This is a genomic window from Deltaproteobacteria bacterium (genome assembly GCA_016930875.1).
Lineage (GTDB): Bacteria > Desulfobacterota > Desulfobacteria > Desulfobacterales.
Genome location: JAFGFW010000137.1, coordinates 1 through 57,671, shown reverse-complemented (window position 1 = coordinate 57,671; position 57,671 = coordinate 1). Strand labels below are relative to the sequence as shown.

The 57,671-nt window shown below is 49.4% G+C and carries 51 protein-coding genes and 1 pseudogene; 13 read left to right on the top strand and 39 right to left on the bottom strand.

The genetic code is table 11. The annotated features are described in order from the left end of the window. The first annotated feature begins 50 nt into the window (after nucleotides 1–50). Nucleotides 51–1,454, top strand: coding sequence for a Do family serine endopeptidase (locus JW883_12240; protein ID MBN1843034.1), 1,404 nt, complete (start codon nucleotides 51–53; stop codon nucleotides 1,452–1,454). Further along, complete coding sequence (gene mltF, locus JW883_12235) at nucleotides 1,454–2,827, top strand: membrane-bound lytic murein transglycosylase MltF (protein ID MBN1843033.1); 1,374 nt, start codon at nucleotides 1,454–1,456, stop codon at nucleotides 2,825–2,827. The genes JW883_12240 and mltF overlap by 1 nt, the downstream gene beginning before the upstream one ends. Nucleotides 2,828–3,056: 229 nt before the next feature. Here mltF and rsmG read toward each other — a convergent pair whose 3' ends face one another. Beyond that, a complete protein-coding gene (rsmG, locus tag JW883_12230) occupies nucleotides 3,057–4,058 on the bottom strand; it encodes a 16S rRNA (guanine(527)-N(7))-methyltransferase RsmG (protein MBN1843032.1) in 1,002 nt (333 codons plus the stop codon). A gap of 497 nt (nucleotides 4,059–4,555) precedes the next feature. Here rsmG and JW883_12225 point away from each other — a divergent pair. From JW883_12225 to JW883_12215, 3 genes and pseudogenes are all read left to right on the top strand, one after another. Further along, nucleotides 4,556–4,781, top strand: a pseudogene (locus JW883_12225) (type II toxin-antitoxin system HicA family toxin). 16 nt (nucleotides 4,782–4,797) lie between these two features. Then, nucleotides 4,798–5,178 (top strand): hypothetical protein, encoded by a 381-nt coding sequence (locus JW883_12220; protein ID MBN1843031.1) that lies wholly within the window; start codon nucleotides 4,798–4,800, stop codon nucleotides 5,176–5,178. 446 nt (nucleotides 5,179–5,624) lie between these two features. After that, the gene (locus JW883_12215; protein MBN1843030.1) at nucleotides 5,625–6,503 is read left to right on the top strand and encodes a deoxyribonuclease IV; all 879 of its coding nucleotides are present in this window, start codon (nucleotides 5,625–5,627) and stop codon (nucleotides 6,501–6,503) included. Nucleotides 6,504–6,523: 20 nt separating this feature from the next. Here JW883_12215 and JW883_12210 read toward each other — a convergent pair whose 3' ends face one another. The 3 genes from JW883_12210 to xth form a co-directional block, all read right to left on the bottom strand. Then, complete coding sequence (locus tag JW883_12210) at nucleotides 6,524–6,811, bottom strand: integration host factor subunit alpha (GenBank protein MBN1843029.1); 288 nt, start codon at nucleotides 6,809–6,811, stop codon at nucleotides 6,524–6,526. A gap of 215 nt (nucleotides 6,812–7,026) precedes the next feature. Further along, nucleotides 7,027–8,019: an NAD(P)H-dependent oxidoreductase gene (locus JW883_12205; GenBank protein ID MBN1843028.1), complete on the bottom strand. Its 993-nt coding sequence runs from the start codon at nucleotides 8,017–8,019 to the stop codon at nucleotides 7,027–7,029. A 220-nt stretch (nucleotides 8,020–8,239) separates the two neighbouring features. Further along, nucleotides 8,240–9,016, bottom strand: a complete 777-nt coding sequence (xth, locus tag JW883_12200; protein MBN1843027.1) for an exodeoxyribonuclease III — start codon at nucleotides 9,014–9,016, stop codon at nucleotides 8,240–8,242. 194 nt (nucleotides 9,017–9,210) lie between these two features. Between xth and JW883_12195 the strand changes: the two genes are divergently transcribed. Then, nucleotides 9,211–9,549: a PilZ domain-containing protein gene (locus JW883_12195; protein MBN1843026.1), complete on the top strand. Its 339-nt coding sequence runs from the start codon at nucleotides 9,211–9,213 to the stop codon at nucleotides 9,547–9,549. A 16-nt stretch (nucleotides 9,550–9,565) separates the two neighbouring features. On the opposite strand, the gene JW883_12190 is transcribed toward JW883_12195, so the two are convergent. The 9 genes from JW883_12190 to JW883_12150 all read right to left on the bottom strand — a co-directional run bounded on the left by JW883_12190 (nucleotide 9,566) and on the right by JW883_12150 (nucleotide 21,052). Then, nucleotides 9,566–10,156, bottom strand: a complete 591-nt coding sequence (locus JW883_12190; GenBank protein ID MBN1843025.1) for a hypothetical protein — start codon at nucleotides 10,154–10,156, stop codon at nucleotides 9,566–9,568. A 466-nt stretch (nucleotides 10,157–10,622) separates the two neighbouring features. After that, a complete protein-coding gene (locus JW883_12185; GenBank protein ID MBN1843024.1) occupies nucleotides 10,623–12,140 on the bottom strand; it encodes a sigma-54-dependent Fis family transcriptional regulator in 1,518 nt (505 codons plus the stop codon). Nucleotides 12,141–12,613: 473 nt separating this feature from the next. Next, a complete protein-coding gene (locus JW883_12180) occupies nucleotides 12,614–15,340 on the bottom strand; it encodes a sigma 54-interacting transcriptional regulator (protein ID MBN1843023.1) in 2,727 nt (908 codons plus the stop codon). A gap of 90 nt (nucleotides 15,341–15,430) precedes the next feature. Continuing rightward, nucleotides 15,431–15,655, bottom strand: a complete 225-nt coding sequence (locus tag JW883_12175) for a sulfurtransferase TusA family protein (protein ID MBN1843022.1) — start codon at nucleotides 15,653–15,655, stop codon at nucleotides 15,431–15,433. Between the two features lie 97 nt (nucleotides 15,656–15,752). Continuing rightward, nucleotides 15,753–17,195: a Ni/Fe hydrogenase subunit alpha gene (locus JW883_12170; GenBank protein MBN1843021.1), complete on the bottom strand. Its 1,443-nt coding sequence runs from the start codon at nucleotides 17,193–17,195 to the stop codon at nucleotides 15,753–15,755. Then, the gene (locus tag JW883_12165; protein MBN1843020.1) at nucleotides 17,192–18,169 is read right to left on the bottom strand and encodes an oxidoreductase; all 978 of its coding nucleotides are present in this window, start codon (nucleotides 18,167–18,169) and stop codon (nucleotides 17,192–17,194) included. The genes JW883_12170 and JW883_12165 overlap by 4 nt, the downstream gene beginning before the upstream one ends. 92 nt (nucleotides 18,170–18,261) lie before the next feature. After that, complete coding sequence (locus JW883_12160) at nucleotides 18,262–18,666, bottom strand: hydrogenase iron-sulfur subunit (GenBank protein ID MBN1843019.1); 405 nt, start codon at nucleotides 18,664–18,666, stop codon at nucleotides 18,262–18,264. Nucleotides 18,667–18,682: 16 nt separating this feature from the next. Continuing rightward, nucleotides 18,683–20,644, bottom strand: a complete 1,962-nt coding sequence (locus JW883_12155; GenBank protein MBN1843018.1) for a CoB--CoM heterodisulfide reductase iron-sulfur subunit A family protein — start codon at nucleotides 20,642–20,644, stop codon at nucleotides 18,683–18,685. 162 nt (nucleotides 20,645–20,806) lie between these two features. Next, nucleotides 20,807–21,052 (bottom strand): hypothetical protein, encoded by a 246-nt coding sequence (locus JW883_12150; GenBank protein MBN1843017.1) that lies wholly within the window; start codon nucleotides 21,050–21,052, stop codon nucleotides 20,807–20,809. Nucleotides 21,053–21,358: 306 nt separating this feature from the next. Here JW883_12150 and JW883_12145 point away from each other — a divergent pair, with 306 nt between their 5' ends. Then, the gene (locus JW883_12145) at nucleotides 21,359–21,685 is read left to right on the top strand and encodes a hypothetical protein (protein MBN1843016.1); all 327 of its coding nucleotides are present in this window, start codon (nucleotides 21,359–21,361) and stop codon (nucleotides 21,683–21,685) included. Between the two features lie 181 nt (nucleotides 21,686–21,866). Here the strand turns inward: JW883_12145 and JW883_12140 are convergent, their stop codons facing one another. The 13 genes from JW883_12140 to JW883_12080 all read right to left on the bottom strand — a co-directional run bounded on the left by JW883_12140 (nucleotide 21,867) and on the right by JW883_12080 (nucleotide 34,758). Continuing rightward, nucleotides 21,867–23,564 (bottom strand): AarF/ABC1/UbiB kinase family protein, encoded by a 1,698-nt coding sequence (locus tag JW883_12140; protein ID MBN1843015.1) that lies wholly within the window; start codon nucleotides 23,562–23,564, stop codon nucleotides 21,867–21,869. Beyond that, entirely contained in the window at nucleotides 23,565–23,876 is a 312-nt protein-coding gene (locus JW883_12135) for a polyhydroxyalkanoate synthesis regulator (protein MBN1843014.1), read from the bottom strand. Nucleotides 23,877–23,963: 87 nt separating this feature from the next. Beyond that, complete coding sequence (locus tag JW883_12130) at nucleotides 23,964–24,533, bottom strand: hypothetical protein (GenBank protein ID MBN1843013.1); 570 nt, start codon at nucleotides 24,531–24,533, stop codon at nucleotides 23,964–23,966. Nucleotides 24,534–25,000: 467 nt separating this feature from the next. Continuing rightward, entirely contained in the window at nucleotides 25,001–26,143 is a 1,143-nt protein-coding gene (locus tag JW883_12125) for a hypothetical protein (GenBank protein MBN1843012.1), read from the bottom strand. A gap of 133 nt (nucleotides 26,144–26,276) precedes the next feature. Beyond that, nucleotides 26,277–26,864, bottom strand: a complete 588-nt coding sequence (locus JW883_12120; protein ID MBN1843011.1) for a TetR/AcrR family transcriptional regulator — start codon at nucleotides 26,862–26,864, stop codon at nucleotides 26,277–26,279. Between the two features lie 232 nt (nucleotides 26,865–27,096). Continuing rightward, entirely contained in the window at nucleotides 27,097–27,534 is a 438-nt protein-coding gene (locus JW883_12115; GenBank protein ID MBN1843010.1) for a hypothetical protein, read from the bottom strand. A 279-nt stretch (nucleotides 27,535–27,813) separates the two neighbouring features. Continuing rightward, entirely contained in the window at nucleotides 27,814–29,193 is a 1,380-nt protein-coding gene (gene mnmE / locus JW883_12110) for a tRNA uridine-5-carboxymethylaminomethyl(34) synthesis GTPase MnmE (protein MBN1843009.1), read from the bottom strand. Between the two features lie 435 nt (nucleotides 29,194–29,628). Then, nucleotides 29,629–30,384 (bottom strand): Jag N-terminal domain-containing protein, encoded by a 756-nt coding sequence (locus tag JW883_12105; protein ID MBN1843008.1) that lies wholly within the window; start codon nucleotides 30,382–30,384, stop codon nucleotides 29,629–29,631. Nucleotides 30,385–30,398: 14 nt separating this feature from the next. Next, nucleotides 30,399–32,057 (bottom strand): membrane protein insertase YidC, encoded by a 1,659-nt coding sequence (yidC, locus tag JW883_12100; protein MBN1843007.1) that lies wholly within the window; start codon nucleotides 32,055–32,057, stop codon nucleotides 30,399–30,401. A gap of 76 nt (nucleotides 32,058–32,133) precedes the next feature. After that, the gene (gene yidD / locus JW883_12095; protein ID MBN1843006.1) at nucleotides 32,134–32,343 is read right to left on the bottom strand and encodes a membrane protein insertion efficiency factor YidD; all 210 of its coding nucleotides are present in this window, start codon (nucleotides 32,341–32,343) and stop codon (nucleotides 32,134–32,136) included. Continuing rightward, a complete protein-coding gene (gene rnpA / locus JW883_12090; GenBank protein MBN1843005.1) occupies nucleotides 32,315–32,713 on the bottom strand; it encodes a ribonuclease P protein component in 399 nt (132 codons plus the stop codon). Before rnpA ends, yidD begins: the two co-directional genes overlap by 29 nt. After that, complete coding sequence (gene rpmH / locus JW883_12085; protein ID MBN1843004.1) at nucleotides 32,710–32,844, bottom strand: 50S ribosomal protein L34; 135 nt, start codon at nucleotides 32,842–32,844, stop codon at nucleotides 32,710–32,712. Before rpmH ends, rnpA begins: the two co-directional genes overlap by 4 nt. 168 nt (nucleotides 32,845–33,012) lie before the next feature. Continuing rightward, nucleotides 33,013–34,758 carry a radical SAM protein gene (locus JW883_12080; protein MBN1843003.1) on the bottom strand — a complete coding sequence of 582 codons (1,746 nt, stop codon included), beginning with the start codon at nucleotides 34,756–34,758 and terminating at the stop codon, nucleotides 33,013–33,015. 149 nt (nucleotides 34,759–34,907) lie between these two features. Between JW883_12080 and hisD the strand changes: the two genes are divergently transcribed. Continuing rightward, nucleotides 34,908–36,206, top strand: coding sequence for a histidinol dehydrogenase (hisD, locus tag JW883_12075; protein MBN1843002.1), 1,299 nt, complete (start codon nucleotides 34,908–34,910; stop codon nucleotides 36,204–36,206). 144 nt (nucleotides 36,207–36,350) lie between these two features. Here hisD and JW883_12070 read toward each other — a convergent pair whose 3' ends face one another. Together JW883_12070 and JW883_12065 are read right to left on the bottom strand one after the other, a co-directional pair. Further along, on the bottom strand, nucleotides 36,351–37,460 hold the full coding sequence (locus JW883_12070) for an AAA family ATPase (protein MBN1843001.1): 1,110 nt from the start codon (nucleotides 37,458–37,460) through the stop codon (nucleotides 36,351–36,353). Further along, a complete protein-coding gene (locus JW883_12065) occupies nucleotides 37,442–37,981 on the bottom strand; it encodes a type I restriction enzyme HsdR N-terminal domain-containing protein (GenBank protein ID MBN1843000.1) in 540 nt (179 codons plus the stop codon). Before JW883_12065 ends, JW883_12070 begins: the two co-directional genes overlap by 19 nt. 186 nt (nucleotides 37,982–38,167) lie before the next feature. Here JW883_12065 and larE point away from each other — a divergent pair, with 186 nt between their 5' ends. Both larE and JW883_12055 read left to right on the top strand, forming a co-directional pair. Then, nucleotides 38,168–39,010 (top strand): ATP-dependent sacrificial sulfur transferase LarE, encoded by an 843-nt coding sequence (gene larE / locus JW883_12060; protein ID MBN1842999.1) that lies wholly within the window; start codon nucleotides 38,168–38,170, stop codon nucleotides 39,008–39,010. Further along, nucleotides 39,000–40,727, top strand: a complete 1,728-nt coding sequence (locus JW883_12055) for a YcaO-like family protein (GenBank protein ID MBN1842998.1) — start codon at nucleotides 39,000–39,002, stop codon at nucleotides 40,725–40,727. Before larE ends, JW883_12055 begins: the two co-directional genes overlap by 11 nt. 110 nt (nucleotides 40,728–40,837) lie before the next feature. Here the strand turns inward: JW883_12055 and JW883_12050 are convergent, their stop codons facing one another. Continuing rightward, on the bottom strand, nucleotides 40,838–41,032 hold the full coding sequence (locus JW883_12050; protein ID MBN1842997.1) for a CooT family nickel-binding protein: 195 nt from the start codon (nucleotides 41,030–41,032) through the stop codon (nucleotides 40,838–40,840). Between the two features lie 114 nt (nucleotides 41,033–41,146). Between JW883_12050 and JW883_12045 the strand changes: the two genes are divergently transcribed. Together JW883_12045 and JW883_12040 are read left to right on the top strand one after the other, a co-directional pair. Next, nucleotides 41,147–41,389, top strand: a complete 243-nt coding sequence (locus JW883_12045; GenBank protein ID MBN1842996.1) for a hypothetical protein — start codon at nucleotides 41,147–41,149, stop codon at nucleotides 41,387–41,389. A 474-nt stretch (nucleotides 41,390–41,863) separates the two neighbouring features. Further along, on the top strand, nucleotides 41,864–42,133 hold the full coding sequence (locus JW883_12040; GenBank protein ID MBN1842995.1) for a hypothetical protein: 270 nt from the start codon (nucleotides 41,864–41,866) through the stop codon (nucleotides 42,131–42,133). A gap of 30 nt (nucleotides 42,134–42,163) precedes the next feature. Here the strand turns inward: JW883_12040 and queD are convergent, their stop codons facing one another. From queD to JW883_11990, 10 genes are all read right to left on the bottom strand, one after another. Next, nucleotides 42,164–42,532 carry a 6-carboxytetrahydropterin synthase QueD gene (queD, locus tag JW883_12035; GenBank protein MBN1842994.1) on the bottom strand — a complete coding sequence of 123 codons (369 nt, stop codon included), beginning with the start codon at nucleotides 42,530–42,532 and terminating at the stop codon, nucleotides 42,164–42,166. A 27-nt stretch (nucleotides 42,533–42,559) separates the two neighbouring features. After that, nucleotides 42,560–42,817 (bottom strand): hypothetical protein, encoded by a 258-nt coding sequence (locus JW883_12030; GenBank protein MBN1842993.1) that lies wholly within the window; start codon nucleotides 42,815–42,817, stop codon nucleotides 42,560–42,562. An 8-nt stretch (nucleotides 42,818–42,825) separates the two neighbouring features. After that, nucleotides 42,826–43,815, bottom strand: coding sequence for a GTP 3',8-cyclase MoaA (moaA, locus tag JW883_12025; protein MBN1842992.1), 990 nt, complete (start codon nucleotides 43,813–43,815; stop codon nucleotides 42,826–42,828). Continuing rightward, nucleotides 43,800–44,687: a formate dehydrogenase accessory protein FdhE gene (locus JW883_12020; protein MBN1842991.1), complete on the bottom strand. Its 888-nt coding sequence runs from the start codon at nucleotides 44,685–44,687 to the stop codon at nucleotides 43,800–43,802. Before JW883_12020 ends, moaA begins: the two co-directional genes overlap by 16 nt. A 106-nt stretch (nucleotides 44,688–44,793) precedes the next feature. Beyond that, nucleotides 44,794–45,513 carry a formate dehydrogenase gene (locus JW883_12015; GenBank protein MBN1842990.1) on the bottom strand — a complete coding sequence of 240 codons (720 nt, stop codon included), beginning with the start codon at nucleotides 45,511–45,513 and terminating at the stop codon, nucleotides 44,794–44,796. A gap of 15 nt (nucleotides 45,514–45,528) precedes the next feature. Further along, nucleotides 45,529–48,576, bottom strand: coding sequence for a formate dehydrogenase-N subunit alpha (gene fdnG, locus JW883_12010; GenBank protein MBN1842989.1), 3,048 nt, complete (start codon nucleotides 48,574–48,576; stop codon nucleotides 45,529–45,531). A gap of 359 nt (nucleotides 48,577–48,935) precedes the next feature. Next, nucleotides 48,936–50,723, bottom strand: coding sequence for an aspartate--tRNA ligase (aspS, locus tag JW883_12005; GenBank protein ID MBN1842988.1), 1,788 nt, complete (start codon nucleotides 50,721–50,723; stop codon nucleotides 48,936–48,938). An 80-nt stretch (nucleotides 50,724–50,803) separates the two neighbouring features. After that, a complete protein-coding gene (locus tag JW883_12000; GenBank protein ID MBN1842987.1) occupies nucleotides 50,804–52,069 on the bottom strand; it encodes a histidine--tRNA ligase in 1,266 nt (421 codons plus the stop codon). Nucleotides 52,070–52,434: 365 nt separating this feature from the next. Next, entirely contained in the window at nucleotides 52,435–53,748 is a 1,314-nt protein-coding gene (locus tag JW883_11995) for an ATP-binding protein (GenBank protein MBN1842986.1), read from the bottom strand. A 373-nt stretch (nucleotides 53,749–54,121) separates the two neighbouring features. Beyond that, nucleotides 54,122–54,982 (bottom strand): EamA family transporter, encoded by an 861-nt coding sequence (locus JW883_11990; protein ID MBN1842985.1) that lies wholly within the window; start codon nucleotides 54,980–54,982, stop codon nucleotides 54,122–54,124. Nucleotides 54,983–55,775: 793 nt separating this feature from the next. On the opposite strand from JW883_11990, the gene JW883_11985 reads away from it, so the two are divergent. After that, nucleotides 55,776–56,918: an MFS transporter gene (locus JW883_11985; GenBank protein ID MBN1842984.1), complete on the top strand. Its 1,143-nt coding sequence runs from the start codon at nucleotides 55,776–55,778 to the stop codon at nucleotides 56,916–56,918. Nucleotides 56,919–57,671 lie beyond the last annotated feature (753 nt).

Genomic DNA, 57,671 nt, shown 5'->3' with positions numbered 1-57,671 from the left:
CTGTCAAGTGACGATAGCAAAGGTTTGAGATGAAAGAGGTGTCTCTTCAGATGAATGACTTTCGACGTCGTTGTCCTAAGCTTGCAGTCCTTTTCATGGTTCTAGGCATGGTTATCGCGATATCGGGCGACTGCTGGTCTGCTTCTTATTCGCGAGAAAGTGCAGTTGTTAAGGCTGTGAGGAAGGTTAGTCTGGCCGTAGTTAATATTAGCAGCGAATATGAAGTAGCTCAGCGCTCCAATCCCTTCTTTGATTCTCGCGTTGATCCCTTCTTTGATTCTTTTTTCAGGGATTTCTTTGAACCCCGTTACCGGCGGCGTTACAAAGGAACCAGCCTGGGCTCAGGAGTGATCATTGACGGAGAACGGGGCTACATACTGACCAACGAGCACGTGATCGCGAGAAGCACTGAGATCAAGGTGGTGCTTAGAGATGAGCGGGAGTTTCAAGCCGAACTGGTGGGGGCGGCGCCGGATTTTGACTTGGCTGTCTTGAAAATACAATCCGATGAAACATTGCCGGCCATTGAGATGGGCAATTCTGATGACCTTATGATTGGAGAAACCGTCATTGCTATTGGCAATCCATTCGGGTTTTCCCACACAGTAACTACGGGCGTCATAAGTGCGTTGAACCGTTCTGTTCAGGCAGAGGACCGTACCTATAGGGATTTTATACAGACCGACGCTTCCATCAATCCTGGCAACAGCGGGGGCCCCATTCTAAACATCAACGGCGACCTCATCGGGATCAACACCGCTATCTATTCAAAGGCCCAGGGGATAGGTTTTGCCATACCCATCAATAAGGCCAGGCGGGTCATGGATGATCTCATAAAATACGGCGAGGTGCACATCGCTTGGCTCGGTCTATCCGTCCAGGATCTTGACCTGAGGCTTACGCGCTACTTCAAGACGCCACAGGGAAAGGGCGTTCTCGTGTCTGATGTTACAAAAGACAGCCCTGCCTATGAAGCAGGTCTTCGACCTGGCCATGTGGTGACTGCCGTCGGGAGGAAGCGAGTGACTTCCAAAGAGACCTACCTCGCCTTGATCAGAAATTTTGCCGCGGAAGACGTAATTCCATTAACGGTGTGGAAGGATGACGAATCTCATGTCATTCAGGTTCGTTCCCGCACATTCCCTGAAGAGCTGGCCGAAGAATGGGCATATGAGTTTCTTGGTGTACGAATGCAGGAGATATCCACAATTCTGCGTCTCAGATTTAGGATAGCAGCAAAAGACGGGGTAATGGTAACCGAACTGCGCTCAGGCTCGTATCTGGATAGAATCGGCGCGCGAAGCGGTGATGTCATCCGCAGGATCAACGATGTGGTGGTAAAAGACCTGAATGATTTCAAGAAGGCCGTGATCAAGTATCGGCTCAAGGAATCAGCGGTCTTCCTGATACAGCGAGGCAGTCAGCAGTATTACGTCACGGTTAAACTGCAGTGATGAAATTCGGAAAAAATGCACTCCCAACTTTGAAGGCGCTTTTTGCTCTTCTGCTTGTCGGTCCTCTTTTTTCGGCTGCCTGTTCTCGCGATATGGCGCTGGAGGAAATCCGAAAATCAGGGACAGTTACCATGGTAACCCGCAACAACGCACATTGCTATTATTCATACCGCGATCAGAACATGGGTTTTGAATACGACCTTGCAAAGGCCTTTGCCGATTTTCTGGGCGTTGATTTGAAAGTGAAAGTGGCTGAATCCTGGAATCAGATTCTCCCCTTGCTGAGCAATGGGTCCGTGGATTTCGTGGCGGCCGGAATGACCAAAATACCTTCCAGGGAAAGAGTGGCGGATTTTGCAAAAGGGTACCTCCCCGTTCAGCAGATGGTCGTCATCCACAAAAAAAACACTGGAATAAAAAACATTGGTGATCTGGAGGGGCTGACGATCCATGTGCGGGCCGGGACTTCCTATGAGGAAAGACTGGTGGCACTGAAACGCAAGGGCCTGGATGTCACGATTACAGCACACGATAATGTTCCGACGGAAGATCTTGTTGAAGCCGTAGCACAACGCAAGATCGAAGTAACCATAGCTGACTCAAATGTGGCGCTCATGAATCGACGTTACTATCCGGATATTCGCATTGCCTTTCCCATCGAAAAACAGCAGTCTTTAGGCTGGGCTGTGAAAAAAGGAGAGCGCTCTCTTCTGGACAAGATCAATGAGTTCTTGGAGACCATTGAACGTGATGGCACGTACAAGGACATATATAATCGTTACTATGCCTACCTCGAAAGGTTCGACCATCTGAATGTCAAAAAATTTCAGGAAAGGATTAAGACCCGCCTTCCCAGGTACGAGAAAACCATCAAGAAAGCGGCGGAGACTTACGGATTTGACTGGCGGTTTATTGCTGCCCTAATCTACCAGGAATCGCAATTCAGGCCTTGGGCGAAAAGCTTTTCCGGCGTCAGAGGGCTCATGCAGTTGACCCTGCCCACTGCGAAGGAGCTGGGGATCAAGAATCGGCTCGACCCATACCAGAGCATCATGGGAGGGACCAGGTACCTGAAAAAGCTCTATGACCTGTTTGACGAGACTCCTGATCCGGACAGGAGCCTTATTGCCGTTGCCGCCTATAATGTTGGCAGGGGACATGTTATGGACGCACGGAGGATAGCCTCTGGCATGAGACTTGACCCGAACAAGTGGTCTTCCCTGGAAGAGACTTTACCATTGTTGCGCCAGCGCAAGTACTACAAGAAGAGCAAATACGGTTACTGCCGCGGAGCAGAGCCCGTCTTCCAGGTACGCAGGGTGGTGACCTACTACGACATCCTGAAGAGGCAGGCCATAGAATATGCAGGGTGAAAGTAAAGAATCCACGCCAGAGGACTTGGCCCTGATCTGCCCCTTGAAGGGCCCGGGCGCTTGGGAAACTTATAAGTGCCGTAGGAGTTTAGCCTTTTGAAAAAACCCGGATTTTACTCACTCCTGTGAGCAATTTTGGGATTTTCGATTCGCCTGGCTGAATTGCAAAAACTCGGGCTAACGCCCTCAAACAGTATTTCAGTGAAGAATGAAGGCAGGAGACAATGTTTCACGTGAAACATTCAACCTCCGGACTCGGCCTCCTTCTCATAACAACAAGGTTTCTCTTGGTTCCAAGCAGAGGGAGGCTGTATTCTTTCTTTTCCAGACTGAGGGCCAGTCTCTTGATTTTAGGCTCTGCAGCTTTAAGCTCTTCCTCCACGCACTCCCCCTTCATGGCCACAATTACACCCGTTTCCCGCAACAAAGGTAGGGCCAGGTCAATAAGCCCCTCCAGCTTAGAAACCGCTTTAGATACAATTGCATCATAACGACAAGCCTCCGCATAAATATCTCTGGCAAGTTCTTCAGCCCGAATCTGACGGGCCTCTATATCTTCCAGGCCCATGGTCCTTATGACATGCTTCAGGAAGTTGACCTTTTTTCTTGATCCATCAATGAGAGTGAGACGTAAGTCGGGACGTATCACCTTCAGAGGCACTCCCGGAAAACCGCCGCCCGAGCCGATGTCCAGGACACGGCATGCCGTTGGGATAAAAGGCGGTAGAGAAAAACTGTCCAGAAAAAGTTTTTCTGCCATTTCTCTGGGATTTCTAATGGCTGTGAGACCCGCAAATCGATTCCACTCCAGAAGCTCTTTGGCATGAAGGCCAAACCGGGCAAGTTGGGACCGATCCAGACCCGCCTGCATGGCCTTTGCGCCTTGCTCAATATGGTCTGGAAAGCGAGCCCATTCCTGTGGCTGGACCCCAGGCCCCCTGTTGAGTTCCACAATTGTTGCCCCCCAGCCTCCCGCAGAAGCCGGGGCGTCTGAAAAGGATGCGACAATGGAAAGCTTCTTGAGAAGGCCACGAACCCGATTTTTCAAAGCCCCCCGGCCCTTGCCGTGGATAATCCTCACCGAACAGATCCCGGCTTCCCGACACGCAGCCAGGTACTCTTCCAAAAGGCCGGGGATTTCCTTGGGAACAAACGTGTGCAGGTCGAGAACATCCTCAATGGGAACCTTGACGGGTTCTACACTTTCCATTTTGTCTCGATCTTTTTTCATGGTAAAAACATAAGAATACCCTTTTTCGTTCAAAAATCAAACATGCAGTATTGGAATTCAGGCCCACGTCATTTAGACAACTAACCGCCTGAATTGACAAAAATTATATAATGAATCAAAATGCCACAAATTCCAAGCACGAATTTTGAGACTCCCATAACCGTCCAATATTAGCAATTTGGCACCGACTTTGACGTTACCGTGCTAAACCGAGTTTGAGCTCTTGAACGGATCAGCGTTTTGTGATGTTAAATAGATCGTTCTGACTGGATTCCGGCTTTCGCCGGAATGACGGAGTGGTAAACGTCGTTGTAGGGTTCAGATACAGGACTATATGTTGGATATGTTCTTGGTTTTCCCGGAGCACATTCTCAAGGAGCAACACTGGATGAATTGAAAGAGAACCTCCAAGAAGTTACAGAGATGTTACTCGATGACGGTGAGCCTGAGTTTGACAGTGAATTCATAGGCACTCAAAACATAATGGTTGCTTCATGATGGGAAAACCTCCTGTCTTAAAGCCGCGTGAAGTCATATCTGTTCTTAAAAATCAGGGTTCACAGAGGTACCTCAAAGAGGTTCTCACAAGCAATACAGCCATGAAGATGGAAGGCGTACGACAGTTCCTGTTCATCAAGGAAAAGAGACATATCGCCAATATTATTGAAAGAGATAGCAAGAGATATTGGTTTGACCGTAGAGGAATTTCTAAAGCAAAGATAAGCAGGGAACTAGAAAAATGATAAGACATCTGTTGTTGACGGCGGCATTTGTTTTGTTTGCCTTTCCATCCCACGCTTTTTGGAACGGTGACGTGGACAAGGCCAAGGAGTTTATGAAAGCAGGGATGTATCCGAAAGCTATCGAGCTTTTGGATAAGAGGATAAATGACAAGCCGGCTGATGCAGAGGCCCATTTTCAGCTTGGCCTCTGCTATTTTCATACTGGTAATTACAGTGGAGCGGATGACAGGTTTTCCAGCGCTGTGGCCTTCAACACTGACTACAAGGCAATGATCGCTCAAAGATGTAAGAAAGCGGGCTTTGATTCCTTGGAAAAGGGTCAGGGCAAAGAGGCACCCGCTTGTTTCAGATGGCCGTCAACTATCAGCCGACTCTAACAAAGCAGATTGCTCAGCGATGCTTCGAGAAGGGAAAATCTCTTTTAGAAAGTGCTATAGCCCAGAATGCGGATTATGAGAAATCGGAAACCGATTGAATCACTAGGTTTTTCGAGTATGCAAGAATGCCTGCTGCCGAAAACTCTGTTAATTCAAAAGGTTGTTGGTTAGCACAGATTGTCGAACACAGGTTTTCGACTTTTTTTGCCTCCTCATTGCGACACACAAATAATGGAATAATGCCGAGGGGTTAGATTACCCTCTTTGATTTGCCCAGACTGATTGTCGAAAATCCCTTCCATGTTGCCCTCATTGAGATCAAGATCCAACAAAAAGTGCTTGTCTTAAGCCCCATTTTGGGGGATTTTGTCAAAAGCGCCCCATCGAAAATAGCTCCCGCAGGATTTTCGAGATGGCCACGGTCGCTTATGACGCCAGGCAAAAACATGCATCTTACAAAGAAACCCGAGGGGATCCTTCTTGGCGCCCATTTTTCCATAGCAGGCGGTCTGCACAATGCCGTGCTAACTGCCTCTGAATACGGGTGCACGGCCTTGCAGATGTTCACAAAAAATCCTACTACCTGGGAGGAGCGACGGCTCTCTGCTCAAGATGTTCAACAGTTCGATCTTGCAAGGAAGAAGAGCGGGGTAAAGTTCATCTGCTCCCATGCTGCCTATTTGATCAATCCGGCCTCCCCTGATCGCAACAAATATGAAAGGTCCCAAGAGGCGCTTCAGCACGAGCTTAGGCGATCATCTCAACTCGGCATACCCTATGTCATCATCCACCCGGGCGCCAACATGGGGACCGGGGAGGAAAAAGGGTTGCGGCGAATTGCACGATGCATCAACAGGGCATTTGAAAAAGTTCCTGAGGCCCGCTGCAGGCTTCTTCTTGAAACCACGGCCGGCCAGGGATCAAACCTTGGCTGCACATTCGAGCAGTTGGCCGCCATTTATCACATGATAGAAGAAAAAGACATGGTGGGATTTTGTTTTGACACATGCCACGTGTTTGCAGCAGGCTATGATTTGCGTAAAAAAAACACCTATGAACAGACTATGAGGGAATTTGATGAAGTCATAGGCCTTAAACTTCTACGTGTTATTCATGTGAATGACTCTAAGAAAGAACTGGGGAGCAGGGTCGACCGACACGAACACATCGGAAAGGGAGCCATAGGCATAGACGCCTTCCGGTTCATCATGAACGACCCCAGGCTAAAGGCTGTTCCCAAGATCCTTGAAACACCGAAAAAAAACGGCCTGACGGACTACGATTGCCTGAACCTGGAACGACTCCGGGCTCTTGTCTCAAATTGAATTAAATCCCAGAAGGGAATCTAACCGCTACTGTTTACCTTGTCCCTTAAAACGCCAGAGCACCTAAATGTTACCACTCGTCTCGATCGCAGCATCAAATGCTCGCCAGTGGCAGGATTCCTGCCTCTCCGCTCTTTCTTGCTCTTGACACAGAATTTTCCGAACCCGCTGATCAAGATGTCTTCGCCATTGCTGAGCGTTTTCTTGATGATCTCCAACAGTGATTCGACCACTTCAGCGGACCTTTTCTTGGGAATCTCAAGCTCATTGTAAATCGAGCTCACAATGTCCTCTTTCGTAAGGGCCATTACTCGTCACTCCTATGCAATTTGGGTTTCAGTTATTGAACGTCAATCTCTAACCTAATTTTTATAATTTAACCTAGCCCATCCCTTTTGTCAAGAAATTAATACTGTTACAGAGAACGGGTTGCAATCTGATCGCCCTTGAAGCTACTTTGAGCCTGTTTGTCTCGTACGGCAAAAAATGATGATCTCGCAAAAACCACCTAATTGGCGGCACTCTAAACACGGGTTCCCAAGACGTCCGGGGCAGTCTCAGTTATGAGCACCTCTACTCTCTTTTCAATATCATTTCTGACCTGCCGCATGAAGTCTATCGATTTTCCTGAAGGATCCGGCAGATTCCAGTCCTGCTCTGGGACTCCGGCAAAGATGGGGCACGCATCTTTGCAGCCCATGTATATGATCATCTCCGGTTGCCAATAGCGCGTGGATTCCTCAATGGATTTTGGCTTGCGAAAGGCCAGGTCCATGCCCTTTTCTCTCATCACCTCCTCCATGAGGGGATTGACCTCTTGCGCAGGCACGCTCCCCGCGCTTTTCGCCTCAACCCTGTCCCCGGCATGATACTGAGCAAAGGCACTCGCCATCTGACTTCGGCAGGCATTTTCCGTGCAGACAAAAAGGATCTTTTTTTTGTTAATCCGGCTGGCTACAAGCGCTCCCGCCGCCTTCTTCGCATCTGACAAGGCTGTGGGGTGGTTTGCTATTTCACCCAGCCCTTCGATTTTCCTGTAGGTGAGAGCGCCCTCAGGGCTCGCCCCGACCGCATCAAAGAAGTACTTGGCCGTAAGACTGACACATTCAAAGAGGTTTTTTCCTTTTGTGGCCCCCAAAGACAGCAAAAAGCCACGGCGCCACTTGGCGCCCGGATCAATGAGTCCGAGCACATATCTTCTGGCCCAAAGGGCTTGTGATCGATCAATAAGGGCTTTCATCTGGGCCGTGGGGCCGTAAAAGAATATCGGGGTGGCCATGACGATGATGTCTGCCTGGCGAAGCAAGGGGTAGATGGACTGCATGTCATCATCAATCGGACAAAAGCCCTCTTTTTCGCAAACGCCACATTCCTGACACGGTGAGATATCTTTGAGGGCCACATCCATACAGTGTGTGCGTGCGCCAAGCCTTTCGGCCTCGGCAAGAAACGTTGAGAGCAAAATGCTCGTGTTTCCTTCAGTACGCGGACTTCCTTGTAATCCAAGAACAAACATCTACACCCTTTCGTGTTCCGTTAAAGCGCTCGTGCCCATGACGGGCGACGTTGGGCGACGCAGACCACCAGTACCTCGTAGCATATATTCCTGCACCGTGTTCTCGATCTGTTTTCAGATACCGGAGCCCCAAAAAAGCTTGCCTCTTGTCTTGAAGCACCGACAAACGCCTCGATACCACAATCAGGGCAATAGGTGTGTCAGTTCATGACATACGACACTAGCCAACATCAAATTCAGCCACCACAAACGTGTGATCTGAAGGCTTGTGCGCCAATCTCGGCGCCATATCAATCCATGCGCGGGTCGATTTTTGGGCGAGTGGGGGCGTGGCCAAGATGTGATCCAGCCGCCATCCCAGGTTTCGGCGCACGGCGTTTGGGATCCGATAGTCCCAGAACGTATACATCTTGCTCCCAGACTCATGCCTGCGAAACACATCCACAAAACCCCATGCCTTGAGAGCTGAAAGGGCTTTGTGTTCATCGGGATGAAATCCTACGTGTCCCAAAAGCCCTTTCGGATCGTACACATCGATGGGTTCTGGCGCCACATTAATATCCCCCACCCATAAAAGAGGTATATCTGGTTGAAAATGATGTACAAAATAGCTTCTTAAACGTTGAAGCCATTCGAGCTTATATCTGAATTTCCCAGACCCCGGGGCATATCCTTGGGGGACGTACGTGTTTACAATGGGAATATTGTTGATGGTTGCCACAAGCAACCTGGGTTCTTCGCTGACGTCTCCATCGCCAAACCCAAATGACACCTTTTCAGGTGGCCTTTTGCCCAGAATGGTGACACCGTTGTAGGCCTTTTGTCCCCGGAAGGCGCAGTGGTAACCAAGGTTCTCGATAGGCTTACGCGGAAAATCGACGTCCTGTACCTTGGTCTCCTGTAGACAAAGGACATCAGGCGATTCCTTGTCTAGCCATTCCAGGATGATGGGAAGTCGAGCCCGTATCCCGTTTGCGTTGAAGGTGGCAATCTTCATTCATCCTTTATAACATCTCATACTTAAAAAATATATCCAAAATATCCTTGACTAACCATTTGATTTGATGATAGTTTAATAAAAAAGTGATTGAAATATGTTTACCTTGGGCAGAGGAAGCTATGCATTGATTCTCCAAAGACCCTGTTTCTCGCGAAGAGAGGCCGGGTTTTGTGCTTTTGAAAGGATGAAGAGTGACAGCCAACGTAGAGGAAAAAAGATCCGAACCCAGAACCGAGTTAGAGAAATATCACAGCGTGGAGTTTAAGGAAACTGAATCGGGACACCTTTACCAGTTCAAGATCTGGAATATCTCTTCTAAGGGGATGTGTCTGGTGGTAAGGGAAGACTCGGCCATCTTGAACGACCTTGAGGTTGGCAAGGTCTTGAACATGAAATATCACACGATGGATTTCTCGGTGCCCCCGGAAGAATTGCAAACAGAGATTAAACACATCACAAAGGAAGATCAGGGACGATACAAGGGGCACCATCTGGTTGGTTTGTTGATTTTGAAAAACCAAGAAAGCTGAACTCGCAAGAATTTTCTCAATTTGCCACCTTGCCGATTTCTTTCCCTGGACAGGAGTCTGGCAAGCGATAAATATAGATGGGGTCGCCATGAGAAGGTGAGCCAGGGCATACAACTTCAAACGGGTCCCATCCTGGAACAGAGAAATTACACGAGACAATGCGAGCCCCAGGACAAAGCTCTTCCTCCAATTTTATGCCCAGGCGTTTCATGACATCCGGAAACAAGTAACAGAAAACAATATCAGCATCCCTGAGGTTTTGGGACCAAAAGTTCTTCCACTTAACTTGAATGCCTCTCGTCCCAAGGCTCAAAACACGGGCCATGCAATAGGCCATGGCATTCACCTCAAAGCCCAAGGCCCTCACCCCGTAACGTCTTCGTGACGCCCGAAGGACCCTCCCGTCCCCACACCCCAGGTCCACTAGCAACTCATTGGGGTTCATGGGCACAGCATCCAAAAACGCTTCAATTCTTACGGAAGCGGTAGAGGTGAACAGTGCTCCCTGGGTCATGGGAAGGACCCCCGCTGTTGCAAGCACATATAACAGTTTGAAGGTAAACAAAACCCCCGCCAAAATTAGAAATGCCAAGATGCAAATCGACATCTTTTCCTCCGGCCCCCTTTATAGATTACCTCCATGGCGCTGTCAAAGCCAACGTCGTTTATAAAAGTATCGCCCAAGGGGTGAAACCAACAGTATCTGACCTTGCACCTGGCTTTTATGACGTCACTTTGATCGTCATGCATGAGGGTGGGCTGACCGATACAGATGAAATGATGTTTTCTGCCATAGCCGTAAAGGTGACCTTGATGGTGATGTCGATGGCCCAGCTGAATTTGCCGCGGATTTTGGACTGTAGATGAGGGAGCTTCACGGAAATGGGACAACCTGCGGAAAGTGCAGAGGATTTCTGATATCTAATAAGTGTGTTATCCGTAGTTTGTCTGAGGGTTCAGTCCACTGAAGACACGCCTGCTTTCATACAAAATTTGGCCTTACCGGTACTCTGTTCTTCCAATATTCCAGGCGAATGAGTTTGAGTGCAAGCCGTGAACGTTTATTGTCCGAGTCAATATTCCACTCGTTCATACCTGCCAAACCTTCCAGTTTTACCGCCCTTTTGGGCCCCCTCGAAATTGCCAAGGAAGGAATCCCCAGCTGGCTGGCTACTTCTGGTAATAGCATCTTCGATAGAGGCACCATGTTGCTTAATCTCGTATTCCTTGATCTTGCTTAGAAGGGTCCGGTAGCTGGTTTTCAGCAGGGCGGCCGCTTTCTTGCGATTCCAGTCCGTCCGGGAGAGCACATCCACAATGGTATCTGTCTCAGCCTGGCGTGCCGCTTCCTTAGAGAGCTCCTTCAATGTGTATCGTGTCAGCAGGTTGGTCGCACTCCCAGTCACTGCATCGGCTGTCGTGGCAGGTCCCTTCCTATGTCGACAAACGCCTGAAAGACCATAATTGCCGATCTTGTCGTAAAAGCTCTCTTCATTTCCGAGTGTAGCAATGGCTTGGATAACATTTTCCAGTTCCCGAACGTTTCCGGGCCAGGAATACTGATAAAACTGCTCCCGGATCCGGTCGGTAAGAGGCCTATGCGCTTTGCCATTACGCTCTGCATATTTCCTCAGAAAGTGGTCGCACAGCAAATCAATGTCTTCCTTACGGTCCTTTAGAGGCGGAATGTGGACAGATACCACGTTGACGCGATAATAAAGATCCAATCTGAACTGCCCCCTAGATACCATCTCACTCAGATTGGCGTTGGTAGCTGCCAGAACGCGGGCATCGATCCTTGTATTAGTGGTGCTCCCAAGAGCGGAAAATTCACTGTCTTCAAGGACTTGAAGAAGCTTACACTGCATGGGCAAGGGAATTTCACAGATCTCGTCCAAAAGGATGGTTCCGGAGTTTGCAAGTTGGAATTTCCCCGGCTTTTTCTTGCCGGCCCCGGTGAAAGCCCCCTTTTCAAATCCAAACAGCTCACTCTCAAAGAGATTCGTCGGCAGCGCAGCACTATTGACCTTAATAAAGGGTCTATCTGCCCGGGGTGAAAATCTGTGAATGGCGCTGGCCACCAGTTCCTTACCTGTACCGCTTTCACCGCTGACAAGTACGGTCAGATCGGATTTGGCTAGGTCCAAAATATGGCGCTTGAGTTTAGCCATAGCCGGGGTCTTCCCGACAATGGTGCTGTCCAATCCTTTGCCATTGGAGCTCCGCGATTTTTCGATAAGCTTTTCGATAGCAACCTTTAAGTCATCGGGATGGAAATTGCCCGGGAGGGAAGAAGTATTGGCCTTGCCGACGACTCTTTTTTGCCCCAAGGCCTCTTTGCCGTTGCGAATGAATAGGATCGGGAGGACCTTTTTCTCGCGTTTAAGGACTTCCTCGAAAGCGCTTACCTGCTCCATACGGATGCTCGATCCGAGAAGCAGCAAGTCTCGATTTTCACGATTCAGATGGGTTAAAAGCTCCTCTTGTCGCTTCACGGCATAAGCGTAGAAACCATGCGTTCTGACCAACCCGCTCAAATACTCACGGGTGCCTCTTGATCTCTCAACGATGAGCACCTTTTTTGGTTCCATGGCTGTCTTACTTTCTTTGAAGAAGAACTATAAGGCGCCGGGGCGGCATTTATGCCAAGACATGCGCAATAACACGAAGGCCAAGAGGCGTGGCGACAAAGTAAAAAAAGAAAGCTGCTGAGAACAGTAGGTAGCGTTGACGCTTCAGGCTCACGGGCTAAGTAGCAATACAGAGAGTCTTTGGCTTCTTCATTCCAAGAGAAGTGTTGAACATTGTCTTGATTCGTTTGGCGTTTGATCCCATATGATCAAGGAATCATCCCCTCGTCATGCCCCACCACAATCTCCGATTATATACCTAACAGCAAAGACAATGCCAAAGATGGGCTCTTACCCTAACATGTTGATATTCTATTGTTGCTCTTTTTGCTCTTGATGGTTATTAAATCCGACAGACGCATAATGAGACAACAATTGTCTCATTATGCGTCTCAACACTGTCTCGTGCGAGACACTCTTGAAAGATGGCAGGGCTATTTGACGGACTTGATGTCAAGGCGTGCTAGACGACGGTATAGTGTGGCCCGGCTTATGCCGAGCTGGCTAGCCGCAGCCGTACGATTTCCTTTTGCAGTCTCCAGGGCGGCCAGCACGCGTTGTCTCTCATCTTGGTTCGGGTCGCTGGCATGTGGTCGAGGATGCCTTGAGTAGAGTATTTCAGGCGGGAAGTTTTCGGCGTTAATTACCGATGCTTTGCAGTGGAGGGTGGCAAAGTCGATGGCGCTTTTCAGTTCTCGCACATTCCCGGGCCAATCGTATTGCAGGAGTATCCTCATGGCCGCACTGCTCACGTCCTTGACAGGCTTTCCAGTAGCCGCACGGCTTTGGCCCAGGAAGGATGCAACAAGCAGAGGGATGTCCTCACGGCGCTCGCGCAGCAGAGGAAGTTTGATCCTGGCAATTCGGATCCGATAAAGCAGGTCAGGGCGAAAATTGCCCTTTGCAGCTTCTTGACTTAGATCCCGATGGGTTGAGGCCAAGACCCGAACATCTATCTTTCGAGGCTTGGATTCACCCAGTCGTGTGATCTCCTTTTCTTCAAGGACCCGAAGTAAACTGGTCTGCATATTCTTAGAAATATCGCCAATCTCGTCCAGAAGGAGTGTCCCCCCGTTGGCAACCTCAAAAAAACCTTTGTGATCCTCAACTGCTCCGGTAAAAGCACCTCGTTTATGACCGAACAACTGGCTGATCAGTAATGAATCAGCCAGCCCGGCGCAGTTCACCGCGATGAAGGGCTTATTTTTTCGATGGCTTGAAAAATGTATGGCTCGTGCAACCAGTTCCTTGCCCGTTCCTGTCTGACCCTCGATCAGGGCAGTCCAATCCACCTTGGAAGCGTCTTGGATGCGCTGATATATAGCCTGCATAGGCTTGCTTTTTCCTACAAGATCATGAAATTGCGCTTTATCTTCAAGCATGCGCCGCAAATCGTAGACTTCAGACATATCGTAGAAAAAGAAAATTCTTCTGGCTGGCGTGCGGGGGTCGTCTTGCACTTCGATGTCCATCCAATAACGCCGCCCTTCCTGAAATTCGACTTGAGTTTGCAACCTCCTTCTTGCTTTACCGGGATGCCTCAACATATTCTTTAGCCGGGTTTTGTCATGGGCATTGAAATGGAATAACGCTTCCCAATGACTTCCCAAGAGCGCCGTTAGACTCTTTCCGATAAGGTGTCGGGCGGTCTGGTTGAGAAATGTGACACGGCCGGCCTGGTCTAATGTTGCAATCCCCAGACGCAGCATATTGAGAACCGACAAATGATCATCATGGCCTTTCTTGATCTCCCTGAACATTTCCGCAACCGTGGCCTCCGTCCGCTTAAGCTCGGTAATGTCCCGACATATGCTCTGAACGTAGTCCTTCCCATCTATGGCAATTGCCCTGCTACTCACGTAGACATCTCGTATCTCTCCACTCTTTGTCCTATGTCTAGTTTCAAATCTATAGCCCCCCTCCTTGGTGATTTTCTTGCTGTGGCTCAGGACTTCCTCAGGACTTTCTACGACTTCAAAGTCGGATATCTTGAGCTGTTCGAATTCCTCGTGAGTAAACCCGAGGTTTTCATGCGCCCTTTTGTTGAATTCCACCAACGCACCTGTCTCTTTATCAACGAGCATAATTGAACTTGCCGCTAGTTCGAAGATGGTTCGGTATTTCTGTTCCGACTCCCGCAACGCCTCCTCCGCCTGCTTGCGCTCGGTGAGGTCTTCATAAGTAATAAACTGTTTCCCGTTGTCCATGGCTACGGGTCTAAAAACGATGTCCCGCACTGTCCCGTCCTTGCAGGTGACCTTGAACTCTCGAAGCCTGCATTCGAACGCTCCCGATTTGCCCAAGTCACATTTACAGGCTGACAAGACTTCCCGTCGGTACTCCGGATCTGGATAGGCCTTGTAAAGCCAATCCGTTCCAGTGGGGATATCCTCCGGTGTGTAGCCAAAAACCTCGGTAAATTTCTTGTTCAAGTACAAGTATCGTCCGTCTGAGTCGATGATAGAGATTGGAAAGGGAGACAGGGCTGCTATCTGTCTAAACCGCTCTTCACTCTCCCGCAATGCCCGCTCTGCCCGCTTGCGATCACTGATTTCTCTGGATACATTGTGAATCATCTCATTGGTTACTTTTTTCAGGGATTCCAATAGGTCTACCTGTGAAGTGCCAGATACCCGCGCTATCAGGTCACCTTGTGAGACCCTATGCAATACATCGAAGTGCTCAGCAAGACCGATGGCAAACTCGTGGGATAGATCGACGATTTCTGCAAGGTTTTCGGCGGTCAGGTTGACCATATGTTTTAGCTTCGTAATCAAAGCGAGTTCTGAGATTTCGGGTATCCTGACTTCAGGATCGCCTGAAGATATCTTTTTTAACGCCTCAAAGACCTCGGACAACCCTAGAGCCAGCTCCATACTGGTGCCTTCCAACTCCCTATCTCGCTCGTTAACCATATGCCTGAATTCTGTGAGTTGTTCATTGACCACCTTTAAGGTCTCTTCCATGGAATCGACATCTATGTTCGCTCTAAAGGGCTCGCATTCAAGGCACATCTCGACCTTTTCCAGGAATTTTCCCTGGATCTCATTTCGACAATGGGTACCTGCAATGAGCCAGCAATTCAGCTCCTTTGACTTGAAAACCGGACATTCCTCCTCGTCACAGCGAAAGAATTCCCAGCATTTCACCTTCTTTTTCATCTCTGATACTCCTATGCAACGACAGCGCCCCTGCCAACCCAACGGGGCAGAGAAAACCCTTGCTGTGCGCCCTTTGCGAGGATGTGCTTTCTAAAACTGTATCTGGATCCTCTTCTTGTTTCCCCCTTCATCCTTTATGGAAAGGAAGACTTTGCCCAGCCGCTCACACCAGGTGCGGACATCTTTCTCAAAGGTAGGACAGTCTCCCAATACCTCCAAAATATCACCGTGTTTCATATCCGGGGCCTTCACGGCGATCTTAAGGATCGGCTGAGGGCACTTCTGACCAAGGGTATCTAAGACTTCCACTGCCATAGTCACCTCTCCTTACATGAAACCCTTCAGTTGAACCGCAAAAGCGAGTGCATTCCCCATCCCGATTTATCGGGACTGCGGAGTTCCGCAATGCCCTTTATCGGTTTTTTTTCCTATCATAGACATGGACCATCGTCGGCATTTTGCCCGGGAGGCAGTGAGTGGCACAAGCAAGGCAAGGATCATAGGCTCGAAAGGCCATCTCTACCACATTCAATCTGCCATCGGAAATGCTGCCGCCTTTTATGGCGGTCCGAGCAGCCTTTTCAATCGACATGCAAATGGCTGCGGCGTTGTTCTGAGTGGCGACCAAGAGGTTCAACTTCTCTACGATTGCCTTCTCGTCGCTTTCATAGTGATGAAAAAGCGTTCCCCTCGGCGCCTCGCAGACACCGACGCCTTCTTTAGGGGTTTGATTAGGAAGATTGCGTATCTTGGGACTGGTAATTTCCCCATCTCTGGCAAGTTCGTCCATTCTTTCTGCTGCGTATAAAACCTCGATAAGCCTGGCCCAATGGTAGGCCAAGGTGTTATGTACAGGTTTTCCACCTAACGCATGGAACATCATTTCATACTCAGCCTGGGCTAGGGGGGTGGCCATTCCTTCAGAGGCATTGAGGCGGGCAAGAGGGGCGACCCTGTAAACTCCGCTATCCTGCCCATCGATGAATCCCTTCCAGCCGATGTTTTTCAAATAGAGTATCTTCTGATAGCTCCACGGTTCAACCCGTTCCTCCAGATGTTTCAAATAGTCTTTTGCCTCGAATTTGACAAACTCCTTGCCGTTGGGATCAACCACCCGGATGTCCCCGTCATAAAAATTGACCCTGTCATGATCATCGACTAGACCCATGTAGTACGTTCTATGGCAGAAAACGTCACTCGTGAGCCACTTAGCCGACCCCTTATGATTTAACACCACGTCATCGAAGATATTCAATGTAAGTTTGGCAAATTCCACTGCGTCTTTTGTCACATTCTGTATCTCAGCCCTGTCCTCTTCGGTTATGGCTTTTGAAACGCCGCCTGGAAGCCCGCAAACAGGATAAAGGGCGCTTCCGCTAACTAATGCGTTGACGCCCCGTATCCGTTTCCGAATATCAATGACCTTTTTTCCCATTTCGACGCCCACTTTGTCTATGACGCCGAAAATATTCCTTTTGGCCCTTGGCGCCATGGGACCCACGATGAAATCAGGCCCCCCCAGAAAATAAAAATGCAAAAGATGGTTTTCAAACATGAAGGCATTATACATGAGCTCTCTGAGCTTTCTTGCCGCAGGCGGCGGCTCAACGCCGAACAGATCGTCCAGTGCCTTGCTTGACGCCGTATGGTGGGCCGTGGGACACACCCCACAAATCTTTTGTGTCAGGGTGGGCATTTCCTCTGCTGCCCGGCCTTCACAAAACTTCTCGAAGCCCCTCAGTTCGGGGACTTGAAAATAAACACGCTCCACGTCGCTTTTGTCGTCGAGAAAGATATCAATCTTTCCGTGTCCTCCCAACCTGGTTATGGGGTCAATGGTAATTCGTTTGCTCATGAGCTCTTCGGGGTCAGTTTCCCCTTCAATATGGATGAGGCGAGGCCATACCTGTAGAATAGTCCGCCAGGGTCAGGAATGGAATCTGCGGTTTTCTTCAACGCTTCTTTGTCTGTGACGTCGATGATGGATGCGAGGAATGAGGAAGATTTTGCGCCCTGGTCCCTCACGTTGTCTGTGGGCCCAAAGCAACCTCGACAGGGCATGTTGGCATTGATGCACCTTGCATTGCAACCACCCCTGGTGGCAGGGCCAAGGCAGATAATACCCTCGTCCAGAAAACACTTTTCAGGGTCCCATTCCGTTTCATAGATTCGTTTGAACTTTTTTATCCGTAATTTATCGGGCTTGCTATCTATTCGAGGGCATGTGTCGCAAAGGGCCTTTTTCCCCGCCAATACGGTTCCCCTTGGGGGGAGCCTGTTCTCCAGGACCATCATCATGGCCTCTTTGATGAGTTCTGGCGTTGGGGGGCAACCCGGGATATAGTAATCCACTTCTACGACCTGGTCCAAGGCCTTGACGGTATCATGGATATCCGGGAGTTTTATTTTTCTCCCAGATTCTATGGTTTCGTGTTGCGGCAAGATTCCCTGAGGATTGTTTGTCGTGGGAACCTCTTGGTATAAGCGGCTCAGCAAGTCTTCACGTTGATAAAAATTGGCCAGACCCACGACCCCGCCAAGATGGGCACAACTTCCGTGGGCTATCAGCAATTTCGATTTTTTTCTCATTATTTTGGCCATATGTTCTTGTTCACCCGTCCTGATGGCGCCATTGATCAACGTTGCCGTAATCTCGCCATCATTCATGGCGACAACATCTTTATACTTAAAATCGAGGGCTACAGGCCAAAACACAATATCTACGGCCGCGGCAACCGTTAAGAGATCCTCTGCCAAATCAATGACCGATTCCTCGCAGCCGCCGCAGCTTGAGCACCAATATAGCGCAATCTTCGGTTTTTCTGTCATATTACACAAGGCCACAATCAGTCTTAAAAGACAGGTTGCCGACAGGATCAACAGTATACCCTGCGGCTAACCTTGATGTGCCATATCTAGCATCAGCGAGGCAATGGGCCGAGTTGCCTCATTCTTTCAGTCATTTCACAAACGATTTTGACGAACTTGTCTCCCTCGCCGGCTGAGATCCAATCAAGCTTTAATCTGTCTTCTTCTATACCAAATTGACTTAGCACCCTTTTTAATATAACATATCTCTTAAGCATTTGGAGGTTTCCCTCTTTGTAATGGCAGTCACCCGGATGGCAGCCCAGGATCATCACTCCGTCAGCGCCTTCCTTGAAGGCCTCAAGGATGAATTGAGAATCGACCCTGCCGCTGCACATCACTCTAACGACTCTCAGGCCCGCAGGATACGCCTTGCGCGCCCTTCCCGCAGCATCGGCTCCTTCGTAAGAACACCAGTTACACAGAAAACCGATGATCTTGGGTTCAAAACCTATCATCGTGGCATGGCTCTTTCTAACCCTGTCGGAGCAGGCCTCTTATTTCTTGGGATATTTCCACATCCGTAAAATGGCTGGCCTTAATGGCCCCGCTGGGACAGGCGGCAGCGCAGACGCCGCAACCCCTGCACAAGATTTTATTGATGGCAACATTTTTTTTCAAGTCATCGCACGCGATGGCCTTGTAGGAACACAGGCCAACGCATAGTTTGCACCCACAGCACAGATCTTGATCCACGTCCGCAGTTATCGGCTCAAGGGCCAACTTCTCTCCTGGAACAAGCCGTGACAGTATCCTGCCCGCTGCTGCCTGCCCCTGTGCTACCGAGCTTTGAATATCCTTTGGGCCTTGGGCACAGCCGGCAATAAATACTCCCTCCATGGCCGTTGACACAGGGGCTACCTTGGTGTTTTCTTCAGAAAAAAAACCACCTTTCCCCTGAGATATGTCAAAAAGCTCAGCCATGGTCCCAGCATCCCTGGCCCCTTCCATGGCAGGAGCCAAAACGACCATGTCCGAACCAACCCCGCGGCACCTTCCTTGGATGTCCGTAAATCTAATCAGTGTCTTTCCATTCTCTTCAGTAATCTCTATTGAATCGGGATGCTTCATATGCATCAACTGTATGTTGGCCTCTCGGGAGATCTTATTAAAGAAGGCCTGCGCTTCTTTTCCCGGGAGGCAAAGATCAGAGTAAAGCCCGGTCATTGACGCACCAGGCAGTTTGCCGTTCACCTGGTGAGCAAACTTGAGCAGATACATACAGCACACCGCAGAGCAGTGTTCATGAAACTCGCCGGTCCTGGAACCAACACAATGAACAAGGGCTATCTTTTCAGGGACCTGACCGTTTCGTAATAGGATTTTCCCCTCTGTCGGCCCGGCAGAATTGACCAGTCTTTCAAATTCGAGGCTGGTATAGACATTATCAATCTTGCCGTATCCATATTTGGGGTCCCTCGCCGGGTCGAACAGATCAAAACCCGTGGCCAAGACGATCGCGCCCACTTGTAATCGGCGAACTTGGTCGGTTTCCTCGTAGATGATGGAGCCGAAAGGGCAGGCCTTCTGGCAGGCGTTGCACCCTTCTGCTTGCCAGCGCAAACAGTGCTTTTCATCGATCACTGCGACATTCGGCAGCGCACCAGGATAAGGGATATAGATGGCCCTTCTCTCATCAAGTCCCTCATTATATTCATTTTTTACCTTAACCGGGCACATTTCAACACACGCACCGCAGCCGATACAGGTCTCACTATCCACAAATCTTGCCTTCTGGTTCACCTTGACCAGGAAATTACCATAAAAGCCTAATACTTCTTGGACCTCACTCCATGTAAGGATTTCGATATGCTCGTTATGTAAAACCTCATCTAGTATGGGATCAAAGATACAAGAAGCGCACTCCAGATTGGGAAACACATCTTCATACCGGGCTACTTTGCCTCCAATACTCGGCAATTTCTCAACCAGATAGACCTTTCTATTTTTTTGTGCCAGCGTTAGCGCGGCGCTTATGCCTGCTATCCCAGCTCCTACGACAAGGGCATCCGGTTGGCATTCTACGTCTTTAACCTTCAAGGGTTCATGATAAACAACCCGCCTAACCGCTGCGTGAATGATTGCCTTGGCTTTGTCAGTGGCAAGGGCTTTATCCTTAACGACCCAGGCGCATTGCTCTCTAATATTGGCGATCTGTAAAAGAAAGGGGTTCAGGCCGGCCTTCTCCAGACATTGCTTAAAGGTATTTTCATGCTCTTTTGGCGAACAGGCCGCAATCACCACCCTCGTGAGGTCGTGGTCTTTAATGTTTTTTCCAATAAGCGCTTGACCTTTTTGAGCACACAAAAGTCCAAAAGCTTTAGTTAGAACCACATTTTCAAGGCCTCGGATGAATTTCACAACCTCATCCAGATCCATGGCGTCCTTTATGTTCGGACCACACTCACATACATAAACGCCTATTCTTTCTGCCACTTGCAAAACTCCTGTAAGACAAAACAGGCCCCATGCAGATGTATGTTTTGTACAATGCACAGAGCCCTTTTGAATGCCATGGGGATTTCCCCCTGAAGTTTGTTATGTCGCGAGCGAACTTGTTATCACGTAAAAGCCTAATACATTCATCAACGGTGTGGCCTAATGCCTGTAAAATTCTTGTAATTTCTCTTTAAGGTTATAGGGCGGTGATTCCAAAGTCATGCAAAAGTGATCTATGTCATCACCCGTTTGATGGAGCGAACGCCCGAGCCTTGCCGCCTCAGACTTCTGTTCCTCAGAGAGGTCCGATGATCTACATATCGTGTTGATTCTCTCAAGTGCCATGTCAATGTGATCGGTAACACTCGTGAAATTTTCAAGAACGAGCTTGTTCTTTGCTGCCATACACCTATTCTCATTGCTTTGTGTGACGTTTACATATGATGAATTCGTAAAAAGTTGGTTTATGCCGCTTCGCGGCGTCCTGTCGGCAACGAACTTGATGTTTAAGTTCGTTGGAAGTTTTTTTGTGAGCGAACAAAATTGACCTTTTACGAAACCGACATATATAAACATATATGAAACGCTCCGGGAGGTCAATGCCGGGGGCCATGCACAAATCCACCGTCTAGTTCCAGCGGGTGCAATTCTTGAGGAAAAAAGATATTTGTCATAGGAGGGTATTGCCCCGGCACCTCCATGGTGGGAGCGGTGTCGGGTAAGCTTGATGGCCTTGTCTTTATGGTCGGGATGATGTCTGGCGTTTTCATATTTGCTGAAATATTCCCTGTGCTTAAGAGGTTTTACATGTCAGGAGATATGGGCACACTCCGCCTTCCGCAGGTGCTGAAGCTCCATTCCGGCATTATCGCCTTTCTTGTATGTCTCATGGTCGTAGGGGCCTTCTGGCTGGGAGAAAAAACTGAACAACGCTTCCAGACTCACAAACCAGAGGGGGCGCCCAAAAGACGATTCAAGCTGGCCGGTTCAACCATCCTGGTGCTCCTTGGGCCTTATATTGCTGATCGCAAACCCTGACGAAGCAGTGATCAAAGAGCCCGCTAAAACTACACTCCCTGAAGAGACCACCAGAGAAACGCCCCTGACAACGGAAGCCCCAGCTCAGGCCGAAGAAGCCCCACACGTTATCATAGGAGAACATGAGGGATGTTAGAGTTTATGAGATGATAATGACAAGGGCTTGAGAGTCCGGTTCCCGCTAGAGCCTCCCCTTTTTTAATATAGCTATGAGAAGCCACATGCCCATCACGGCGGCGCCCACAAAACCGAGGATGCCGAAGACCGGGATGCCGAACATGAATGGGGGCGTTTTGGAAAGAACGATCAGGGACGAACCGATAAGAAGGGCTGCAATGATTATAGAAAATGCAATCCGATTGCTGATCTGATCGTGGGTTGTGAGCATCGGTTCAAGCCCCCGGTGCTGAAATTCGATCTTGGCCTTGCCCTGCTTCAACTGCTTCATGATCTCACGAAGCTCACCCGGAATCACCTGCAGAAGGCGCAAGAAGTCTGCGCCGGATTCGAGCATGTCGCCCGCAAGCCGTTTGGGATGCATCCGCGCTGTCCTGACATGCTTGATAAACGGGGTAGTCCTTTGCATCATATCAAAATCAGGATCGAGTGACAGGCCAACTCCTTCCACAGTGGTTAATGCTTTCAGCATGAGAAACAGGTTCTGCGGGATGTGTAGGCGATGGTGGGCAATCAGTTCCAGAAGTTGCTGAAGGAGCTTTCCCATCTCCAAATCCTTTAAGGGTTTGTAGAGGTGTTGCCCCATGAAATCAGCCACATCTCTTTCCAGGCTGGGCAGATCCGGTTCCTCATCATACTGGGCAAGTTTGAGAAGTGCATGCGTGGTTTTGGATTCGTCACGGCGGGCAAAACCGTAAACAAGATCGGCAAAATTCTCCCGGGTCTGCCGGTCAATGCGTCCCATCATTCCGTAATCCAGATAACAGATCACATTGTCAGGGAGGAAAAAGATGTTTCCCGGATGCGGGTCGGCATGGAAAAAGCCGTAATCGAATATCTGTTTAAGAATCAAGTCAGCGCCACGGGCCGTAAGGATCTTTCGATCCAATCCCTCTTGGTCTATGCGATCAACCTCCGAGGCCTTGATGCCGTCAACATACTCCATGGTAAGCACTCGTCCTGTGCTAGCTTCACGAAAGACCTTCGGGACATAGACGGACATATCGTCTTGAAACTGCCTGGCAAAGCGCTCTATGTGAGAGGCCTCAATCGTGTAATCGATCTCCTTTTCGATGGCGCGGGCAAATTCGTCCACAATACCGGTGGGACGGTGAAACTCTCCTTCCTCAACATGTCGCTCCATGAGCGAGGCCAGATGAAGCATGATCTCCAGATCGACCTCAATGGTCTTGCGGATAGCGGGCCGCTGAACCTTGACCACAACGTCTTCGCCATCCTTCAACCGGGCCCTGTGAACCTGGCCGATGGAGGCTGCCGCCAGCGGCGTCTCTTCAAACGCCTCAAACACGTCTTCAATTGCTCCACCAAGCTCCCCTTCAACGATCTGCTTCACCTCCTCATACGCAAAGGCGGGAACATGGTCCTGGAGCTTTGAGAATTCCCGAACGAACTCTACTGGAATCAGGTCCGGCCGGGTGGATAGAATTTGGCCCAGCTTGACAAACGTGGGCCCGAGTTCTTCCATTGCCATTCGAACTCTCTCAGACCTGGTGAGTCTTTCCACCTGCTCCCGCCTCTTCCTGGAGATCATCTGAAGACCGACTTCCAGATATTGCTCGATCTTGAGCACTTCAACAAGATCCCCGAAGCCGTACTTGAAAAAGACAGCAAGAATCTGCCGGTAACGGTTCAAATGGCGATAACCACGACGTATCAGCCCTATTTTTCTGATACTTAGCATCTAGTCCTGCGAGCCTTTCTCTTTCAAGGCCTGATCAAGTTTCTTTATACGTTCCGTGAGCTTGAGGATATCTTCTCTGGTGGCAAGATTCATCTTCTTCATGGTATTCTTTACTACCTTTTCTATCTGCGCCTCCAGATCCTTCTTCGCCTTCTCTGATTTCTTCGAAAGGTCATCGACTATTTTCTTCCCCTCTTCTTCCGAAAGCTTTCCCTTTTTTGCCAGCTCCCTGGCCAATTTTTCGATCTTGTCCTTGGCCAAACCGGCCAACCCTACCCCTGTCAGCATGGTCTTCTTAAGCGAATCAAACATCGTTCTCTCCCCTTCAATGAGTTGTTCCTGGATGACACAAAAACGGGCCAGACATTTCAGGACGCATCTTTTTTTGCAACCTTTTCTTTATGTTTCTACGTGCGTGTGTTCGCCATGTTTCCGTTCGCCATGTTTTTGCACGATTTCAATAGCCTTATCTATTAACTCTGATGATGAGCTTATGGTTTGTGTTGCTTGATCAATGAGCCGTAAAGCTGCCTTGCCGGATATCTGAGTGGAGTCTCTCCGCAAACTGTCAAGATATGAATTTGCAAGCCCTTTCATCTGTTCAACTTCATATTCCTTTAGATAACGATAATACGATATCCTGTTTTCTCTTGTCGTCAAGACACCTTCCAGTTCATTCTCAAGATAGGCGTATATTCTCTCTATGTTTTCAATGTTCTCACGGCAATGCATTACAAAGAAGCGCTCCTTAGATTCATGGGCCCCCATAGCAGTATATATTGGCCTTAGGTCCTCCTTTATGCCGGACAAGGTTTTTATGCTGTGCCTTAATTCATTTTTGATATGTTGTATCTGTAATCTATCCGGATCGTTCAAACCTCTTGTTATCTCACTTTCTGAAAATGATACATCTGGAAAAAACACGGTAAGCAACAATGGTAATACGAGTATGACTATTATCTTTCTCATTCTGTCCATCTCCTTCCATTGGCATTGATCTATTCTATTTTGCCACTGAAACATGTCCTCAGGTCCTCCACCAAGCTCCCGTTCAACGATGTGCCTCACCTCCTGATCAGTTCCTTGCCCTTGTTTTTACTCATAGCGGACAGCCCCACCCCTGTCAACATGGCTTTTTTGATGAAATCAAAAATGGTTGCCCTGCTTTCAATAGTCGCGAGCCAACTGATTTTAGGTTGAAGACTTCTCAACAATTGCACTTACCTCTTCTCCGAACAGGACTTCTTTTTCCTCCGACCCTGCGGCCAGGGCATCCAATGTTGGCCGGTTTTCCTCCCTAAACAGAGGCTACATCATTTTTCTAACAACTTGTTGATTTGCTCCACTTCCCAACGCCAAACCTATCCTTGGCTTTCTAGTGGTCTTCGTATTTTTTGTCATATAGTTTGTCCCAATGGAGGTGTAGCCCTTACCATTTACTCCTCCTTGCTCCTCCGCTTCTCTAAGGCATCCTTTGCCCCTTTCCACAGCCCCAAGATGGCCCCTTTGGCCATATCCACGGACCTTTTCCCGAGTTCTTTGGCCTCTTCGGCCATGACATTGGCCGCCTGGCCGGCAGCTTCCGCAGTCGCTCTGGCCGTATCTTTCCCGGCTTGCTTCACTCTTTCAGCAACGGCTCCCGCAGCATGGCGAGTCTTTTCTCTCAAGACAGAGGTTGTTTTCTTGGCCCGATCGGCAAGGTCATTTAACGCACCCCTTGCCACTTCTCCGGAACGACTTGCCACTTTGCGGGTAGCCTCTATGAAAAGGTCCTCGATTGCCTCAAAGTCTTTCTTTGTCCTAGCAATATCCTCGCGGACAAATGCCTTTACCTTATCCCCTGCAGATTCTACTCCTGATGCGATCCCTTTCTGAACCCCCTCAAAAGCGCCAACGGAAACGTCCTTAACCGCCTTGCCGGCTTCCTCGGCGGCCTCCACTGCACCGGACATGACCTTGTCGGCGATTTTCTTCACCCTGTCGGCGGTCACGTGGCCTTCTTTTAGGGCCTTTTCAGTGGCATCGCTGGTAATGTGTACCACGGTTTCTTTTACATCTTTGGCGGACTCAATAGCCTGCTTGACTGCTTCTTTGACAGTCTGTTCGGTCAAACCTAGTAGTTCCGTGCTTTTCAGTTTGACATCGGTTACAGCGGATTCCACCCGTTCCTTAACCTCGTCGGAGAGGGTGGCACCTGCCTCTTTTGCCCCTTCCAGGCCTTCCCTGACACGTTGTGCCAAACTGTGCTTCTCATCCTCGATTCGTTTCTCGAGTTTCCGGAGTTCCTCCCTGGTGGCCTCAATCGCCTGATCCCCGTGGCTGCGAGTACCGGCAATGGCGCCTTCTACAACCCCTTCCACGGTCTCTTTTGCATCCGCTCCGGCATCCTTCAAACCATCCACAGCAGCAGCTACAGCATCCTTAACTACAGGACGAAGCTCCTCACCCTTCGTTTTGGCCACAGCAGCCGACACCGCTTCTTTCACAATCTCGCGCACCTTTTCTGTGGTGATCTGCCCGGTTTCTTTTGCCTTCTTCAACTCCTCAAGTATGCGATTTTTCACCTGATGTTCTGACATGGTTTGTACCTCCTTTCTAATGGTTGAGCCGGTTGGCCGATTAAGTCCGTCCGGACAACACCCAGACGGAACAATAATCCTGAAATCGAGAACCGAAAAAAGAGCAACGGGCTAACGAAATCGTCAAACACAGTCATTCTACTGGTCTTTCAACCAGTATCCCCTTGAAGATGATCTCGTTTAGCCCGTCCAAATAATCTTCTATCTGTTTGTCGCTCTCCAGTACCAGCCAGTTTAACTCAAACCCCTTCATGGCGTAACCAATGGCCTGGGCTGCCAACAAAACGTCTCTGACTCTAAAAACTCCTTCTTTTACACCACGATTGAGAATAGAGTGAATAATTTCAACTTCCCTTTCAAAAAGGCTATCGCGTATTGCCGCGGTTTTCGGCAACAGCCTATCGATCCCTTCCCTGTCGAGATTGAGGATGTTGATCGCCTCCTTCATGTGACGGAACTTTGCTCGTGCAAGGGTCCGGAGTTTGTCCGCAGGGGATACCACCTTGTCAACAGAGGCTGACTCTTTCTTGATCACATCATCAATTTCCCGGCGAAGCACCTCTAGATAGACCTGATCTTTACTCCCGAAGTAGTTGTATATGGTCGCCTTGGCAACCCGGGCCATGCGCGCTATTTCGTCCAAGGTGGTTTTCTGAAGACCATACCGGCCAAACATCTTCTTGGCAGTATCGAGTATTGATTCCACCTTTTCCTCTTTCATCCCCTCTCCTTTTGAATCTGTATATTTAAACTAATATCGTTTTGAAGTCTAAAATAGTCCCAAAAGAACAGTTTGTCAAGGATGATTCGCAAAAAACGTATCCAAGAAAGGTCGCCAAAATCAGCGGGTGGCTCGGTATGTTAAAGTGGGAAGGTCACAAGGATGTCAAGTTGTGAACTTGTGAGGTATTTCGTTTTGCCATTTCAGGGTGCAGAGTTTTCTGGACGGGGCACTAGTGGATAGTGGTTTTCCCTCCGCTGGTTCTCCTCAGGAGCTCTAATGTTCCTTTTACATTGTTCCTCGCCTCTTCTGCGGCCATTCGCAGTTGTCGGAGTTTTTCTGCAAAACCTTCAAAGACTTCCTTTAAGGCTACAAAATCTATTTTTATTTCATCTAGTATCTCTTTTCTTTCAAGGTAGTCCTTATAGGCCTCCAGTATCTTTTCGTTCAGCGGTGAGACGTCGCCAATCTTCATTTCCAGCACATAACAACTTGATCCGTTATTGCTTACCAACTCACAACTGGTAATGGTCCCTTCAAGAGGAAAAGATCTTAGAATCATACCTTCAGGCAGTTTTACCAAAAGGTCTATTTCCGTTCCCACACTCTTTGGAGAATCGGCACATAAGGTAATGGTTTTTTCCGTAAATTTGATTATTTCACTCGTCATATGGCTTTCCTCCTCCCTTCCTTCAGAATAGCCTCACATGCGATGTTCACCTTCACAACTAGCAACCTTAGTGCCAGTTACCACTTCATTGAATTATATCTTGTGTCTTCAGCTAGTTAGGATGGTCAGGCCTGACTAGTGGACCCGAGCAATTGGGTAACTTAGGTTACATCTTGAGAAAAAAAATACCACCTGAGCCCAATAAATACCACATGTGAGACGAAAAAAGGGAAATCTTTTTCCTAGCATCAAATCGCAAAGCGATTTGATGCCTTTTGATCACTTACCTATGCAAAATCTATTGAAGATCTGATCCAAGATGTCCTCTGTGGTGGTCATGCCGATGACTTCACCAAGGGCGTCAAGCGCCTCTTTTAGGTCGATAGCCACAATCTCGGCAGGTTGTCCGCTTCTAAAACCACCTGCGGCAGTCTTTGAGGCGGTCAATGCCTTCTCAATAGCCAGCTTGTGGCGAAGATTCGGAACGATACGGGGAAGCTCAGGAGGCCGTCTTTGTTTCATCACGACCGAAAAAACAGCAGTCTTCAATTCTTCAAGCCCCTCATTGTACAAGGCCGATACCTCAACCTGCGGGAGTCCAGGAAACTGTTTGATTATCTCCGGTACGGGCCTGTGAGGTTTTAGGTCGGTTTTGTTGACCACCAAAATAGCCTTGCGGTCCTTGACCAGTTGATGGATCTTTAGATCTTCTGGGGTCACTGCCACACTGCAATCCACCATAAAAAGCACAATATCCGCTTCGTCCAGTCGCTCTCTTGTGAACCGGATCCCCATGGCTTCAAGGGCATCATCCGTATGGTGAAGACCTGCCGTGTCTATGAGTCTCAAGGGGATACCTTTGATGTTGACCGTCTCTTCGATAAAATCACGCGTGGTTCCCGGAGTGGTCGTGACAATCGAACGTTCTTTTTTAAGAAGTCGATTCATCAAGCTCGACTTTCCAACATTGGGACGTCCAATTATGATGGCCGAAATCCCCTCCCGGTAGACATGTCCCTCCTCGTAATGAGCCAGGAGTTCCTCCAGGGGACCTATCACCTCCTGATCCGTCCTTCGGGCAAAAGCCTCTGGCTGGATGATCTCTTCCAAGTCCTCTGGAAAATCAATGGCCGCCTCGACTTCTACCAGCATGGTCTCGATGGGCTTCTGAATCGCTTCTATGGCCCCGTGCAGATGGCCCTTCAACTGCCGGGAAGCCAAATCAACACCCTCCTTGGTTTGCGCGGAGATTAACTCAACTACCGCCTCGGCCTCTGTCAGATCAATGCGACCATTCAGGAAGGCGCGTTTGGTAAACTCCCCTGGTTCTGCCATACGGATTCCTTGCTTTAACACCAACTCCAGGATTGAATAGAGTCCGTACCTGCTCCCATGGGCCTGGATTTCCACCACGTCCTCCCTGGTGTATGTGCGGGGGGCCTTCATAACGGTGTAGAGCACTTCATCGACCGCTTTTTCGGTCTCTGGATCAATGACGTACCCGTGGTACAGGTGGTGAGATTTCAGGCGCGAAGGATCTCTGCGTGGCCGAAGGAGGGGAAGGACCAAGGATGTGGCCCTTGGTCCGGAAATCTTGACGATACCGATCCCACCGGTGCCGGGAGGTGTCGCAACGGCAGCTATGGTATCGACATCCATGAGATTACATGATTTTTCACGGAGTTCACCAGTAGCAAAAATCCGGGCACAGATGCCCTGGTTTTGGTTATCCCCAGAGTGGATTTGGCTTCTTGGAATTCCAATACTCCATTACTCCGGGACATACCATCAAGGCAGAGCCAATTGACTCTTTGAGCTCGTAGCCAAGGCTGCTTCCCGGCCTTCGTAGCCGTTGCCACTTCGGCGGAGTAGGCTGGCGAAGCCGGCGACCCCGCCCGGAGGACGGGGTTTTTCAGAACCCAATGAAGCTCCCTGCAGCAGGCTGCAAGGTATCAAAGCGGAATTTCGCCGTAGTTCGCCTTGCCTTCGCGCAGCGCAGGCGCTTGCGCCGCGTGTCATCCCCGCAGCAAGTCGCCGACGCGCCATAGCTTGGGCGACGGTGCGCTGCAGGGTATTCCGGCGAAGGCGAATAAACTACGCTGATGGGCGTTGTCTCTGCTTTCTCTGCGGGTAGATGACCAGCTTTCTGAGTAATCCTGTACCCATACTCTGGGTCCGAATCTCGGTCTCGTCTTTTAGGGCAACATGGACAATTCTTCTGTCGTAGGCATTCATTGGGTTGATGGTGGCGGGTTTTCCAGACCGCTTGACCTTTTCCCCCAAACGCAAAGCGAGCTGTGTCAATGATGTCTTTCTCCTGTCGCGATACCCTTCCACATCGACGGAGATACGCATTCTGGTTTTCTTCTCCTTATGCACAACCTTTTGAACAATGTACTGCAGAGCGTCGAGGGTCCTGCCGTGTTTTCCGATAAGGATTGCCGAATTGCCTCCTTCCACAGTCAGCTTCATTCTCTCAGCATTAGCCTCTACCGTGACAGTGGCATCCTCAACTATGAATGAAACGATTTTCTCCAGGGTGTTCCTCGCCACCTCAGCCACGTCCACGTGCTCCTCAGCTCGCGACGGTTCCTCGACATACTCTTCCGCTCTTGAGCGTTCCTCGACATGCTCCTGTGCTCTTGACGGTTCTTCGATTTCGACATGTGCCTCTTGGGGCACGACAACCTTTATTCTCGCCTTTTTTACACCAACCAGCCCGAATATTCCGGTAGAACCATAAGAAATCACATCTATTTCAAGTTGATCCTCCGGGAGCCCCAGTTTTTCACATGCCTTTCTTACAGCTTCTTCTTTGGTCTTGCCCTCAAACTCATATTCAGACTCCATAAAGCCCTCCGTTATCAAGCCATTTTCTTGGTGACATAATACTGCTGAGCCATTGAGAGAATGTTGTTTACCAGCCAGTACAAGACAAGCCCTGATGGAAAGTTTATGAATATGAACGTAAAAAAGATCGGCATAAACATCATCATCTTGGCCTGCGTTGGGTCCCCCGGCGGCGGGGACATCTTCTGCTGCAAAAACATGGAAGCCCCCATAATAATAGTCAAGACCGGTATCCCGTAGGGTGGGGCCATCATCGGTATTTTGAAACCAAAATCAAACAAGCGATCGGGCGCCGACAAATCGTTTATCCACAGAAAGAACGGGGCGTGCCTTAGCTCAATAGCCTGGTACAACATTTTGTAAAATGCAAAGAATACCGGTATCTGGAAAATCATTGGCAAGCACCCACCCAATGGGTTTACCTTATAGACCTTGTAGAGGTTCATCAATTCCTGGTTCATCATCTTCTTATCATCTTTGTACTTGGCCCGGATCTCTTTCATTTTGGGCTGTAACCTCTTCATCTGGCTCATGGATTTGTAGCTCTTGTTGCTTAACGGCCAGAAGAGGAGCTTGACAATAATGGTTATGATAATAATGGCGATCCCGTAGCTGGGTATTAAGCGATGCATGTAATTCATGGCATGGAGCAATGGTTTGGCGATTATGTCAAAAAACCCGAAATCGAGAATTTTGCCAAGTTCTGATCCTACACGGTCCAGGGCTTCAAGGCTCTTAGGACCGAAGTAGAGCTTATACCGGTAGGTTCTTTCGGTCTGCGACGCCACAGGTCCTGCAGGATCCACGTAGGTGGTCTCAAGGATTTCATCTGATGCCAGGGATAGCCTCATGTTCGCTTCTGAAACATCCTGGGGCATGATTGCCGACACAAAATACTGGTCCTCGCAAGCGACCCATGCTATGCGGCCAGAGTACGAGCCTTCACTGGCGATCTTCTTAGTCTTGATTTCCTCAAGTTCTCCGTTGATCAAGGCGGCCGGACCCGAAAAGGTATACCTGGAAGCCCCTATCTCCTTGAGGTTGTTTCGCAAAGAAAGGCTCAGCTTGTCCTCAATGGGTCTTGACGCAAGATTTCGGACCTTAACCTCCAACCCAACTTCATAACTGTCTGGAATAAAAGAATACGTTTTGAGAATGGTAACGCCGTCACGAGATGTCCACGTAAAGCTTACGTCCTTGCTTGCCTCAGCAGCATTTATGGCATCGGCATTGCTTGTTGCCTCGAAAACCGCATGCCCTAATCCCTCCAAAGCCTTACCCTGGAACGAAACCACCGGTGTAAATCCCTGGTCACCAGGCAATTGAATCAGTTGCTTCATTGGGGCATCGGGCGCCAGGGTTTCTTTGTACTTCCTAAGCCTAAAATCCTTGAATGATCCCCCGCGTTCGACAAGCTCTGCCACATAGAGCCCTGTCGACACGGTAATCGTCCGCCCGGGGCGCTGCTTCTTCGAGATGACACCTTCCTCAACCGGAGGCTTTTCTCCCAAAACCCGTACCCGCTCATCCTCTGCAGGGATGAGTTGCTTTGCCGTTTCTTCCTTTCTGGATGGTTCCTGCTCGCGTACCGGAACCTCCTTCGCAAAGAACACCTGATAAACAAAGAACAGCAAGAACGACAAAACGATAGCCAACAACATTCGAAGTTCCATTGACATGGATTAGTTTCCCCCTGATCTGAGTAGATTCCAAAAGACAACCGGGCAATAGCCCAGGTAGCCAGAAGAGCTATGGAACAGGATCAAACCCGCCGGGACAAAAGGGGTGGCACCGCAAGATCCTTTTCACGGTCATCCAAGAGCCCCGCATAACACCGTGGCGTTCAACAGCCTCGTACGCGTATGCGGAACACGTTGGATGGAAGCGACATGCTGGTGTGAAGACTGGCGAAAGGACATATTGATAGGTCTTAATGAGCGACAACAATAACAGCTTCATTACTACAATCCTTTGAAATCTCACAAAATAATGTTTCCAGCGTCTGGCTGATTTCCTGGGATGACAGATCAGCAGCGCCTCTTCTTGCTATGACACTCATATCGTAAGCTCTGCCGATCAGAACTGAATTCAAACGAAAATACTCACGCACCAGGCGCTTGATGCGATTCCGTGTCACTGCACACCCAACCTTCTTGCTGACCGTGATTCCCAAGCGCGATTTTCCAAGGCTATTTCGGCAACAATTGACGACAAAACAATTTCTATGAATTTTTCTGCCGAACTTAGACAACATCACAAAGTGAGGCCTTTTCAAGATCCTGTCTGTTTTCTTGAAGGAAAAAGCGCTCAAGCTCTTCTGCCCTCTCATACGGCCAGACGTTTCCTTCCCCTGGCGCGTCGACGGTTGATGATTCTTCGTCCCTGTTTTGTGGACATCCTTTTCCGGAATCCGTGCGTTCTAGCTCTTTTGATTGTGCTTGGCTGATATGTTCGTTTCATAATATGTCCCCTTTGGGTGTATCCTTCAATCTTTCAATCCGGAGTTCTAACATCTATAAAATTTCTAAAAAAACACAGCTTCCGGCTTTTGTCAAGTCCTGCGAAACATTCCAGTATTCAAAGAACCGCCGATCTTTGGGTTTTTGATGTAAAAGCCACCAGTTGTACTCAGCCCTCTCCTTGTGGCGTTTTAGTCTCTTTTTCCAAAAACTCAGTTTCCTTCTCGCGATCTCCCAGGGCCTTGTGACATCTTGCAATGTGATAACTCGCTTGTGGTGAGTCTTTGAATTTGAGCAGAATCTCCAAGGCTTTCCCGTATTCTCCCAAATTCATATAGTTTATTCCCAGGCAAATATTCAGTTCTTCGCTGCCCGGGAAATGTCTTACACCTTCCAGGAGAATGTTGACCGCATCCATGAATTCCCCTTCACTTTGCTTGACAATGCCCAACCCCAGGTAGGCGCGGTGATCAGGAAAATAGTCTAACGATTTCCTGAATAGCTTTTCAGCCGCCTTTTCCTTTCCTTTAATGGCTTCAATCTTGGAATAATCTCCGTGACTAAAAGTCATCCCAAGCCTTGAGCAAAAGTCAGCGTGCATCTCAAAAAACTCTTCTTTGTCCACAAGATCCAAAGAATCAGCAAAAAGGTGCAGATTTGCATATATCTCTCGTCTGAGCCTTTCGCCAAAAGCCAAAATGAGGTCCTGTGACAGATCCGGATCTGATTCAAAATAGCAAATACCTTCAATTTTTCTTAGCCAGGTATCGTCTGTGACGCTGAACCTTTTTTGAAAATCCGAATAGAGTTGGGTCCCGGGATAGATCTCAAGGATATAAGATATGCAAACAAAAGGCTTTATCTCCTTGATCAGGTCGAGGGTCTCCTGAATTGTTTCCCACGTCTCCTCAGGAGATCCGTATATGAAATAAGCTCGCGCCAGGATGCCGTATCCATGCGTTAGGGCAAAAGCCTGTTTGATATGATCAGTCCTTAGAGGTTTGCCCAATAGGCCCCGTATTTTTTCCGAACCACTCTCAACACCGTAACTGATCTGGATACAACCGGCCTTCCTCATCCAGTACAAAATCTCTTCGTTGATATAGTCAGCCCGCGAGATAGCAAACCAGGTGATCTTAAGGCCTTTTTCGAGGATCCTCTGGCAAATTTCAATAACCCTCTTTTTGTTGATGGTAAAAGTGTCGTCGGAAAAATAGAAAAAACTGATTCCTTTGCTGTGCAGCAGTTTTAATTCACGTACGAAATTTTCAGGTGAGCGAAATCGCACTTTGTGTCCCCAGAACTTCGGGCTCCCGCAAAAAGTGCATTTTCCGGGGCACCCCCGCGAAGAGACAACATGTTGATAATCAAAATACTCTGCAGGAATCGGCAACTCGTCCAGATTCCGTATGAAAGGAGCAGCTTTGGTCTTTCTGATTCTGGCCCCTTCCCTGAAGGCTATCCCTTTTATCTCCTTAAGGTTATTATAATTCCTTTTCTCAATCAACTTGACCAAATTCAGAAAAGCATATTCCCCTTCACCGATCACAACAAAATCGATTTCCGGGAAATGGGCTAAGAAATGCTTCCACAGAAAAGTGGCGGCAATCCCGCCAAAAACTATCTTCACCTTTGGGTTGATCTTCTTTGCTATTCGGGCAATCTCTATCCCGCCCCATCGATTTGCATTCAAAATTGAAAAGCCGATGACTTCCGGCTTCTTTTCAAGTAAAGTCTCCACTATTCTCTGTGGGTTTTTATGAATATTGTGCCAATTAAGCACTTCAACCTCGTGGCGATGTTTCTTCAAGACTGCGGCAACGTAATATATTCCTATCGGCACCACACTAATATCTTCCTCGTGTGCTTCACTTCGATCGTAGAGAGGATAGGGATATATGAGAAAGATGTTCATATTAGGCAAACTTTCCGCTAATTCTCTGGCTCCATTTAGGGGATTGACCTGAAGACATCATGGTGCTAACTACCTAAAATAACCTAGCCTTACAATTGGTTTCAAAGGTATCAAAGCTGCTAACGGCTGTCAAAAGAAAAGGAATCATTATGAAAATACTCAAATTTCCCTCGGCTTCAGCCGACAAGCGACTGGATGCAATCGTTAATCGGCACCTTGGTTTTAAGGCCAAGGACGTACAACTTGTTAAGCGAATCCTCGCCAATGTTCGCAAAAACAAAGACGAGGCCTTGATCAATTATATCAACCGCTTTGATGCCCCCAGGCTCACTGCAGGTTCCCTGAAGGCGTCAAAAGACGAAATCGCGGCGGCCCGTGGTTTTGTGGACAAGGGGTTCATCAAAAGCCTCAACAAGGCTGTAAGACAGATCGAGGCCTTTCACAGGCACCAGGTGGAACAGTCCTGGTTTACGGCAAATGAGAACGGATCAGTGTTGGGCCAGCTTGTTCGGCCGGTAAGTGCGGCAGGTGTGTATGTGCCTGGAGGGCGAGGGGGGGAGACACCGCTGGTCTCCTCTGTTCTCATGGGATGCATCCCTGCAAAGATTGCAGGGGTGAAAAATATCTGTATCACTACCCCTCCGACCAAGAACGGCACAGTCAACCCCTATCTCCTTGTAGCGGCACATAAGGTGGGAGTGGAGACCATCTACAAGGCCGGAAGCGCCTGGGGAATTGCAGGGCTTGCTTACGGCACCGAGACTATTAAGAAAGTGGATGTGATTGCCGGACCAGGCAATATCTATGTCACCCTTGCCAAGAGCCTGGTCTCCGGCACGGTGGGAATTGACATGATTGCAGGCCCCAGCGAAGTCCTCGTGATAGCAGATGAAAAGGCAAAGGCAGCCTATATCGCAGCCGATCTATTATCCCAGGCCGAGCATGACCCCCTTGCTTCTGCCATACTCCTCACGCCTTCCCGGAAACTGGCCCTGGCCGTGTCTGATGCCGTGACAGAGCAACTCAAGAACCTTCCGCGAAGGACCATTGCCGAAGCGTCGCTAAAGGCCTACGGCGCTCTGATGGTAGCGCCCGATCTTGCCTCAGCCTTTGACCTTGCCAATCAGATTGCCCCTGAGCACCTTGAGCTCCACGTGGAAGAACCCTTCCAGTACCTCGGCCTAGTTCAAAATGCGGGCGCAGTCTTTCTCGGGTCTAGCACACCCGAGCCTGTTGGAGACTACATAGCCGGACCAAACCACGTGCTCCCTACAGCAGGAACTGCACGATTTGCCTCAGCCCTTTCTGTGGGTCATTTCACCAAGAAGACAAGTGTTATCTACTACGCTGAAAAGGCGCTGAGAAAAGATGCTCCCGACATCATCCGACTGGCGGAGATTGAGGGCCTTTCAGCCCATGCCGAGGCCATAAGGATAAGGAAAAACTAAAAAAATGATAAAGATAAATATTGTAACAGTTCAGCCTCTGTTGTCATTAAAACCCAAAGACGGATTTGAACCGGAAGTCTCGCAGAGCAGCTCTGGCAAAGAGAAGTCGCAAGAAGAAGCTACCATCTCAAATGGAAATAGGAATCAATATCGAGTGTAGCGTACACAGTCCTCTTCGAATTCTTCGATGATTGCATCAGTGAGTGTTGGCGGAACTTGAGCAATGATCTCCAGGAACGTCTCCGTTGTGACACGGTAATCCTTTCCATTGACATATTCTCTCTCAAACGCAAATTGTCTGACTTTCTGAAAAAGATACTCGATATCCGCCGGGGTGAAAAGGGCGATCATTGAAACAATTCTATCAACATCCACATCGCCCCGATTGGTGTTGGACAGGTAGTGCTCAAAGATAGTTCGACGACCCTGGTCATCCAACCCCCCCACTGGAATGATGCAGTCGAAACGACCTGGTCGTAACAGGGCTGCATCGAGCTGCTGGATGTAATTAGTCGCGCAGACCAAAAGGTTTTTTCTTTGCCGTCTCTTCAACAGGGGAACCTGTTTAAGGAACTCGTTCGTGATAGATTTGTCGACTCGGGAGGCGTGATCCCGGCTCCCTGCGATTTCCTCAAACTCGTCGATAAACAGGACCACCTCGTCGAGACTGGCGGCCTTCTCCATCAACCTTTTCAGGTTGGCTCCGAGGCGATCTTCCCCCTCTGCCATCAGGTTGCTGGGGCTGACTTCAATGTACCACCACTGAAGTATGCCTGCGATGGCCCGGACAAAGTGGGTCTTGCCCGTACCAGGGGGGCCGAAAAAAATGATGGTCCGAGGTGGAATGACTGCGTGCTTCCGCGCGAGTTCCAACGCCGTTAGCGGAAGTATTATTCTCCTATTCACGATCTGTTTGGGAGGCTGGGATTCAGAAATGGTCTCCCAGACCGATTGATCGATCATCTGGGCTCCGAATCCCTTGAGAAGCTGAATCCTTTCTGCGTCGTGAAGCTCCCGATGCATGGGCTCAAGGTTCTCGATAAAATCTACACAGGCGACCTTGGTTCCAACATCCCGGCCCAGCTTTTCGGACAGGACCCATTTATGTTGCAAAATCTTCGGCCAAAGCTCTCCTGCCGTTTTTGCCTCAACCTGATGGCCGCTGCATTCGAAAATCAGTGTCGTGCAGTCTTCTGCACTGGGGATATCAGATACGATTTCCATGTGTTCCTCCGTCACAGACCGCAGGCGCATTCCCGTCTTGCCAGCACATCAAATGCAAAGAGGATTCTCTTTTCCTTTTCCAAACGCTCTTCTGGGACCTTCTCAAAGGCAAAGGCACTCATCTTTGCCAGGGCTTCCTGCCTTGACGGGATGGCTTCAAGCCCTTCGGCAAGGACCTTGCCGGATTCTGTTTCCAGCACTTCTGCCTCCTTTCCGTTAGTGACTATCGCAAAAGGAACGGCATAACTTTCGATAAGCCTTGCCACAGCCAGTGCCGGGCGTTCACGACTCACCAGGGAACCAGGCCCAAAAACAATTATGGCAAAGGCCTTTCCGGCTACCCTGATGACAAAATCGACCATGCAAGTAGCCCTGTCGCGGTCCAAAGTCAGCTCTATTTGCCTCCGCACTTCGATGTCATCTTTCAAATAGCCTTTGTCCTCCACCAGAAACCTGGCGATTTTCTGTCTTTCTCGTTCGTCAAGGGTATCGACGATTGTCTGCCCAGTAATGAAATCAACAATTTTGCCCAATGTAAGAGGTCTTGCCATGGTATCCTTACCTCACCGATGATGGTTAAGGGCTCCACGAGACTATAGAACCTACCGGGATTCTTTGTTCCAATGAATTGCGAGTCACAATATACACTTCAGGTTAGGACAGGCTTAAGCTTTTTGCAATAGAATGTTGGCTTGGGTTGGGTTATAATCCTTATCATGGATTTGTATAGAACGGATATGAACCATGCAAGAGCCAAACAGGAGTGCCTGATTCATCTGCTCCGGGATGCCGGCTCTTTGCTGGTTGCCTTTTCCGGGGGGGTGGATAGCTCTTTCCTCTTGGCTGTAGCCCATCAAACCCTTGGGGCCGGGGCGGTGGCGGCAACGGCGATTTCCGAGATATTTCCGGCGCGGGAAAAGGATGTGGCCGTGGAATTCGCTCAGGCAAGAGGGATTGATCACATCGTTTTCCCGTCTGAAGAAATAGGCCTTCCTCACTTCTTATCCAACGGACCGGACAGATGCTACCATTGCAAAAGGTCTCTTTTTCAGAAGCTTCACAAAATGGCCAGGGAAAGAAAAATAAAACATGTGGCCCACGGAGCTAACGTGGACGATCTAAAGGATTATCGCCCCGGGTTTCGGGCTGCCAATGAAATAGGAGTTATAGCCCCCCTGGTGGATGCCGGTTTGAACAAGCAGGATATACGGCTCCTCTCAAAAGAGATAGGGCTTCGAACATGGGATAAGCCGACCATGGCCTGCCTGGCTTCCAGAATACCGTATGGCAGCCCGATTACTGTTGACAAGCTGAAGATGATTGACCAGGCTGAAGCGTTTCTCTTTGACAAGGGTATCAAACAGTGCAGGGTAAGGCATCACGGGACAGTGGCAAGGATAGAGGTGGAAAGACGCGGACTGAAAATGGTAATGGAGGATGACTTGAGGAAAGCGATTGTACACAAATTCAGAGAAATCGGTTTTTCCCATATTGCTGTTGACCTGGAAGGTTATGAATCCGGCAGCATGAACAGGGTGCTTGAGACCATGGGCAAGGGGGAGAATACAGATGGCAGGTAAGGTGATCCTGAAAGACGCTTTCAAGCGTTTTACCTTGGATTTGGATAAAGTCCTTACACCTGAGGAGACGGTGCGAAGGTTTAAGGAAAAACTCAAAGGGATAAATCTGGATATTCTCGAAAGCACGATGAGAATCGATAACGGGCGACTGGGCATCCCTGTCTATTTCAGCATATGCGGAAAAGATGCCTTTGAGATCATAGGCACAAAGAAACAGATGGGAAAAGGGGGCACCCCGGAGCAGTCAGAGGCAAGTGCGGTCATGGAACTGGCTGAGAGATTCAGTTTTTTCAGTTTTTCCAGAAACCCGAAAAACTTCTTTGTTGAAGAATACCGAAATCTGAAAAACCATGCCGTCCCATTTGAGGTCATTGCCCTTTCTGTCCATGACAGTTCTGATGACCTTGACAAGGCGCAAGAGGTTTTTTCAAGGCTCCCTTTGAAATGGACATGGGGCTACAACCTGACGAGACAAGAAGAAGTACTTATCCCTTTTGACTGGTTTTTTGCCATTAACGAATACAATGGGCCATCAGCCGGCAACTGTGTGGAAGAAGCGCTCAGCCAGGGCATATGCGAGATTGTCGAAAGGCATGTCTCCTCCATCCTGAGCCGCAACACGATCACGACACCCGCCATTAGCATGAACTCAATAACCGATCCTGTGGTTTTTGAGATGATTGCAAAGTATGAAAAAATCGGGGTCAGGTTGTTCATCTCTGATTTTTCCCTCGATACCGGCATTCCCAGTGTGGGGGTGCTTGCCTACGACCCTTCGACCTTTCCCGAAAGAAGCGAAATCGTCTGGACGGCAGGCACAACACCCAACCCCCAGAAAGCATTAAATCGTGCCTTAACAGAAGTGGCCCAGCTTGCCGGTGACTTCAATACGTGCTCCAACTATGTAGCCAGTGGTCTCCCCAAGTTAAGAACCCTTGCGGAAGCCGACTTCGTCGTCCACCCTGACAGGGAGATAGATATCACAAAACTGCCGGACCTTTCCCATGACAACATAAGGGTGGAGGTGGAAAACTGTATTGCTGCCTTGTCCCGAATCGGCATGGAGGTCATTGTCCTCGATGTGACCCATCCTGAGCTTGAAATCCCAGCCTTTTATACCATCGTGCCAGGGGCTCATTTTCGTGAGCGGGCCGCAGGAACGAGTGTGGGTATGTTTTCAACCAAGCTTATTGCAGAATGCGGCGACCCCGAAAGAGCAATCACCGAACTGCAAAGGGCGGAAGCCCTGATTCCCGGAAAATACTACATCAAGTTCTATTTGGGATCATGCCATCTTTCGATGAGTAAGCCCTGCGAGGCCCTAAAGCATTTTGAGGAGGCCCTGGAACTCAATCCGAAAAAGGAAGACATTGCAAGTATCTATTCCTATATGGGGATTTCCTTAAGAGATATGAATCAATACCGACAGGCCATTACAGTACTGGAAAAAGCAAAGGATTACGATAGCGAGAGGACGGATATCCACAATCTCATGGGCTTTTGTCACTTCAAACTGAAAGAACACGAAAAGGCCATAGAGTGCTTTCGGGAAGCGCTGCGCATAGACCCCACCTCTGCCATTGATTATGCCAATATCGCTTCCAATTATCGGGACATGGACAAAAAAGACCGGGCTATTCACTATTATGAACTAGCCTTGGAGCTTGACCCAACAATAGAATTTGCCAGGGACAATCTATCCAAGCTCCTGTCTTAAAAGGAGCCAATTGAAGGGGCTATCAAGGATCACCGTGAGAAACGATTGAGTAAAACCGGTTTCGACATCTGAGACTGCTTTTCTGAAAGAGGGGGACAGAAAACCGCCACCTATTCCCTTGTTTCCTCAATTATGACTTTGTGATCCACAAGTGCAAGACGACTGATTTTGCCCTTAATGAATTTCTGTTCACCGAATATGGTGGTGAGCCTGAGCTTGTCGTTATCAGGTTCAACGGTGTCAAGCGCCTCCAGAAAGAGCTTTTCCTTGCCGTCCTTTAGCAGATATGCATTGGCCTCACACATAGTATCACCCCCTGATCGTAGGCTCATCCAATGAAAAAAGCCATGAATACAGGCTATATGTCTCCGCAGTAGCCTTCATGGCCCTGATTGTTAGATTGGGTGCGGGACCTCTGATTGACGAACCTAAGATGTCGACTTCAGTCGTTGAGCTTATTCTTTGTCCAATTCTTGTTCTTCGCCATGAACATGGGCGCTCACCACCCCGGAATTTTTCGAATCGCTGTGGTGATGATGTTCATGGTGGTGATGGTGATGTTCGTGGTCATGATCATGATCATGGGTCACGCCTTCATGGCTGTGGGTATGGCCCCGGAGAAACTCAAACTGTTTGTACTTGCTGGCATGTTTTCCGCTTGAACAACATTTGCACATATGGACCTCCCTCGCGGCCCGTGGAGCATATTTTCATATAATAATAGGGGCCGTGCGTTTATCTGTCAATTGAAAAAATCGTGCCAAACCCGTAGTGAGAGAACTTTTAATTTGACTTCTTAATTGTTACAAATGGTTAAGGAGTATTGCCTAAAGTATGTAAGCTAACGAACGTAGGTAAAGAAGGTCAACAAATGGTAAAAAAATACCACCATTTTTCAGAATAGTGTCAGAAGTTTTCTCTATCAATAACGTTTCGACCATTATCTTCCCCCTCTGAAAAAGGCCCGCCCTGCCCGCCCTGGAGCGACAGAAGTGGACCATGCCCACGCGAGAAAAACCCGGTCTGGGCCAGGGGAGATTTAGGGGGATTTTCCCCAAAGCTGCCCTGCCTTGTCGAGAAGTTGCGTTCCCAAAAGGAATTTGACTATATCTTCAATTTGGACTATCGAATGTTATATGATCTCCACAGATGATACCACGAGCCAGCTCTTGAAGGAACTTTCAGATGCCAAGGCATGGCCGGAATTTCTCAAAAGCAAGCTTGACAGCGGAACAGATGTGAGTGACGAGATCGGGAAGGCTGATGAGAAAATAGAGGGCCTCAAGAGGCGTGCAGAGAAGGCGATTAAGAGACTCGGGTGCGTAAGCCCAGAGACCCGTTCTGTTTATCATGGAATGGCTGACATGTTGATTAGCTGGCAGACCTTCAAGGACAGCCTGGAATAGCGGAGCGGGTATCTTCGATTTGCGAAGCCGTCAAGGATAATATGTAGCGCAGGCGGTCTCAGACTCCCATGCAGTGACCCGGCTTACCCTGACTCCTTTGTCTTGCACCAACGCGGCTAACTGCTTCGCCACATACCTTGCAATGTTTTCCGATGACGGGTTCAGGGTTTTAAAAGGCTCAACATCGTTCAGGAATTTGTGGTCCAAAGTCTCCAGAATACCCTCCACGTCTTTCTTGAGTATTCTGAAATCGATGACCACGCCTGCCTCGTTTAGGCCATCAGACGTAACATAGACCTCGATCTTCCAGTTGTGTCCATGTAAGTCCTCACAGGCGCCCTGGAAGTCACGAAGCTGGTGGGCAGCAGAGAAGTGGGTGATGACTTTCAGTTCATACATAAATAAAATCGCTCCGCGATTTTATAGTTACTCCGCCTCTCCTGTGTAAGGCTTTCCGCATACACTGCAAACGCCGTGTTCATTAATCACGCCGATGCAAGCGCCGTCACTGCAAAGAACGCGGTCAGAGAAATTGCCCAGATCATCCGCAGGTTTTTCAGCCAAATCGAGATCCGGAAGCGTTGATCCGCAAAAACAGCAGAACTTGCCAAAAAGGGGAATCTCTTCACCGCACTCGGGGCACTGCCGAGACGGCAACTCACCATGACAATTCGGACACTCCATAAAGCGTTCTATCCTCCAATGGCTGACATGGGACGAAGGGATTCTCCCTTTCCCAGGGTTTCAGCATGGTGTTGTTCAGGTTTCCTGGCGATCGCCTTTTGAAATAATACCTTCAAATCTTCCCGGCTGCACCCCCTTCTCAGGGGAGTCTTGATGTCCACCTCGTCATCGGCAAAAAGGCAGGGCCGAAGCTTGCCGTCCGCCGTGAGCCTGAGACGGTTGCAGGAAGGACAAAAATGATGGCTGATAGCGCTGATCAAACCAATTTCACCCTTGGCCGATTCGAAGCGATATCTCGTGGCCGGCCCATCAAGCGTCGAGCGGGCAACCTCGTGAAGGGGACCAAAGGCCTCTAATCTGGACTTGATCTCATCGGAGGAGATATATTTTTCCGGCCTCCACTGCCTATCATGTCCGATCGGCATATATTCTATGAATCGCACATGATACGGCTTTTCAACAGACAACGCTGCAAGCTGAAGCAACTCGTCATCATTAAAGCCCCTGATGGCCACCACATTCACCTTGATAGGCGAAAACCCCACGGCCTCAGCCTCCATGAGCCCTTCCAAGACCTCGTCAAAACGATCACGACCAGTAATTTTGGCATATTTTTCCCGGTTGAGGGAGTCCAGGCTCACGTTTATGCGATGAACGCCGGCGTCAAAGATCGCCTTGGCCTTTTCCTTTAGGAGAACACCATTTGTGGTAATGCTAACATCCTCTAGACGGGGCACACGGCACACGGATGAAACAAAGTCTACAAAAGCTCTTCGAACAAGGGGTTCGCCGCCAGTCAAACGCACCTTCTTAATGCCGACATCCGTGGCCGCCCGAATTACTTCCAAGATTTCTTCGTACTTTAAGATATCGCTATGATTGAAGAGCTTCAGGTCTTTTACCGGTTGGCAGTACACGCAACGAAGGTTGCATCGGTCTGTGACAGAGACCCTCAGGTAACTGATCTTGCGATTGAAATGGTCTACATTTGCAGCCATAAGGGAATGCCACTTTCAAGGCCCTGCTCCTGGGCCAGCATATCGAGGTGTAAAGTGGAAATCTGCTCCACCAAAGGATGCAAGGGGCGTTCTATCTTTCTGACATCGACGGTCTTGATATACTTTTTGCACTTGTCACACACATCCACGCGGTAGTCCTTTTCTTCTTCGCTGAAAAAATAGTGGAGGGTTTTTTGATCATTATTGTCGCAGAAAGGACAGCAAATTCTCAATATCCGCCACTCATGGCCACAGAAACTGCAAACAAGGGAACGTTTCCCTCCCTCGCCGCGCAGTATGCATAGGCCCGGCGGGCTCCCGCAGATAGGACAATAGCCCTTTCCCCACTCGGTATCCTTGTCAAGATAGGTCGATAGCTGTTCAGCGCAGAGAGAAATAGACGGCCTTATGCTGTTGTAAACAGCAAAAGCAAGGATTGTCTTGTCAATACCCAGCTTTCCTGCAACATCGCCAAGGTAGGCATCGTCCTCCTTGAGCATATTTGAGAACAGTGTTGAAGCATCCAGCGATTCCTTGTCCAGGGCATCAACGATCTTTGGACCGGCCTCAGCCAACACCTCGTTTGCCTCAACAGCAAGTTCGCAGAGCTTTCTCAACAAGGCCTCAGCGGCCACCACATCAGTCACAAAATCAGTGGTACTGATCAGAGGAAAGCCCTCTTCCTCCTTGACCGAAAGGAGATCTTCGTGGATCTTAATCGGTTCGAGGCGCGTATTTTCCTTTGAGGCCTCCTGGGCCAAACAGAGCTTTTCGTAAAAATCGAGAAGCCCTTCGTAGGCCGGCCTTTGGGCCTTGACGGCAGCTACTGCCTTTCTGATCTGGTCAGTCGTAACAATTTCTTTTTCAGTCATATGATTTCACCCAAGAAAACCCACGAAATCGTTTCGGGTTTTATAGCACAAAAAGGGGAGAAGATCAAAGAACCTTCTCCCCTTCTGCGTTAAGAGTTCTGGTCTGTTACAAATTAGCTGTCAATTCTGTAAGTGGTCTGAAGAGCTTCTTCAAGGCCACCTGCCTTGAGATGTCAAAGGCCGAACTCGATGCCACGGCAAACTTGTGATAGAGGTTCGGCTCCTCCGTGACCAAGTAAATGACTCGAACGTCATCAGGATCCAGGAGCTTGGCCTTGGGATACTTCTTTTTCACCACAGCCAGACGCTTCTTGGCCAGGGCGAGCATCTCATCCCGATCGCCAAAGTTCATTGCCCCCGTGGGGCAGGTCTTTACACAGGCCGGCAAAAGCCCGTTTTCCACCCGGTCAAGACACATGTCACACTTGGCCAGGGTCCCGTCCTTGGCCGCCCTTGGAACGTTATAGGGGCAGGAATCAATAATCGCCTGGCTGTCCAGGTTTTTGGTATTCGCTGTGTAAACCACTGCTCCGGTTGCCGGGTCCTTGAAGATGGCCGTGGGGTCATCCGCCGTCATCTCACAAGGCGCCTCTATGCAGTGGCGGCACTGATCCGGAAAAAAGAGCCACTGGAGCTTGCCGCCCACTACCACCTCGTTGAACCTCACAAGTTTGTAGGTCACGAAGGAGAGATCCGCCGGGTTTTGGTGAGTTCCACGATTCTTAGTTTTTTCCGCAGGCAGGTCATGCCACTGCTTACAGGCGACCTGACATCCTCTGCAGGCCGTACAAATTGTCGTATCAATGAAAAATGATTTACCTGGCATTCAGATCACCTCCTTCTATAGTTTGGACACATTGACCATAAAGGCCTTGGTTTCAGGAATTTTCGTATTCGGATCACCCGTTGAAGGCGTCAACAGGTTGGCGCTGTCTTCTAAGCCGGTTTGCGGCCAACGCCAGCCAAAACACCACGGGACACCCACCTCGTGAACGGTGTTGCCTGCGATGTTGAACGGCTTGAACCGTTTGGTAACGATGGCGGTGGCCTTCAGGGAACCCCGGGCTGAGGAGACCAACACACGCTCACCGTTCTTGATCCCCTTGAGCTTTGCCAGTTCCTCGCTCATTTCGACAAATACCTGAGGCTGCAACTCGAGAAGCCAAGGCTGGGGCCGGGTCATGAGGCCGGTCTGCCAGTGTTCAGATACCCGGTACGTGGTGCCTACAATGGGGTATCTCGGATCGCAGGTCTTGTACGCATCTGCGTCGGTTCCGTAAACAGGCGCCACAGGGCTCATCCGCTCTTTGTTACCTGACATGAGGTTCTTTTCAACGGGACACTCGAGAGGTTCGTAGTGCTCCGGGAAGGGACCGTCTGCGCGTCCCGGGCCATAGATCTGGGCATGTCCGTGCACGTGCATGATAAAAGCCCACTTGCTCTTGGGATCGGGCTTTTCCAGGCTTCCTATGGGCGGCCAGCCGCCATCTGGCACATCGCCGATCCATTTCTCCCCGTTCCACTTGATCACCCAGTCCTTCTTATCAAAGGGCTGTCCCTTGAGGTCTACAGATGCACGGTTGTAAATGATCCTGCGGTTTACGGGCCAGCACCAGGCAAATTCCGGGTACAGACCGATCTTGTTCACGGCATCTTCCTGGCCTCTGCGGGCCGCCATGTTCCCCTTCTCCGTATAACTGTTGCAGTAGAGCCAGTTTGCCGAAGAAGTGGAGCCGTCTGCCTGGAGCCATGCAAAGCTCGGAACCAAGGTCCCCTTCTTGCACAGCTTGCCCTTGACAGTGCAGTCTTTCAGGAAATAGCCGTTTATCTCCTTGGCGGCCTTGTGAGGATCATACAACCCGTCTGTCATATAGTCCCACTTGAGGTTCATGATCGGCTCGACGAACGTCCCGCCTTGCTTATAGGCCTCTTTAATTTTATAGCCAAGTTCCATGATGATGTCGCCATCGGACCTGCTGTTGCCAAGGGGTTTTGGTCCCTGGTAACGCCACTGCATCCACCGGCCGCTGTTGGTGATGCTTCCTTCCTTTTCCACCGACACACACGCCGGCAGAGAGAAGACCTCGGTCTTGATGCTGGATGGGTTCATCCCCGGTCCTTTCCAGAACGAGGCGGTCTCATTGTCAAAGATATTGACATTGACCATCCAGTCCAGTTTGCTCATGGCCTTCCGGTTCTTGTTGGCATTGGCCAGGGAGCAGGCCAGATTCATGCCCCAGTTGAAAAAGCCCTTGACCTTTCCTTTGTACATGTCGTCAAACATATCCAGAAAGGCGTATGTCTTACCGGCATCCAGCTTGGGCATCCAGTTATATCCAAAATCGTTTTCCTTGGTGGCCTTCTCGCCGAAGTAGGACTTCAACAAACTCACCATATACTTAGGCTCGTTTTGCCACCAGTTGGCGCTGTTGGGATCCTTGCTCTCGGCCCTTCTCTTAAGGTAGTCACCAAGGCTAGGCCATTTCGTGCTTGGGGTAGCCAGGTAGCCCGGCCAGATGTGAAAAAGCAGACACTGGTCGGTTGAGCCTTGGACATTAGACTCGCCTCGCAGGGCGTTCACGCCGCCTCCTGCAACACCGATGTTACCCAGGAGCAACTGGATCATGGCCATGGCACGGATATTCTGGACTCCCACAGTATGCTGGGTCCAGCCCATGGCATACATAATGGTGGCCGCCTTGCCGGTGGCCCCGGAGGCCGCATAGGTCTTATAGACCTTCTTCAGGTCCGCTTCCGGGGTGCCGGTGATCGTTGAGACCAGCGTGGTCTCATACCTGCTGTAATGCTTTTTCAACAACTGGAACACACACCGGGAATCCTTTAGGGTCCGGTCCATTTTCGGGACCCCGTTCTTGTCCATCTCAAAGGCCCATTTTTTCTTGTCATACTTGCGGTTCTTTTCGTCATAACCTGAAAAGAGTCCGTCTTTGAACTTAAAATCTTTCCCAACGACAAACGGCGCGTTCGTGTACGCCCGCACATACTCCTCGTTGTAAAGCTTGTTGTCCAGGATGTACTTGATCATGCCGCCCAAAAAGGCGATGTCAGTGCCTGATCGCAGGCTGGCATAGATGTCTGCCTTGGAGGAGGTCCTTGTAAATCTGGGGTCCACATTGACAAGCTTTGCCCCTTGTTTCATGGCCTTGACGACATACTTGAACGATACGGGATGATTCTCGGCCGCATTGCTTCCCATGATCAGGACGCAATCGCTATTGCCGATGTCGATCCAGTGGTTGGTCATTGCACCGCGTCCGAACGACTCTGCCAGAGCCGCAACAGTGGCGCTGTGTCAGATACGGGCCTGGTGTTCGACATAGACAAGCCCCAGGGCCCTCAAGAGGGCCTGGTAGATCCAGCACTCTTCGTTGTCCAGGGCGGAACTGCCGCCCGAAACGATCCCGACGGTCCGGTTAACCACCTGACCCTTGGCGTTCTTGTGAGTAAAGGTGGCATCACGGGTCGTCTTTACGCGTTTGGCAATCTCGGTCAGTGCCCAATCCCATGAAACCTGCTTCCACTCCTTTGCATAAGGCGCTCGATACATAGGCTCAAGGTGCCGATTTTCGTTTTCGGCCAATTGAGACAGCGAGCTGCCCTTACTGCAAAGTGAGCCCCGGTTAATAACGTGGTCAGGGTCACCCTCGATGTTGATGACACGGCCGTCGCCTTTCTGGCTCGTATGCACAATGGCGCCGCAACCTACTGCACAATAGGGGCAGATGGTGGTGGTCTCCTTGGCATACTTGGTCTTTAGCATTTGGGCATGTGCCTTTACTGGCGAAAGGTCAAAACCCAGACTGCTTACCGCAAGACCGGCAGCCGTTGCACCAGAGATCTGAATGAATTCTCTGCGTGTTACTTTCATAGGCGTACTCACCTTCCTTTCTGAATAAAATTTGGTTGATTAAAAAAACCGGCAAGCGCGAAACTACTCGCAATTCACCCCCTCTCCGTTTATGTAATTGGGATTTTTGTAATAGAACACTTTGTTGACAGGTAAAAACCCAAAGCGCAAGTATGGTAAGTTAATATCCGGTCCTTTGCGGCCTGGATTCTTTAAATTTTGCTCCGAGCGATATAGGATTGTTGCAGTATGTCACGCGTGACATACTGCTTATATTTTCAATATGTTATATATATACCCAAGTCTCCACTGTGTCAACATTTTTTTGTTTATCACTGTTGACGACTTCGAAATGCATCATTGTGGCTTTTCGGTTCCCGCTATTTTTTCGGGATCCGCACCTTCAAAGAAAGCTCCTCCAGTTGGTCGGGGGGGACATCACAAGGGGCTCCAGTGAGGAGGCAGGTTGCTTTTTGAGTCTTTGGAAAGGCGATCACGTCCCTGATGGAGGATTGTCCGGCCATTAGCATGACGATTCTGTCAAAGCCCAGGGCGATGCCACCGTGGGGAGGGGCTCCAAAGTCAAGGGCTTCAAGCAGAAAACCGAATTTTTTTTCGTAGGTCTCCCGGTCAATGCTCAGGGCCTCAAACACCTTTTCCTGCACCCCACGCTGGTGGTTGCGGATACTGCCGCCGCCTATCTCCGCTCCGTTCAGGACAAGATCATAGGCCCTGGACCGCACAGAAAGAGGGTCTTCGGCAATCCGTTCCATGTCCTCTTCAAGGGGAGCTGTAAAGGGATGGTGCATGGCCATATATCGCTTTTCCTGCTCGTCATATTCCACAAGAGGAAACCCGGTCACCCATATGAAGTTGTATTGGTCATCGTTTATCAGGCTCAGTTTGCGGCCCAATTGATTTCGCAGATGCCCCAGGGCCTCGTTCACTACCTTGGGTTGATCGGCTACGAACATGACAAGGTCCCCTGGCTCCATATCGAGCCTCTCGGTCAGCAATGCTTTTTCCGAATCGGAAAAAAATTTTGCAATGGGTGACTGCCAGGCGTCAGGACGCACTTTGATCCAAGCCAGGCCCTTGGCCTTGTAAACAGCCACAAAGTCTGTAAGATCGTCGATCTCTTTTCGAGAAAAACCGATGCATCCCTTTGCGTTTATGGCCTTAACTATGCCACCCGCCCTTACGACATTTGCAAAGGCCTTGAACTCGGCCGCGGCAACAATATCAGAAACATCCTTTAGCTCCAGAGCGAAGCGAGGATCGGGCTTATCCAGACCAAATCGACCTGTTGCCTCCTCATAGCTCAGCCGCTTGAAAGGAGTCTTGAGCTCTATGCCAAGTATCTCCTTAAACATGGCAGCCATGACCCCCTCCGTGACCCCCATCACATCTTCTTCAGTAACAAAAGACATCTCAATATCGATCTGGGTAAATTCCGGCTGTCGGTCTGCCCGGAGGTCTTCGTCTCGGAAGCATCGAACGATCTGGTAGTATCTGTCAAATCCGCCCAGCATCAAAAGTTGCTTAAAGATCTGGGGGGATTGCGGCAGCGCGTAAAATTGTCCTGGATTGACCCTGCTGGGCACAAGGTAGTCCCGTGCCCCTTCAGGCGTACTTTTGGTCAAAAACGGGGTTTCAATGTCCAGAAATCCAAGCCCATTCAGATAGGAACGAATCGTTGCGGCTGCCCGGTGGCGAAGAATGAGATTTTTTTGAAGATCAGGCTTGCGCATATCAAGATACCTGTACCTGAAGCGAATATTGTCAGATACTTGTGTGTTATCTTCCAGGACAAATGGTGGAGTTTGGGAATGATTCAGAATCCGCAGCTCCGAGGCCATGACGTCAATCTCACCGGTTTTCAGCTTGGGATTGATCATACCTTCGGGCCTGTGCACAACAGTGCCCCGGGCTGCCAGCACAAACTCGCTCCGGATGACCTGGGCCTTCTCGTGAACCGACCTGTTGAATTCCGGGTTAAAAACCACCTGGGTCAGGCCTTCGCGATCACGCAGGTCTACAAAGATTACGCCGCCATGATCTCGACGGCGCTGTACCCATCCCATGAGCACCACCTCTTTGCCCACGTCCTTGGCCGTGAGCTCCCAACAATGGTGGGTTCGTTTCATGTTGCCAAGGGAATCAAGCAAAACCGGCTCCTTTCATAGAATCGCTGGGCAATTTCCTGTGGCGCTACGCGCCGTTTGAGGCGCTATTACTTCTTTCTTCCTTAACCTCGCTCAGCTCTCACTTTGCTGACGACAGCGCTTACAAGGTCTTGTATGGAAACTTCCTTTTGTTCCTTGGTCTCCAGATTCCTGAGTACCGCAGCCCCCTCCTCAAGTTCGCGCTCGCCTACTATAAGAACATAGGATGCTCCAAGTTTATTTGCCCGTCGCATTTGCGCCTTGAGACTGCGGTCTTGGAAGTCCATCTCAGTGCGAACCTTTTGCCTTCTGATGTGCTGCATCCACTCAAAGGCCCTGTCCTGCGCTTGAGACCCCAGGGCAGCGATGTAGAGGTCGGGCCGTTTTTCGAACTTTTGGGCACGGTCGGCCAAGAGTTCCATCACTCGATCAACACCAATAGCAAAGCCCACGCCTGGCTGATCCGGGCCGCCTAAAGACTTCACGAGGCCATCATAGCGTCCGCCACCTGCCACGGCATCTTGGGCTCCTAAGGCCCCGGCAAGGACTTCAAAGGTCGTTCGAGTATAATAGTCCAATCCCCTCACCAGCCTATGATTTGTCTGAAAGGGTATATGAAATCCTCCCAGGGCGCTTTGGACTGTGTCAAAATGGTTTTGGCAGTCTTTACAAAGGTGCTCCAGAATAGATGGGGCATCTTGCATGGTTTCCTTGCAGGTGGGCACCTTGCAATCGAATATGCGCAGAGGGTTCTTGTCCCTTCTCCTGAGGCAGTCCGAACAGAGTCTCTCGGAGCGACCTGACAAGAAGGCTTTGAGCGCCTTCTTAAAGCTCGGACGGCATTCAGGACAGCCCAGGGAGTTGATGTGGAGCTCGATGTCGGAAAGTTCAAGGCGCTGCATGAAGGTCATCAATAAAAGAATAAGTTCGGCATCCGCTCTGGGATCGTGCAGCCCAAAGGCCTCGGCGTTGATTTGGTAAAACTGCCGGTACCGGCCTTTCTGGGGGCGTTCCCTGCGAAACATTGGCCCAACTGAATACAGCTTCCACACTGGATCTTTTGCATACAACTTATGCTCGATGTATGCTCTTACCACAGATGCCGTGGCCTCAGGCCGCAGGGTGAGGGAACCGCCGCTTCGATCGGCAAAGGTGTACATCTCTTTTTCCACGATGTCGGTATCGGCCCCGATGCTGCGGGCAAAAAGCTCGGTTTGCTCAAGAATGGGGATTCGCAGTTCCGTAAAGCCGAAGTCATCAAAGAGATGCCGGACAACGCCCTCAACGTATTGCCAGAGCCCGGTTTCTTCCGGGAGAATGTCTTTAAAACCCCTGACCAGCCTGATCATTTTGGTAATGCCTCTTTAGAACTCATACATCCATTGTTTTCACAAAACTTAATTTTCTAACGCAGAGAAAACCAAGAAGTCAACACAATAATGCCCAACAAGCAGGGCCACCTGTGTTGAAAAAAATTGCCAACCGCAAGTCATTGCCTTCAAATAGTCGAATCCTTAGTGCTTCGATTCGCAACTAGTGTAACGTATTTTAAGATGTTAAGTTTGCGTATTTGCTTACTCCATTCGGCCCGAGCTCATGGCCGAGGGCAACACTAAGTCCTGAGGGATTCGACTGAGAGGTGTCGACGAGCTCACGTCGAGTCGCTCAGCCGAAGTCTAAATAGATTCGTTATCGAATTTATGAATCGATGGAGTTAGGCGGGATTTAGCATCCATTTCCAAGCAGGTATGGCTTTGACTGAAATTCCATCTTTGTGAAAATCTTTTTCCTGATTATATGTTACTATAAGATTTTCTTTGATGCCGAAATACTTGGCGCTTGTGACGATTGCCTCCAACTCCCGCTTCACGGTATCTCCTTCACTTATATCGATACAGACCTGGAGTGCCATGACAGGATAACCGTGGCTGTCCACGGCGATGAAATCCACCTCCTGTCGCTTTTTTCTCGTTAAATAATAATGAACCCTGTGCCACCTTTGATAAAGGTGAACAAAGACCATGTTTTCAAGCGCCCTGGAATAAGAACCGTCCCAAACAAGGCTGTTCTTGTTGGCCAAAGCCCAGTCGATTGCGTAAATTTTCTTGTAGTTTCTCTCCTGCTCTTTAAGGGAATTCGAATAGATGGGGACCATGAACAAGAGCCATGAATCTTGCGCCCAATGAATATACCCTCTCACGGAATCCCGGCTTGTGCTGAATCCGCTTTGTTTTAGATACTGGAAGGCGCTCTGAAGCGTATGAGCCTTGCTGATATTCGCAAGCAAGTAGTTATACAGATGGATGCACTGTTTCGGTTTGCTCACATCATATCGCTGTATTATGTCTTTGAGAATCATGGTATCGAAATACTCTCTCAGCAATGCCTCTTTTGTATATTCTTCGAGATTGGCCATGGCGGGATAGGCGCCCCACTTCAAGTATTCGTCAAACATCCTTCTTGCTTCGGCCTGGCCTTTTGTTGAACTCGCTTTGTATCTGAAATCCTTGAATCTCAGAAACTCAACAAAGCTCAGTGGATATACCGTAGATGAAATGGCTTTACCCCGAAGTTCAGTTGCAATGTCATACTTTAACAACTTGGAAGACGACCCTGTTACAATCACTTTCCAATTGGGATTTCGGGACAAATCTATGACATATTCTTCCCATCCAGGCACCTTGTGGATTTCATCCAGAATAAAGAGCAGCGGGGTATTCAACTCGAATTCCGGGTTGAGCTTCAAAAATGTGTTCTGAATCAGTGGCAGATCGGGGGCCTTCATGTTGGACAAGACAGGATTGTCAAAATCCATCAGGCATACCTGATCGATCGAGCTGACAACCTGCTGACGAATCATTTCATCTGCTGCCTGCAACACCCGAAAGCTTTTGCCAGCTCTGCGGGCGCCAATGACGGTTGACACCATGTTCTCAACCAGTTGAAGTCTGCCCTCCCTTGGGATATATTTAGGAATGCCGAGGCTCTTGAAGTCTTCGATTTTTCTTTCTATTTCTCGTTCAACCATGCGGGATCTACCTATTGGGGGTAGGCAAGTTAGGGCTAATGATTAGTCGGTTTATTGCATTGTTACGCCTAATTATTAGTCGCAAAAAGCTCTTTTGTCAAGAGAAAAACAGCACAAAGCGCTCAGATCCTACTTTCGTCTCCTTTTACCCTTCGTGGCTAACCCTGTTTTTTGAAGCCATGTTCACCTATTTCCCCTTGGGTGCGAGGGTAATTCTTCTGAAGGTCTCATGCCCAACACCTTTCGGCCCCCATTCAGCCAGGTTTTTGTACGGCCCCTGGAATCCTGCATTGCTGTCAAATTCGCCAACTCCCGGATCGATGTCTCGTATCTTCCCCCATTTCCAAAATGGTAGCAGATTTTGGCAAACATGTTAAAACCTCAGCAGGATGATCGAGGCTATGGTGAGTGAAATACCGAGTATTCTCAAATGCGTCAGTTTTTCTCTGTAAATCACCACAGACAAAATTATCGCGATGACAAAATGCATACCGGTTATGGAGGCAATGATGGAGAGTGGTCCCATAGAAAGTGCTTTTAAGAATGAGTAAAATCCAGCAAAATTGATTAGGCCCATGACCGAACCGATGATTAATGCATCCTTGTGACCTGCACTGGCATGTCCTGTCTGCAATTTCTTTCTTATTCCCAAAGAAAACGATGTTGCACATATGTATGAAAGTGCCATGAAGGCCATTTTGTTTGTGTGCATGGCAGCAAATTTGCTGGAGATCGAAGCGATAGCACCGCACAAGACGGAAATGAATATGAACATAAAGCTAAGCTTTGTTCTTCCATAGGATATTTTCTTGTGATCGAGTCGTCGTGACAAGATAACCATAGCAGCCACAGCAAGAGCAATCCCCACGGCCTGATAAGCGGACAAATCATCTTCAAAAACAATGATCGAAAATATCACGACAAGGACGACATTTAGCCTGATGATTGGATATACTATGGAGGCAGGTATGTATCTAAGTGCCTCTATGTGAGCCACTGTGCCGACAAGAAAGGCACTGCCATTTGTGAGGGCGATCAATAGTAGAAATTGGATATTTGTCACAGACTGTTTGAGAACAAGGAACAGAATTGAACTCAGAACAGACACTGTAGCCATAAAATATAAGGTTGTCAGGGCAGTATTGCACCTTCTTTCAGCAGAGACCTTGTAGAAGAATCTCTGTGTGCCCATAAAAAACAACGCCATGATTGCAAAGGTATACCAACTCGCCATGATCGGTTTCCTAGAGCAAGGCCATGTCACCTGCAAGGCCTACCGGTGTTACATAAATCTCCTGGCCGAAAGAATCAAGGTGGGCTTTTGGTCAAATCAACTGTCCACAAAGGCAGGGCGATCCGTAAGCAGGGGGGCAATTGTTGTTGTATTTCCTAGTCGAGTAATGCGAACATGTCCCCATGAAAGGGTCCCTCAAAATCATCCCCATCCAGGCTTGCCGGAATTCCGAAAATTCCGGGGGCACCATAGGCGTGGAACAGGCTACGTTCGTGCAGAACGGGCACAGATTCCGGGACGTGGTTTTTTCCTCTGGGTTCCTTTGACGCGACCAGTCTGATTCCTGTTCGTCCACGGTAGCCAAGCAATTTCTGCGCGAACGCCTCCTATCTTTGTGACTGCCCCCTTACCCCCGGCCCCTAGTTCCTTTGCCTTTCCCCTTTCGGTACGAGACTTAGAAACTTGAGGGCGTCCCCAAGATTCATACCCTAAGTGTCTTTCTCAGCCCACGTTCCGAGCCCCGTCTCAAAAAAAGGGTATCTGAAAAAATCAGTTTCGGATGGAGCCCCAGGCCTGCGAAAATACCGACCGCAGGACCGGCTCCATGCGAGCCCAACCACAATGGTCATGGTTCGTTGTCAGTTGTTTGTCGTTTGTTGCCTGTCGTTTGTTGCCTGTTGTTTGTCGTCCGTTGTTTGTTGTCCCATCTCCCCTTGCCTCAAGCCCCAATCTCCGATAGGGTGAAGACGCAAACGCTGGACACTTTCACGGACATGAGCGCGATTTGCTTCACATGAAAAATTCCAAACTGGCTATCATCAACATCCTCACCTTCCTCGTTTTTTCCAATATTGCCTTCTTTTTCATGTATCCCATCTATCTCTCCACGGTGGATGTTTCCAAAACGGCCATAGGCCTCATCATGGGCACGTTTTCCATCGCTTCCCTGGCAGTAAGGCCCCTTGTAGGCAAGACCATCGATCGCCTGGGAGAAAAACCGGTTCTCGTTTCGGGCCTTTTGATGATTTTTTGCTGCTCCTTTCTTTATCATGTGATCCCCGGCAAGCTCGGGGCCATATATGCCCTTCGCATCATTCACGGCGTCGGCTTTTCCGCCTTTATTGCGGCAGCTTTTTCAACCATCGCCAAGTTCACTCCCCATGAGACGAGAGGACGGGCCTTCAGTCACAACGGTGCCACCATGCTTGCGGCTTTGGGATTTGTGCCTCTGGCCGGCGAACGTCTTATGGACGCCTTTGGACACCCGGTCATCTTTCATGGCGGCGCAGCCACCACTTTTTTGGCCTTCAGCATACTGGTGTTCACAAAAAAATGGGACAGGCTTTCACAAAGGGTTGAACGGTCGGTCAGTTACCTGGAGATAGTCCAAGATCGCTCCTTTTTCTTTGTCCTCATGGCCATGATCCTCTTTGTGGATGTCCAGGCCACGGTGCTTCATTACTTTCCTCTTTACGCCAAGACCGTCGCTATGAGTGGGGGCCTCTTCTTGAGCCTGTCTCTGGGTCTGGCCGTGGCCATCAGGCTTTTCGGCGGCGCCCTCCTGGACCGATACAGCAAACTGGTAATCATACGGATCTGCTTCGTCTTGTTCGGCTCGGGGATCCTGTTGATCTACAAATTGGATGTGCCTTTCTTTTTTGTCCTTTCCGTTGTTCTTTACGGGTCCGGCCTGGGATATCTTTTTCCCGCCTTGAATGCCCTGGGGGCGGAACAAGGCTCGATGGCGCAAAAAGCCGGCATGATGAGCATGCTCACCATGGCGGTAGACGGCGGCTTCATCCTGGGGAGCATCTTTTCGGGATTGCTTTCAGACACGATCGGACTCTCCAACACCTTCGTCTTTGCAGGGGCTGTTTCCCTTTTGGGAGCCCTGGTTACATCATTGGCACCCATTAGAGAACAGGCCGAAAACTAGGGATTTCAATTGAGCGTCGCAGGGCGTTTCCGCCCCAAAAACCTGTGATTCCGGCCACCTGAGGCAAAGACGTTCCCGTCGGCCGATCGTCATTTTTTCGGAGATTTTAAGGGGCGTCTATGATTTTATGCTATTCGGCGTTATACCAGTCTGAATTGTTCTTCTTCTGCTATCTTTTCAAAACGCTTTCAACAAATTCACTATCCCCCAGAATCCTTTCATCGCCTTTCAACCTTACCAGACCGCCACCTGTAAGATCAGGCCTCTTGCCTTCGGCAATGCCTTATTAGGAATCAATGCCCAAGCAAAGCACTGGGTTTGTGTATCGACGACGATGCCTCCAAGCCGATCCCAAAAGTTGACTCGATCAGCGTCCTCACGGAATATCTTGCTGCGCTCTATAGCCCTGATGACGACATGATGGAAAGCCTCAGGTGCGTCTATCCTTGCTTATCTTGGCATGCCTCGTCATAATCGTCTTTTTCAGCCAACGTAAAGCATAAAATCATAGATGTCCCCTAAGATTCATGCCAGGCAAATCCATACTGGCTAATCGGGTCAAAACATAATCAATCGGTTTCTTCTCCGGTTTCTGGGGAATCAAAGACAGCGGTAGGCTAACCGTCAATTTGGGGATTTTCGTACGGACAAATCTGTGAAGAACTTTTTTCAGTGGGATTGTCCGGTTACCTTGATCTTGAAAGGCCGGGGTGGGTTCCTGCTGGGTTACAAATTCGCTCCCTTGGTTCATTT

Bases quoted from the DNA above. Each gene is read 5' to 3' on its own strand.
- JW883_11995 (MBN1842986.1), bottom strand. From the start codon at position 53,748: ATGGTTGAACGAGAAATAGAAAGAAAAATCGAAGACTTCAAGAGCCTC.
- yidD (MBN1843006.1), bottom strand. From the start codon at position 32,343: ATGAAGCTGTTATTGTTGTCGCTCATTAAGACCTATCAATATGTCCTT.
- JW883_12220 (MBN1843031.1), top strand. From the start codon at position 4,798: ATGATAAGACATCTGTTGTTGACGGCGGCATTTGTTTTGTTTGCCTTT.
- JW883_12130 (MBN1843013.1), bottom strand. From the start codon at position 24,533: ATGAGAAAGATAATAGTCATACTCGTATTACCATTGTTGCTTACCGTG.
- mnmE (MBN1843009.1), bottom strand. From the start codon at position 29,193: ATGGATGTCGATACCATAGCTGCCGTTGCGACACCTCCCGGCACCGGT.
- JW883_12065 (MBN1843000.1), bottom strand. From the start codon at position 37,981: ATGGCAAGACCTCTTACATTGGGCAAAATTGTTGATTTCATTACTGGG.
- JW883_12055 (MBN1842998.1), top strand. From the start codon at position 39,000: ATGGCAGGTAAGGTGATCCTGAAAGACGCTTTCAAGCGTTTTACCTTG.
- JW883_12215 (MBN1843030.1), top strand. From the start codon at position 5,625: ATGCATCTTACAAAGAAACCCGAGGGGATCCTTCTTGGCGCCCATTTT.
- JW883_12190 (MBN1843025.1), bottom strand. From the start codon at position 10,156: ATGTCGATTTGCATCTTGGCATTTCTAATTTTGGCGGGGGTTTTGTTT.
- moaA (MBN1842992.1), bottom strand. From the start codon at position 43,815: ATGGCTGCAAATGTAGACCATTTCAATCGCAAGATCAGTTACCTGAGG.
- JW883_12240 (MBN1843034.1), top strand. From the start codon at position 51: ATGAATGACTTTCGACGTCGTTGTCCTAAGCTTGCAGTCCTTTTCATG.
- JW883_12135 (MBN1843014.1), bottom strand. From the start codon at position 23,876: ATGTTTGATTCGCTTAAGAAGACCATGCTGACAGGGGTAGGGTTGGCC.
- rnpA (MBN1843005.1), bottom strand. From the start codon at position 32,713: ATGAGAGGGCAGAAGAGCTTGAGCGCTTTTTCCTTCAAGAAAACAGAC.
- JW883_12115 (MBN1843010.1), bottom strand. From the start codon at position 27,534: ATGACGAGTGAAATAATCAAATTTACGGAAAAAACCATTACCTTATGT.
- JW883_11985 (MBN1842984.1), top strand. From the start codon at position 55,776: ATGAAAAATTCCAAACTGGCTATCATCAACATCCTCACCTTCCTCGTT.
- JW883_12175 (MBN1843022.1), bottom strand. From the start codon at position 15,655: ATGGCAGTGGAAGTCTTAGATACCCTTGGTCAGAAGTGCCCTCAGCCG.
- hisD (MBN1843002.1), top strand. From the start codon at position 34,908: ATGAAAATACTCAAATTTCCCTCGGCTTCAGCCGACAAGCGACTGGAT.
- JW883_11990 (MBN1842985.1), bottom strand. From the start codon at position 54,982: ATGGCGAGTTGGTATACCTTTGCAATCATGGCGTTGTTTTTTATGGGC.
- yidC (MBN1843007.1), bottom strand. From the start codon at position 32,057: ATGGAACTTCGAATGTTGTTGGCTATCGTTTTGTCGTTCTTGCTGTTC.
- mltF (MBN1843033.1), top strand. From the start codon at position 1,454: ATGAAATTCGGAAAAAATGCACTCCCAACTTTGAAGGCGCTTTTTGCT.
- JW883_12160 (MBN1843019.1), bottom strand. From the start codon at position 18,666: ATGATAGGTTTTGAACCCAAGATCATCGGTTTTCTGTGTAACTGGTGT.
- JW883_12205 (MBN1843028.1), bottom strand. From the start codon at position 8,019: ATGTTTGTTCTTGGATTACAAGGAAGTCCGCGTACTGAAGGAAACACG.
- JW883_12125 (MBN1843012.1), bottom strand. From the start codon at position 26,143: ATGTCAGAACATCAGGTGAAAAATCGCATACTTGAGGAGTTGAAGAAG.
- JW883_12050 (MBN1842997.1), bottom strand. From the start codon at position 41,032: ATGTGTGAGGCCAATGCATATCTGCTAAAGGACGGCAAGGAAAAGCTC.
- JW883_12070 (MBN1843001.1), bottom strand. From the start codon at position 37,460: ATGCGCCTGCGGTCTGTGACGGAGGAACACATGGAAATCGTATCTGAT.
- JW883_12140 (MBN1843015.1), bottom strand. From the start codon at position 23,564: ATGCTAAGTATCAGAAAAATAGGGCTGATACGTCGTGGTTATCGCCAT.
- JW883_12000 (MBN1842987.1), bottom strand. From the start codon at position 52,069: ATGATCAGGCTGGTCAGGGGTTTTAAAGACATTCTCCCGGAAGAAACC.
- JW883_12105 (MBN1843008.1), bottom strand. From the start codon at position 30,384: ATGGAGTCTGAATATGAGTTTGAGGGCAAGACCAAAGAAGAAGCTGTA.
- JW883_12165 (MBN1843020.1), bottom strand. From the start codon at position 18,169: ATGACAGAAAAACCGAAGATTGCGCTATATTGGTGCTCAAGCTGCGGC.
- JW883_12180 (MBN1843023.1), bottom strand. From the start codon at position 15,340: ATGAAAAAGAAGGTGAAATGCTGGGAATTCTTTCGCTGTGACGAGGAG.
- JW883_12080 (MBN1843003.1), bottom strand. From the start codon at position 34,758: ATGAACATCTTTCTCATATATCCCTATCCTCTCTACGATCGAAGTGAA.
- JW883_12030 (MBN1842993.1), bottom strand. From the start codon at position 42,817: ATGGAGTGTCCGAATTGTCATGGTGAGTTGCCGTCTCGGCAGTGCCCC.
- rsmG (MBN1843032.1), bottom strand. From the start codon at position 4,058: ATGAAAAAAGATCGAGACAAAATGGAAAGTGTAGAACCCGTCAAGGTT.
- JW883_12120 (MBN1843011.1), bottom strand. From the start codon at position 26,864: ATGAAAGAGGAAAAGGTGGAATCAATACTCGATACTGCCAAGAAGATG.
- JW883_12040 (MBN1842995.1), top strand. From the start codon at position 41,864: ATGATCTCCACAGATGATACCACGAGCCAGCTCTTGAAGGAACTTTCA.
- JW883_12015 (MBN1842990.1), bottom strand. From the start codon at position 45,513: ATGCCAGGTAAATCATTTTTCATTGATACGACAATTTGTACGGCCTGC.
- JW883_12210 (MBN1843029.1), bottom strand. From the start codon at position 6,811: ATGGCCCTTACGAAAGAGGACATTGTGAGCTCGATTTACAATGAGCTT.
- larE (MBN1842999.1), top strand. From the start codon at position 38,168: ATGAACCATGCAAGAGCCAAACAGGAGTGCCTGATTCATCTGCTCCGG.
- JW883_12185 (MBN1843024.1), bottom strand. From the start codon at position 12,140: ATGGAACCAAAAAAGGTGCTCATCGTTGAGAGATCAAGAGGCACCCGT.
- JW883_12170 (MBN1843021.1), bottom strand. From the start codon at position 17,195: ATGAGCAAACGAATTACCATTGACCCCATAACCAGGTTGGGAGGACAC.
- JW883_12150 (MBN1843017.1), bottom strand. From the start codon at position 21,052: ATGGCAGCAAAGAACAAGCTCGTTCTTGAAAATTTCACGAGTGTTACC.
- xth (MBN1843027.1), bottom strand. From the start codon at position 9,016: ATGAAGATTGCCACCTTCAACGCAAACGGGATACGGGCTCGACTTCCC.
- queD (MBN1842994.1), bottom strand. From the start codon at position 42,532: ATGTATGAACTGAAAGTCATCACCCACTTCTCTGCTGCCCACCAGCTT.
- rpmH (MBN1843004.1), bottom strand. From the start codon at position 32,844: ATGAAACGAACATATCAGCCAAGCACAATCAAAAGAGCTAGAACGCAC.
- JW883_12020 (MBN1842991.1), bottom strand. From the start codon at position 44,687: ATGACTGAAAAAGAAATTGTTACGACTGACCAGATCAGAAAGGCAGTA.